58 protein-coding genes, 3 tRNA genes and 3 rRNA genes (2 of these 64 only partly in view) are annotated in these 56,928 nt (G+C 41.1%); 53 read left to right on the top strand and 11 right to left on the bottom strand.

Going from position 1 to position 56,928, the window contains the following annotated elements; all coding sequences use genetic code 11:
- The 16 genes from rpsH to rrf all read left to right on the top strand — a co-directional run.
- On the top strand, positions 1–142 hold the end of the coding sequence (gene rpsH / locus JG479_RS15210; RefSeq protein ID WP_002959491.1) for a 30S ribosomal protein S8. 251 nt of this gene lie to the left of the window's left edge; 142 of the gene's 393 nt are visible here — the last part of the coding sequence; its start codon lies off the left edge, out of view; it ends in the stop codon at positions 140–142.
- 13 nt (positions 143–155) lie between these two features.
- Positions 156–689 (top strand): 50S ribosomal protein L6, encoded by a 534-nt coding sequence (gene rplF / locus JG479_RS15205; protein ID WP_002959488.1) that lies wholly within the window; start codon positions 156–158, stop codon positions 687–689.
- A 9-nt stretch (positions 690–698) separates the two neighbouring features.
- Positions 699–1,049 carry a 50S ribosomal protein L18 gene (rplR, locus tag JG479_RS15200; protein ID WP_002959486.1) on the top strand — a complete coding sequence of 117 codons (351 nt, stop codon included), beginning with the start codon at positions 699–701 and terminating at the stop codon, positions 1,047–1,049.
- A 9-nt stretch (positions 1,050–1,058) separates the two neighbouring features.
- Complete coding sequence (gene rpsE / locus JG479_RS15195) at positions 1,059–1,565, top strand: 30S ribosomal protein S5 (protein ID WP_002959485.1); 507 nt, start codon at positions 1,059–1,061, stop codon at positions 1,563–1,565.
- A 2-nt stretch (positions 1,566–1,567) separates the two neighbouring features.
- The gene (rpmD, locus tag JG479_RS15190) at positions 1,568–1,750 is read left to right on the top strand and encodes a 50S ribosomal protein L30 (RefSeq protein WP_002959482.1); all 183 of its coding nucleotides are present in this window, start codon (positions 1,568–1,570) and stop codon (positions 1,748–1,750) included.
- Between the two features lie 4 nt (positions 1,751–1,754).
- Positions 1,755–2,189: a 50S ribosomal protein L15 gene (rplO, locus tag JG479_RS15185; protein ID WP_002959480.1), complete on the top strand. Its 435-nt coding sequence runs from the start codon at positions 1,755–1,757 to the stop codon at positions 2,187–2,189.
- A 10-nt stretch (positions 2,190–2,199) separates the two neighbouring features.
- Positions 2,200–3,528: a preprotein translocase subunit SecY gene (gene secY / locus JG479_RS15180; RefSeq protein ID WP_002959478.1), complete on the top strand. Its 1,329-nt coding sequence runs from the start codon at positions 2,200–2,202 to the stop codon at positions 3,526–3,528.
- Between the two features lie 22 nt (positions 3,529–3,550).
- Positions 3,551–3,664: a 50S ribosomal protein L36 gene (gene rpmJ, locus JG479_RS15175; protein WP_002959476.1), complete on the top strand. Its 114-nt coding sequence runs from the start codon at positions 3,551–3,553 to the stop codon at positions 3,662–3,664.
- A 125-nt stretch (positions 3,665–3,789) separates the two neighbouring features.
- Positions 3,790–4,146, top strand: coding sequence for a 30S ribosomal protein S13 (gene rpsM, locus JG479_RS15170; protein WP_002959473.1), 357 nt, complete (start codon positions 3,790–3,792; stop codon positions 4,144–4,146).
- A gap of 12 nt (positions 4,147–4,158) precedes the next feature.
- Positions 4,159–4,545 carry a 30S ribosomal protein S11 gene (rpsK, locus tag JG479_RS15165; RefSeq protein ID WP_002959471.1) on the top strand — a complete coding sequence of 129 codons (387 nt, stop codon included), beginning with the start codon at positions 4,159–4,161 and terminating at the stop codon, positions 4,543–4,545.
- A gap of 21 nt (positions 4,546–4,566) precedes the next feature.
- On the top strand, positions 4,567–5,187 hold the full coding sequence (gene rpsD, locus JG479_RS15160; protein ID WP_002959461.1) for a 30S ribosomal protein S4: 621 nt from the start codon (positions 4,567–4,569) through the stop codon (positions 5,185–5,187).
- Positions 5,188–5,211: 24 nt separating this feature from the next.
- Positions 5,212–6,198 carry a DNA-directed RNA polymerase subunit alpha gene (locus JG479_RS15155; protein WP_002959452.1) on the top strand — a complete coding sequence of 329 codons (987 nt, stop codon included), beginning with the start codon at positions 5,212–5,214 and terminating at the stop codon, positions 6,196–6,198.
- A gap of 39 nt (positions 6,199–6,237) precedes the next feature.
- Complete coding sequence (gene rplQ / locus JG479_RS15150) at positions 6,238–6,639, top strand: 50S ribosomal protein L17 (RefSeq protein WP_002959450.1); 402 nt, start codon at positions 6,238–6,240, stop codon at positions 6,637–6,639.
- A 1,109-nt stretch (positions 6,640–7,748) separates the two neighbouring features.
- Positions 7,749–9,284, top strand: a 16S ribosomal RNA gene (locus JG479_RS15145).
- A 297-nt stretch (positions 9,285–9,581) separates the two neighbouring features.
- Positions 9,582–12,471 (top strand): 23S ribosomal RNA (locus JG479_RS15140).
- Between the two features lie 143 nt (positions 12,472–12,614).
- Positions 12,615–12,729: ribosomal RNA gene (gene rrf, locus JG479_RS15135) — 5S ribosomal RNA — on the top strand.
- The 16S, 23S and 5S rRNA genes sit together here, the layout of an rRNA operon.
- A gap of 593 nt (positions 12,730–13,322) precedes the next feature.
- Here rrf and JG479_RS15130 read toward each other — a convergent pair.
- From JG479_RS15130 to uvrD, 3 genes are all read right to left on the bottom strand, one after another.
- A complete protein-coding gene (locus JG479_RS15130; RefSeq protein WP_200219600.1) occupies positions 13,323–14,171 on the bottom strand; it encodes a chemotaxis protein in 849 nt (282 codons plus the stop codon).
- Between the two features lie 103 nt (positions 14,172–14,274).
- Positions 14,275–16,344 (bottom strand): GNAT family N-acetyltransferase, encoded by a 2,070-nt coding sequence (locus tag JG479_RS15125; RefSeq protein ID WP_200219599.1) that lies wholly within the window; start codon positions 16,342–16,344, stop codon positions 14,275–14,277.
- Positions 16,322–18,487: a DNA helicase II gene (uvrD, locus tag JG479_RS15120; protein ID WP_002963007.1), complete on the bottom strand. Its 2,166-nt coding sequence runs from the start codon at positions 18,485–18,487 to the stop codon at positions 16,322–16,324. Before uvrD ends, JG479_RS15125 begins: the two co-directional genes overlap by 23 nt.
- A gap of 303 nt (positions 18,488–18,790) precedes the next feature.
- Between uvrD and JG479_RS15115 the strand changes: the two genes are divergently transcribed.
- The 3 genes from JG479_RS15115 (at position 18,791) to JG479_RS15105 (ending at position 20,204) form a co-directional block, all read left to right on the top strand.
- Positions 18,791–19,015 (top strand): hypothetical protein, encoded by a 225-nt coding sequence (locus tag JG479_RS15115; protein WP_002963009.1) that lies wholly within the window; start codon positions 18,791–18,793, stop codon positions 19,013–19,015.
- Positions 19,016–19,131: 116 nt separating this feature from the next.
- Positions 19,132–19,500: a YacL family protein gene (locus tag JG479_RS15110; RefSeq protein WP_002963010.1), complete on the top strand. Its 369-nt coding sequence runs from the start codon at positions 19,132–19,134 to the stop codon at positions 19,498–19,500.
- A gap of 80 nt (positions 19,501–19,580) precedes the next feature.
- Positions 19,581–20,204 carry a dUTP diphosphatase gene (locus tag JG479_RS15105; protein WP_200219598.1) on the top strand — a complete coding sequence of 208 codons (624 nt, stop codon included), beginning with the start codon at positions 19,581–19,583 and terminating at the stop codon, positions 20,202–20,204.
- 15 nt (positions 20,205–20,219) lie between these two features.
- Here the strand turns inward: JG479_RS15105 and yrfG are convergent, their stop codons facing one another.
- Positions 20,220–20,867 carry a GMP/IMP nucleotidase gene (yrfG, locus tag JG479_RS15100; RefSeq protein WP_007378908.1) on the bottom strand — a complete coding sequence of 216 codons (648 nt, stop codon included), beginning with the start codon at positions 20,865–20,867 and terminating at the stop codon, positions 20,220–20,222.
- Positions 20,868–20,928: 61 nt separating this feature from the next.
- Here yrfG and nudE point away from each other — a divergent pair, with 61 nt between their 5' ends.
- The 7 genes from nudE to JG479_RS15065 all read left to right on the top strand — a co-directional run bounded on the left by nudE (position 20,929) and on the right by JG479_RS15065 (position 25,871).
- The gene (nudE, locus tag JG479_RS15095; protein WP_154903622.1) at positions 20,929–21,501 is read left to right on the top strand and encodes an ADP compounds hydrolase NudE; all 573 of its coding nucleotides are present in this window, start codon (positions 20,929–20,931) and stop codon (positions 21,499–21,501) included.
- Complete coding sequence (cysQ, locus tag JG479_RS15090; protein WP_182695533.1) at positions 21,494–22,297, top strand: 3'(2'),5'-bisphosphate nucleotidase CysQ; 804 nt, start codon at positions 21,494–21,496, stop codon at positions 22,295–22,297. The genes nudE and cysQ overlap by 8 nt, the downstream gene beginning before the upstream one ends.
- Before the next feature lie 136 nt (positions 22,298–22,433).
- Positions 22,434–22,510, top strand: a tRNA-Met gene (locus tag JG479_RS15085).
- Between the two features lie 80 nt (positions 22,511–22,590).
- Positions 22,591–22,667: transfer RNA gene (locus JG479_RS15080), tRNA-Met, on the top strand.
- A 62-nt stretch (positions 22,668–22,729) separates the two neighbouring features.
- Positions 22,730–22,806: transfer RNA gene (locus tag JG479_RS15075), tRNA-Met, on the top strand.
- Positions 22,807–23,710: 904 nt separating this feature from the next.
- Positions 23,711–24,325, top strand: a complete 615-nt coding sequence (locus tag JG479_RS15070) for a trimeric intracellular cation channel family protein (protein ID WP_002957915.1) — start codon at positions 23,711–23,713, stop codon at positions 24,323–24,325.
- A gap of 34 nt (positions 24,326–24,359) precedes the next feature.
- Positions 24,360–25,871, top strand: a complete 1,512-nt coding sequence (locus JG479_RS15065; RefSeq protein WP_182712002.1) for a YifB family Mg chelatase-like AAA ATPase — start codon at positions 24,360–24,362, stop codon at positions 25,869–25,871.
- Here the strand turns inward: JG479_RS15065 and JG479_RS15060 are convergent.
- Both JG479_RS15060 and JG479_RS15055 read right to left on the bottom strand, forming a co-directional pair.
- Positions 25,868–26,572, bottom strand: a complete 705-nt coding sequence (locus JG479_RS15060; RefSeq protein ID WP_002957913.1) for a response regulator transcription factor — start codon at positions 26,570–26,572, stop codon at positions 25,868–25,870. The two genes, JG479_RS15065 and JG479_RS15060, sit on opposite strands and share 4 nt — an antisense overlap.
- 216 nt (positions 26,573–26,788) lie before the next feature.
- Positions 26,789–29,284 (bottom strand): alpha/beta hydrolase family protein, encoded by a 2,496-nt coding sequence (locus tag JG479_RS15055; RefSeq protein WP_200219597.1) that lies wholly within the window; start codon positions 29,282–29,284, stop codon positions 26,789–26,791.
- Positions 29,285–29,368: 84 nt separating this feature from the next.
- Here JG479_RS15055 and JG479_RS15050 point away from each other — a divergent pair, with 84 nt between their 5' ends.
- Positions 29,369–30,445, top strand: a complete 1,077-nt coding sequence (locus JG479_RS15050) for a hemolysin family protein (RefSeq protein ID WP_002957910.1) — start codon at positions 29,369–29,371, stop codon at positions 30,443–30,445.
- Between the two features lie 32 nt (positions 30,446–30,477).
- On the opposite strand, the gene JG479_RS15045 is transcribed toward JG479_RS15050, so the two are convergent.
- Positions 30,478–31,689 carry an EAL domain-containing response regulator gene (locus tag JG479_RS15045; protein ID WP_200219596.1) on the bottom strand — a complete coding sequence of 404 codons (1,212 nt, stop codon included), beginning with the start codon at positions 31,687–31,689 and terminating at the stop codon, positions 30,478–30,480.
- 166 nt (positions 31,690–31,855) lie between these two features.
- Between JG479_RS15045 and JG479_RS15040 the strand changes: the two genes are divergently transcribed.
- The 6 genes from JG479_RS15040 to JG479_RS15015 all read left to right on the top strand — a co-directional run bounded on the left by JG479_RS15040 (position 31,856) and on the right by JG479_RS15015 (position 37,497).
- Complete coding sequence (locus JG479_RS15040) at positions 31,856–32,872, top strand: metalloprotease (RefSeq protein WP_200219595.1); 1,017 nt, start codon at positions 31,856–31,858, stop codon at positions 32,870–32,872.
- A 356-nt stretch (positions 32,873–33,228) separates the two neighbouring features.
- Entirely contained in the window at positions 33,229–34,245 is a 1,017-nt protein-coding gene (locus JG479_RS15035; protein ID WP_234047861.1) for an HlyD family efflux transporter periplasmic adaptor subunit, read from the top strand.
- Between the two features lie 202 nt (positions 34,246–34,447).
- On the top strand, positions 34,448–34,654 hold the full coding sequence (locus JG479_RS15030; RefSeq protein ID WP_200219593.1) for a bacteriocin-like peptide: 207 nt from the start codon (positions 34,448–34,450) through the stop codon (positions 34,652–34,654).
- 11 nt (positions 34,655–34,665) lie between these two features.
- The gene (locus JG479_RS15025; RefSeq protein WP_200219592.1) at positions 34,666–34,881 is read left to right on the top strand and encodes a hypothetical protein; all 216 of its coding nucleotides are present in this window, start codon (positions 34,666–34,668) and stop codon (positions 34,879–34,881) included.
- Between the two features lie 65 nt (positions 34,882–34,946).
- Positions 34,947–35,306 (top strand): hypothetical protein, encoded by a 360-nt coding sequence (locus JG479_RS15020; RefSeq protein ID WP_200219591.1) that lies wholly within the window; start codon positions 34,947–34,949, stop codon positions 35,304–35,306.
- A gap of 133 nt (positions 35,307–35,439) precedes the next feature.
- Entirely contained in the window at positions 35,440–37,497 is a 2,058-nt protein-coding gene (locus JG479_RS15015) for a peptidase domain-containing ABC transporter (RefSeq protein WP_234047901.1), read from the top strand.
- A 46-nt stretch (positions 37,498–37,543) separates the two neighbouring features.
- On the opposite strand, the gene JG479_RS15010 is transcribed toward JG479_RS15015, so the two are convergent.
- A complete protein-coding gene (locus tag JG479_RS15010; protein WP_200219589.1) occupies positions 37,544–38,854 on the bottom strand; it encodes a short-chain fatty acid transporter in 1,311 nt (436 codons plus the stop codon).
- 169 nt (positions 38,855–39,023) lie between these two features.
- Between JG479_RS15010 and JG479_RS15005 the strand changes: the two genes are divergently transcribed.
- Together JG479_RS15005 and JG479_RS15000 are read left to right on the top strand one after the other, a co-directional pair.
- Positions 39,024–40,091: a potassium channel family protein gene (locus tag JG479_RS15005; RefSeq protein ID WP_200219588.1), complete on the top strand. Its 1,068-nt coding sequence runs from the start codon at positions 39,024–39,026 to the stop codon at positions 40,089–40,091.
- Positions 40,091–40,288 carry a PLDc N-terminal domain-containing protein gene (locus tag JG479_RS15000; protein ID WP_002957905.1) on the top strand — a complete coding sequence of 66 codons (198 nt, stop codon included), beginning with the start codon at positions 40,091–40,093 and terminating at the stop codon, positions 40,286–40,288. Before JG479_RS15005 ends, JG479_RS15000 begins: the two co-directional genes overlap by 1 nt.
- A gap of 36 nt (positions 40,289–40,324) precedes the next feature.
- Here the strand turns inward: JG479_RS15000 and JG479_RS14995 are convergent, their stop codons facing one another.
- Positions 40,325–41,359, bottom strand: a complete 1,035-nt coding sequence (locus JG479_RS14995) for a cytosolic protein (RefSeq protein ID WP_138489747.1) — start codon at positions 41,357–41,359, stop codon at positions 40,325–40,327.
- A 69-nt stretch (positions 41,360–41,428) separates the two neighbouring features.
- Complete coding sequence (locus JG479_RS14990; RefSeq protein ID WP_200219587.1) at positions 41,429–41,887, bottom strand: EVE domain-containing protein; 459 nt, start codon at positions 41,885–41,887, stop codon at positions 41,429–41,431.
- A gap of 77 nt (positions 41,888–41,964) precedes the next feature.
- Here JG479_RS14990 and tesB point away from each other — a divergent pair, with 77 nt between their 5' ends.
- Positions 41,965–42,822, top strand: a complete 858-nt coding sequence (gene tesB, locus JG479_RS14985) for an acyl-CoA thioesterase II (RefSeq protein WP_002957902.1) — start codon at positions 41,965–41,967, stop codon at positions 42,820–42,822.
- A gap of 20 nt (positions 42,823–42,842) precedes the next feature.
- Here the strand turns inward: tesB and plsB are convergent, their stop codons facing one another.
- A complete protein-coding gene (gene plsB, locus JG479_RS14980) occupies positions 42,843–45,281 on the bottom strand; it encodes a glycerol-3-phosphate 1-O-acyltransferase PlsB (protein WP_200219586.1) in 2,439 nt (812 codons plus the stop codon).
- A 417-nt stretch (positions 45,282–45,698) separates the two neighbouring features.
- Here plsB and rpsJ point away from each other — a divergent pair, with 417 nt between their 5' ends.
- The 17 genes from rpsJ to hflX all read left to right on the top strand — a co-directional run.
- On the top strand, positions 45,699–46,010 hold the full coding sequence (rpsJ, locus tag JG479_RS14975; RefSeq protein WP_002957900.1) for a 30S ribosomal protein S10: 312 nt from the start codon (positions 45,699–45,701) through the stop codon (positions 46,008–46,010).
- A 27-nt stretch (positions 46,011–46,037) separates the two neighbouring features.
- On the top strand, positions 46,038–46,673 hold the full coding sequence (rplC, locus tag JG479_RS14970; protein ID WP_002957898.1) for a 50S ribosomal protein L3: 636 nt from the start codon (positions 46,038–46,040) through the stop codon (positions 46,671–46,673).
- 17 nt (positions 46,674–46,690) lie between these two features.
- The gene (gene rplD / locus JG479_RS14965; protein WP_002957897.1) at positions 46,691–47,296 is read left to right on the top strand and encodes a 50S ribosomal protein L4; all 606 of its coding nucleotides are present in this window, start codon (positions 46,691–46,693) and stop codon (positions 47,294–47,296) included.
- Positions 47,293–47,595: a 50S ribosomal protein L23 gene (gene rplW, locus JG479_RS14960; RefSeq protein WP_002957896.1), complete on the top strand. Its 303-nt coding sequence runs from the start codon at positions 47,293–47,295 to the stop codon at positions 47,593–47,595. Before rplD ends, rplW begins: the two co-directional genes overlap by 4 nt.
- Positions 47,596–47,610: 15 nt before the next feature.
- On the top strand, positions 47,611–48,435 hold the full coding sequence (rplB, locus tag JG479_RS14955; RefSeq protein ID WP_002957895.1) for a 50S ribosomal protein L2: 825 nt from the start codon (positions 47,611–47,613) through the stop codon (positions 48,433–48,435).
- Positions 48,436–48,450: 15 nt separating this feature from the next.
- Complete coding sequence (rpsS, locus tag JG479_RS14950; RefSeq protein ID WP_004588689.1) at positions 48,451–48,729, top strand: 30S ribosomal protein S19; 279 nt, start codon at positions 48,451–48,453, stop codon at positions 48,727–48,729.
- 13 nt (positions 48,730–48,742) lie between these two features.
- Positions 48,743–49,075, top strand: coding sequence for a 50S ribosomal protein L22 (rplV, locus tag JG479_RS14945; protein WP_002957892.1), 333 nt, complete (start codon positions 48,743–48,745; stop codon positions 49,073–49,075).
- 11 nt (positions 49,076–49,086) lie between these two features.
- Positions 49,087–49,788 (top strand): 30S ribosomal protein S3, encoded by a 702-nt coding sequence (rpsC, locus tag JG479_RS14940; RefSeq protein ID WP_002957891.1) that lies wholly within the window; start codon positions 49,087–49,089, stop codon positions 49,786–49,788.
- Positions 49,789–49,800: 12 nt separating this feature from the next.
- Positions 49,801–50,214: a 50S ribosomal protein L16 gene (rplP, locus tag JG479_RS14935; RefSeq protein ID WP_002957890.1), complete on the top strand. Its 414-nt coding sequence runs from the start codon at positions 49,801–49,803 to the stop codon at positions 50,212–50,214.
- Positions 50,214–50,405, top strand: a complete 192-nt coding sequence (gene rpmC, locus JG479_RS14930) for a 50S ribosomal protein L29 (protein ID WP_002957889.1) — start codon at positions 50,214–50,216, stop codon at positions 50,403–50,405. Before rplP ends, rpmC begins: the two co-directional genes overlap by 1 nt.
- Complete coding sequence (gene rpsQ / locus JG479_RS14925) at positions 50,405–50,662, top strand: 30S ribosomal protein S17 (protein WP_002957888.1); 258 nt, start codon at positions 50,405–50,407, stop codon at positions 50,660–50,662. The genes rpmC and rpsQ overlap by 1 nt, the downstream gene beginning before the upstream one ends.
- 671 nt (positions 50,663–51,333) lie before the next feature.
- A complete protein-coding gene (tsaE, locus tag JG479_RS14920; RefSeq protein ID WP_002957887.1) occupies positions 51,334–51,801 on the top strand; it encodes a tRNA (adenosine(37)-N6)-threonylcarbamoyltransferase complex ATPase subunit type 1 TsaE in 468 nt (155 codons plus the stop codon).
- 27 nt (positions 51,802–51,828) lie between these two features.
- On the top strand, positions 51,829–53,172 hold the full coding sequence (locus tag JG479_RS14915; protein WP_138489744.1) for an N-acetylmuramoyl-L-alanine amidase: 1,344 nt from the start codon (positions 51,829–51,831) through the stop codon (positions 53,170–53,172).
- Between the two features lie 36 nt (positions 53,173–53,208).
- The gene (gene mutL / locus JG479_RS14910) at positions 53,209–55,056 is read left to right on the top strand and encodes a DNA mismatch repair endonuclease MutL (protein WP_200219585.1); all 1,848 of its coding nucleotides are present in this window, start codon (positions 53,209–53,211) and stop codon (positions 55,054–55,056) included.
- 10 nt (positions 55,057–55,066) lie between these two features.
- The gene (miaA, locus tag JG479_RS14905; RefSeq protein ID WP_165725098.1) at positions 55,067–55,984 is read left to right on the top strand and encodes a tRNA (adenosine(37)-N6)-dimethylallyltransferase MiaA; all 918 of its coding nucleotides are present in this window, start codon (positions 55,067–55,069) and stop codon (positions 55,982–55,984) included.
- Between the two features lie 78 nt (positions 55,985–56,062).
- Positions 56,063–56,326: an RNA chaperone Hfq gene (hfq, locus tag JG479_RS14900; RefSeq protein ID WP_024597268.1), complete on the top strand. Its 264-nt coding sequence runs from the start codon at positions 56,063–56,065 to the stop codon at positions 56,324–56,326.
- Between the two features lie 15 nt (positions 56,327–56,341).
- On the top strand, positions 56,342–56,928 hold the start of the coding sequence (gene hflX / locus JG479_RS14895; RefSeq protein WP_200219584.1) for a ribosome rescue GTPase HflX. 703 nt of this gene lie beyond the right edge of the window; 587 of the gene's 1,290 nt are visible here — the first part of the coding sequence; the start codon lies at positions 56,342–56,344; the stop codon falls past the right edge of the window.

The raw sequence follows: 56,928 nt of genomic DNA, 5'->3' as shown, positions 1-56,928 counted from the left end.
TATCTATAAGAAACGTGACCAATTACCTAAGGTAATGGGTGGTCTTGGTATCGCTATCGTATCAACTTCTAAAGGCCTAATGACAGACCGCGCAGCACGTAGTGCTGGTGTTGGTGGTGAAATCATTGGTTTTGTAGCTTAATCGGAGGGGAACTATGTCTCGCATAGCAAAGGCACCAATTACTGTTCCTGCCGGTGTAGAAGTTACATTAAAAGGCCAGGAAATCACAGTTAAAGGCAAAAACGGTGAACTTACTCGTACAATCAACAACGCTGTTGAAGTACAAGTAAATGACAACGTTATTACTACTTTACCTCGTGATGGCGTAGCTAATGCATGGGCTCAAGCAGGTACTGCTCGCGCTCTAATCAACAACATGGTTGTTGGTACGCATGAAGGTTACGAGAAGAAACTTCAGTTAGTAGGCGTGGGTTACCGTGCTGCAGCGAAGGGTAAAACATTAGATTTAACTCTTGGCTTCTCACACCCAGTTAATTTCGCAGTTCCTGAAGGAATTACGATTGAAACTCCAAGCCAAACAGAAGTTCTAGTTAAGGGCGTAGACAAGCAGTTAGTTGGTCAAACAGCTGCTAACATTCGTGCATACCGTAAACCTGAGCCTTATAAAGGTAAGGGTGTTCGTTATTCAGATGAGAATGTACGCCGTAAAGAGGCTAAGAAGAAGTAAGGTAAGACGATGGATAAAAAAACAGCTCGTCTACGTCGTGCTAAACGCACTCGTAGAAATTATATTGAACAAGGCACAACGCGTCTTGTTATCCACCGCACGCCACGTCACATATACGCTCAAGTTGTAAATGCTGAGGGTAATGTACTGGCTGCTGCTTCTACTGTTGAAAAGGCTATTAGCGAAACAGTTAAAGGCACCGGTAACGTTGAAGCTGCGCAAGCAGTTGGCAAAGCGGTTGCTGAACGTGCGGCTGACAAAGGCATCGAAAAGATTGCTTTTGATCGCAGTGGCTTTAAATATCACGGCCGTGTGAAGGCGCTAGCTGATGCTGCGCGTGAAGCCGGTTTGCAATTCTAGGAGTAGACTATGGCTAACGTAGAAGCAAAGCAACAACAGCCTGATCTAGCTGAAAAGCTAATCGCGGTGAACCGTGTGTCTAAAGTAGTTAAAGGTGGTCGTATCTTTAGCTTTACTGCACTAACTGTAGTTGGTGACGGCGCAGGTAAAGTAGGTTTTGGTTATGGTAAAGCACGTGAAGTTCCAGCTGCTATTCAAAAAGCAATGGAAAAAGCACGTCGCAACATGATCAATGTAGACCTAAATGGCAATACATTACAGCATCCTGTTAAGGGACGTCATGCTGGCTCACTAGTGTTCATGAAACCAGCCTCTGAAGGTACTGGTATCATCGCAGGTGGTGCTATGCGTGCAGTACTAGAAGTGACTGGTGTTCAGAACGTACTTTCTAAATGTTACGGTTCTACTAACCCAATCAACGTAGTACGTGCAACGATTTCGGCTCTTGAGAATATGAATTCTCCACAGTCAATCGCTGCAAAACGTGGCCTTCGCGTAGACGAAATACTGGGGTAACCATGGCAAATCAAACTGTAAAAGTAACACAAGTAAAAAGCTCTATCGGTCGTTTACCGAAACATAAAGCTACATTACGCGGTCTTGGTTTACGTCGTATCAACCACACTGTTGAGTTAGAAGACACAGCATGTGTACGTGGTATGATAAACAAGGTTTCTTACATGGTTAAGGTAGAGGGTTAATTCGATGCATTTGAATACACTTTCACCTGCTGCAGGTTCAAAAACTGCTCCAAAACGTGTTGGTCGTGGTATCGGTTCTGGTCTAGGTAAGACTGGTGGTCGTGGTCACAAAGGTCAAAAATCACGTTCTGGCGGCAAAGTACGCGTTGGTTTTGAAGGCGGTCAAATGCCTATGCAACGTCGTCTACCTAAATTTGGTTTTACTTCTCGCAAATCTTTAGTATCTGCAGAAATAAACCTTTTTGAAATCGCTAAAGTTGAAGGCGATGTGGTAGACCTAAGCGCGTTACAAGCAGCTGGTCTAGTTAAAAAGAACGTTCTTTTCGTTAAAGTTGTTAAATCTGGCGAAGTTTCACGCGCTGTTACCGTTAAAGGCCTTAAAGCCTCTAAAGGTGCTCGCGAAGCTATTGAAGCTGCCGGAGGCAAGGTAGAAGACTAAGGAAGTACTAATGGCTAAACCAGGTCAAGATACAAAAAGTGCACAAGGTGGACTTTCGGAATTGAAGCGCCGATTACTCTTCGTATTGGGTGCTATCATAATTTACCGTCTAGGTTCATTTGTGCCGATCCCTGGGATTGACGCCGCTGTACTTGCCGATTTCTTCGAGCAACAAAAGGGCACCATTGTTGAAATGTTCAACATGTTCAGTGGTGGTGCACTTGAGCGAGCTTCAGTGTTAGCACTGGGTATTATGCCGTATATCTCGGCTTCGATTATTACGCAACTATTAACGCATATGTATCCTCCGTTTATAGAGCTTAAGAAAGAAGGTGAGCAAGGGCGTAAAAAAATTAGCCAGTACACACGCTATGGCACGCTTGTGCTAGCTACTATTCAATCAATCGGTATTGCTACTAGCTTACCGGGCATGATGGAGGGGTTAGTTGTTAACCCTGGTATGGGTTTCTATTTCACCGCTGTGGTGAGTTTAGTTACTGGTACTATGTTCCTCATGTGGTTGGGTGAACAAATAACAGAGCGTGGTATCGGTAACGGTATCTCTGTTCTAATATTTGTTGGTATTGTAGCTAACTTGCCGTCTGCTATTGGTTCGACAGTCGAAATGGCGCGCCAAGGTGATTTGAATGTTTTTGTACTGTTGATGGTTGCGGTAATCGTATTCGCTGTTACTTATCTTGTAGTGTTTTTCGAACGTGGACAACGTCGTATTGTTGTTAACTACGCTAAACGCCAACAAGGTCGTCAAGTATTTGCTGCCCAAAGCACGCATTTACCACTAAAAGTAAATATGGCGGGTGTTATTCCACCAATCTTCGCTAGCAGTATAATTCTGTTCCCTGGTACAATTGCTAGCTGGTTCGGCCAAGGTGAAGGTCCAGTCGCTGATGTATTACAAGCTGTTGCTACTACGTTGACTCCAGGTCAACCGTTGTACTCGCTTGTTTTAGCTGCGGCTATTATCTTCTTCTGCTTTTTCTACACAGCGTTGGTTTTTAACCCACGTGAGACAGCAGATAACCTTAAGAAATCTGGCGCATTTATCCCAGGTATTCGTCCAGGTGAGCAGACATCTAAATACATTGATAAAGTGATGACACGCCTGACATTGGCAGGTGCTTTGTATATAACCTTTATCTGTCTGGTGCCTGAATTCATGACGATGGCGTGGCAAACGCCATTCTACTTCGGCGGTACATCAGTTTTGATTATCGTTGTAGTAATCATGGACTTTATGGCACAAGTACAGACTCACCTGATGTCTCATCAGTATGATTCTGTGCTGAAAAAAGCGAACCTTAAAGGCTACGGTCGATAAGGTCAGTTTACGGAGTTGAGCAATGAAAGTACGTGCTTCCGTTAAGAAAATATGCCGTAACTGTAAAGTTATTAAACGTGCTGGTGTAGTACGCGTAATTTGCAGTGAGCCTAAGCATAAGCAAAGGCAAGGCTAAGTAAACAGTCGTGCAGGCTGAGTTTTCTCGGCCTGTGTTTTTAGTAGTGATTTGGTCTTCGTTTGAGTATCCTTACGGGCTTTTCAAACTTTTGATTACCAAATTCGAATATAGGAGATGTGTTAGTGGCCCGTATTGCTGGCATTAACGTCCCTGATCATAAACATGCAGTTATTGGTTTAACAGCTATTTATGGCATAGGTAAGACTCGCTCTAAGGCTATCTTAGAAGCGACTGGTATCGCCGAAACCACAAAAATCGGTGAACTTTCAGACGAAATTCTTGACGTACTGCGTGATGCAGTTGGCAAGTACACTGTTGAAGGTGATCTTCGTCGTGAAGTTACTTTAAATATCAAGCGCCTAATGGACCTTGGTTGTTATCGTGGCCTACGTCACCGTCGCTCTTTACCACTACGTGGTCAAAGAACTAAGACTAACGCGCGCACCCGTAAGGGTCCTCGTAAGCCTATTAAGCGATAAGGGGATAGTATTATGGCTAAGACACCAATTCGTCGTAAAAAGGTTAAAAAACAAGTTGCTGATGGTATGGCTCATGTTCATGCGTCTTTCAACAACACTATTGTAACGATTACCGACCGTCAAGGTAATGCACTATCATGGGCTACTGCCGGTGGTTCAGGTTTCCGTGGTTCACGTAAATCTACACCATTTGCTGCTCAAGTTGCTGCAGAGCGTGCAGGTACTGCTGCTCAAGAATACGGTTTAAAAAATCTAGAAGTTTTCATTAAAGGTCCAGGTCCAGGTCGTGAATCTGCTGTACGTGCTTTGAATGCTGCTGGTTACCGTATTACCAACATTACTGACGTGACGCCAATACCACATAATGGTTGTCGTCCACCGAAGAAACGTCGCGTTTAACAATAGGTTAGGAGAAATAACATGGCAAGATATTTGGGCCCTAAGCTCAAGCTGAGTCGTCGTGAAGGTACTGACCTGTTCCTTAAGAGCGGCGTAAGAGCTATCGACTCTAAGTGTAAACTTGAGACTGCACCTGGTCAGCACGGCGCTCGTAAAGGTCGCTTATCTGATTACGGTTTACAATTACGTGAAAAGCAAAAAGTACGTCGTATCTACGGTGTATTAGAAAAGCAATTCCGTAACTACTACAAAGAAGCTGCTCGCCTTAAAGGCAACACAGGTGAAAACTTGTTACAGCTTTTAGAGCAACGTTTAGACAATGTTGTATATCGCATGGGTTTTGCTAGCACACGTGCAGAAGCACGTCAGTTAGTAAGCCATAAAGCGATTTTAGTTAATGGTCGTGTTGTGAACATTCCTTCATACGTAATTACTCCAGAAGATACTGTTGTAATCCGTGAGAAGTCTAAGACGCAAGCACGTATCATCGCTGCTCTAGAGTTGGCTGAGCAACGTGAAAAGCCGACTTGGGTTGAAGTTGACGGTAAGAAATTGGAAGGCAGCTTTAAGCGTCTACCTGAGCGTTCAGACCTGTCTGCGGACATTAATGAACAACTAATCGTCGAACTTTACTCTAAGTAAAGTTAAGAGTTAAGAGAGGATAAAATGCAGGGTTCTGTTACAGAATTTCTAAAACCAAGGTTAGTCGACATCGACGCTATCAACCCAACGCGTTCTAAAATAGTTTTAGAACCATTAGAGCGTGGCTTTGGCCATACTCTGGGTAATGCTTTACGCCGTATATTACTTTCATCTATGCCTGGATGTGCAGTAACTGAAGTTGAAATCGACGGTGTATTACATGAGTACAGCGCGAAAGAAGGCGTTCAAGAAGACATCATTGAAATACTATTAAACCTTAAAGGTTTAGCAGTAACGTTAGAAGGCAAAGATGAAGTTTTTCTGACCCTGACTAAATCTGGTGTAGGCCCTGTTACTGCGGCTGATATTCAGCACGATGGCGATGTAACAATTGCTAATCCAGATCACGTTATTTGTAATTTAACTACAAATAACAGCGAGATCAGCATGCGTATTCGTGTTGAACGTGGTCGTGGTTATGTGCCGGCATCTAGTCGTTTATCCTCTGATGACGATGAGCGTCCAATTGGTAGATTGTTGCTTGATGCATCATTTAGCCCAGTTGAACGTATTGCGTACTCGGTTGAATCAGCTCGAGTTGAGCAACGTACAGATTTAGACAAGTTAATCATTGATATGGAAACAAACGGCACTTTAGATCCAGAAGAAGCGATCCGCCGTGCGTCTACTATCTTAGCTGAGCAATTAGATGCATTCGTAGATTTACGTGATGTAACTGAGCCAGAAGAGAAAGAAGAGAAGCCAGAATTCGATCCTATTCTACTTCGTCCAGTTGATGATCTTGAATTAACAGTACGCTCAGCAAATTGTTTGAAAGCCGAGCAAATTCAATATATCGGTGATTTAGTTCAGCGCACTGAAGTTGAGCTTCTTAAAACGCCTAATTTAGGTAAGAAGTCTCTAACTGAAATTAAAGACGTGCTAGCTTCACGTGGACTTTCTCTAGGCATGCGCCTAGAAAATTGGCCACCTGCAAGCTTAGCTGAATAATCTAAATCACTATATTAGTTTAGTTAGAAGGATAGGGTCATGCGCCATCGTAAGAGTGGTCGTCAATTAAACCGTAACAGTAGCCATCGTAAAGCGATGTTTAGCAATATGGCAGGTTCTTTGGTGAAACATGAAATCATCAAAACTACTTTGCCAAAAGCGAAAGAGTTACGTCGTGTAATTGAACCTTTAATCACACTGGCTAAGACTGACAGTGTAGCAAATCGCCGTTTAGCGTTTGCTCGCACGCGTGATAATGAAGTTGTTGGTAAATTATTCAGTGAAATCGGTCCACGTAACGCGGATCGTCCAGGTGGTTACACTCGTATTCTTAAGTGTGGCTTCCGTACTGGTGATAATGCACCAATGGCTTATATTGAACTAGTTGGTCGCCCAGCGACTAGCGAAGCAGTTCAAGAAGACGCACAGTCTGCAGAGTAAGTCTTAAAGAAACCTAAAAGCCGAGCTTATGCTCGGCTTTTTCTTGCCTAAAATTTGTCAAACTATATGAACCAGTAACTACCTTCTATTATGTGCATCGACTCATAGATTCTGAATCGATAGGTTGTTTTTATAGTTATTTTAATAGCTCTGCCTAGTTACCCTTTACTTACCATCGATCCAAAATAGCCTATCCGGTTTTAGTTAAATAGCATTTTTACTTTATATAGTGATTTACAGTTATTAATAATAGCACTTCGAATTTAACTGCCATTAAGCAATCCCTAACGAAGTTTTTATTGATTAGAGCTGATCAGAAGACATAAGGGTTGCTCTCTTATCTATATACCGGTACTAAGAACCTCATAGTAAAGCTAACCATTGGGGCCTTAGTAAACTCACTTCTCAAATAAAAATATAGCCCAATGAATTTAAATCTCAGCTTTTGACTATTTCAAATGATTTTAGTAACACGACTCTTAACTTATTGGTTGGCTTTTTCAGCATTGATGATCCAAATATGTCCCTACTGATCACTAGTTACCATAACTTTGACTTTAAATAGCTCTATAAACCTCTCAATACAGGTGGTTTAGTTGTGTTTTTGAGCGTTTAGCTCAAATACTCAGCGAACAGCACATTATTTCAAGTTTTCTTCAAAAAAGGGTTGATCTGTTTTTGGATCTCCCTATAATGCGACCCCACTGAGACGGGAAACAGCAACGCATAGCGAGGCACGAACAACTCAGGGTGTTAAGTAAAACTTAGAGTGAATCTTTTTAGAAAGTTTAAATTTAAGTATTGACAAAAAAATAGGAAAGCGTAATATGCGCAGCCCTAGCGAGATAAAGTTCAATTTTATAATCGCAACGTTCTTTAACAATATAAAGCAATCATCTGTGTGGGCACTCGTACAGATTGAGTTCTAACAGCCAAACTACTTCGCTCTTTATTGAGCAAGTAGCGAGGCAAACAAATTAGAGTCTCAATTGAAAACTGAGTGACCAACAGAATAGTTATTTCGGTAATTATTCGGCACAGTCAATTCAATATCGAAAGATATTAAAAAATTCAGAATTCATTGAGCTGTCGAAAGACATAAAACTTTTTAATTGAAGAGTTTGATCATGGCTCAGATTGAACGCTGGCGGCAGGCCTAACACATGCAAGTCGAGCGGTAACAGAAAGTAGCTTGCTACTTTGCTGACGAGCGGCGGACGGGTGAGTAATGCTTGGGAACATGCCTTGAGGTGGGGGACAACAGTTGGAAACGACTGCTAATACCGCATAATGTCTACGGACCAAAGGGGGCTTCGGCTCTCGCCTTTAGATTGGCCCAAGTGGGATTAGCTAGTTGGTGAGGTAATGGCTCACCAAGGCGACGATCCCTAGCTGGTTTGAGAGGATGATCAGCCACACTGGGACTGAGACACGGCCCAGACTCCTACGGGAGGCAGCAGTGGGGAATATTGCACAATGGGCGCAAGCCTGATGCAGCCATGCCGCGTGTGTGAAGAAGGCCTTCGGGTTGTAAAGCACTTTCAGTCAGGAGGAAAGGTTAGTAGTTAATACCTGCTAGCTGTGACGTTACTGACAGAAGAAGCACCGGCTAACTCCGTGCCAGCAGCCGCGGTAATACGGAGGGTGCGAGCGTTAATCGGAATTACTGGGCGTAAAGCGTACGCAGGCGGTTTGTTAAGCGAGATGTGAAAGCCCCGGGCTCAACCTGGGAACTGCATTTCGAACTGGCAAACTAGAGTGTGATAGAGGGTGGTAGAATTTCAGGTGTAGCGGTGAAATGCGTAGAGATCTGAAGGAATACCGATGGCGAAGGCAGCCACCTGGGTCAACACTGACGCTCATGTACGAAAGCGTGGGGAGCAAACGGGATTAGATACCCCGGTAGTCCACGCTGTAAACGATGTCTACTAGAAGCTCGGAGCCTCGGTTCTGTTTTTCAAAGCTAACGCATTAAGTAGACCGCCTGGGGAGTACGGCCGCAAGGTTAAAACTCAAATGAATTGACGGGGGCCCGCACAAGCGGTGGAGCATGTGGTTTAATTCGATGCAACGCGAAGAACCTTACCTACACTTGACATACAGAGAACTTACCAGAGATGGTTTGGTGCCTTCGGGAACTCTGATACAGGTGCTGCATGGCTGTCGTCAGCTCGTGTTGTGAGATGTTGGGTTAAGTCCCGCAACGAGCGCAACCCCTATCCTTAGTTGCTAGCAGGTAATGCTGAGAACTCTAAGGAGACTGCCGGTGATAAACCGGAGGAAGGTGGGGACGACGTCAAGTCATCATGGCCCTTACGTGTAGGGCTACACACGTGCTACAATGGCGCATACAGAGTGCTGCGAACTCGCGAGAGTAAGCGAATCACTTAAAGTGCGTCGTAGTCCGGATTGGAGTCTGCAACTCGACTCCATGAAGTCGGAATCGCTAGTAATCGCGTATCAGAATGACGCGGTGAATACGTTCCCGGGCCTTGTACACACCGCCCGTCACACCATGGGAGTGGGTTGCTCCAGAAGTAGATAGTCTAACCCTCGGGAGGACGTTTACCACGGAGTGATTCATGACTGGGGTGAAGTCGTAACAAGGTAGCCCTAGGGGAACCTGGGGCTGGATCACCTCCTTATACGATTTAGAACTTATTTGTTCGTAGTGTCCACACAGATGATTGTTAATTAGTGCTTGTTCTTCGGAATAACTAATTAATATGCTCTTTAAAAATTTGGAAAAGCTGATAATAAAATTCTGATAGATACTTTGTATTTATCAAGAGTTTTCAAAAGTAAAAAAAGAATGGTAGCAGTACCATTCAGTGCCATTTGATTGACGTTTTACGTTGATTGATTGGTATCTACTTTAGTATTCAATATTGACTTCTGGCGAAGTTAAACTGTCACAAAACAAAGACCCGTTTGGGTTGTATGGTTAAGTGACTAAGCGTACACGGTGGATGCCTTGGCAGTTGGAGGCGATGAAGGACGTATTAACTTGCGATAAGCCTAGTCAAGCTAGTAAAAAGCGCTTGAGACTAGGATTTCCGAATGGGGAAACCCACCTGCTTGCAGGTATCGTTAACTGAATACATAGGTTAACGAGGCGAACGCGGAGAACTGAAACATCTAAGTACCCGTAGGAAAAGAAATCAACCGAGATTCCGAAAGTAGCGGCGAGCGAAATCGGAACAGCCCTTAAGCTTATTATGTGTTAATGGAAGGCTCTGGAAAGTGCCACGATACAGGGTGATAGTCCCGTACATGAAAAGACATTTTAAGTGAAATCGAGTAGGTCGGAGCACGTGAAACTTTGACTGAATATAGGTGGACCATCATCTAAGGCTAAATACTCCCAACTGACCGATAGTGAACCAGTACCGTGAGGGAAAGGCGAAAAGAACCCCTGTGAGGGGAGTGAAATAGAACCTGAAACCGTGTACGTACAAGCAGTAGGAGCCCACTTGTTGGGTGACTGCGTACCTTTTGTATAATGGGTCAGCGACTTATATTTTGTAGCGAGGTTAACCGAATAGGGTAGCCGTAGGGAAACCGAGTCTTAACTGGGCGACTAGTTGCAAGGTATAGACCCGAAACCCGGTGATCTAGCCATGGGCAGGTTGAAGGTTGAGTAACATCAACTGGAGGACCGAACCCACTAACGTTGAAAAGTTAGGGGATGACCTGTGGCTAGGAGTGAAAGGCTAATCAAACCGGGAGATAGCTGGTTCTCCCCGAAATCTATTTAGGTAGAGCCTCGGACGAATACTTACGGGGGTAGAGCACTGTTAAGGCTAGGGGGTCATCCCGACTTACCAACCCTTTGCAAACTCCGAATACCGTAAAGTAATATCCGGGAGACACACGGCGGGTGCTAACGTCCGTCGTGAAGAGGGAAACAACCCAGACCGCCAGCTAAGGTCCCAAAGTCATAGTTAAGTGGGAAACGATGTGGAAAGGCCCAGACAGCCAGGAGGTTGGCTTAGAAGCAGCCATCCTTTAAAGAAAGCGTAATAGCTCACTGGTCGAGTCGGTCTGCGCGGAAGATGTAACGGGGCTAAACTATGCACCGAAGCTGCGGATTCAGAATTTATTCTGAGTGGTAGGGGAGCGTTCTGTAAGCGGTTGAAGGTGTACCGGGAGGTATGCTGGACGTATCAGAAGTGCGAATGCTGACATGAGTAACGATAATGGGAGTGAAAAACTCCCACGCCGGAAGACCAAGGGTTCCTATCCCATGTTAATCAGGGTAGGGTAAGTCGACCCCTAAGGCGAGGCCGAAAGGCGTAGTCGATGGGAAACAGATTAATATTTCTGTACTCGATATAATTGCGATGGGGGGACGGAGCAGGCTAAACAAGCATGGCGTTGGTAGTCCATGTGAAAGTGAGTAGGTTGGCGACTTAGGTAAATCCGGGTTGCTATTAAGACTGAGACACGAGACGAGTCACTAAGGTGATGAAGTTGTTGATGCCATACTTCCAGGAAAAGCCTCTAAGCTTCAGATTATATGGAATCGTACCCCAAACCGACACAGGTGGTCAGGTAGAGAATACTAAGGCGCTTGAGAGAACTCGGGTGAAGGAACTAGGCAAAATCGTACCGTAACTTCGGGAGAAGGTACGCTCCTATCTGTGATGAGACTTGCTCTCTAAGCGGACGGGAGCCGCAGTGACCAGGTGGCTGGGACTGTTTATTAAAAACACAGCACTGTGCAAAATCGCAAGATGACGTATACGGTGTGACACCTGCCCGGTGCCGGAAGGTTAATTGATGGGGTTATCCTTAGGGAGAAGCTCTTGATCGAAGCCCCGGTAAACGGCGGCCGTAACTATAACGGTCCTAAGGTAGCGAAATTCCTTGTCGGGTAAGTTCCGACCTGCACGAATGGTGTAACCATGGCCACGCTGTCTCCACCCGAGACTCAGTGAAATTGAAATCGCAGTGAAGATGCTGTGTACCCGCGGCTAGACGGAAAGACCCCGTGAACCTTTACTACAGCTTGGCACTGAACATTGAACCTACATGTGTAGGATAGGTGGGAGACTTTGAAGCAGCGACGCTAGTTGTTGTGGAGTCAACCTTGAAATACCACCCTTGTAGTTTTGATGTTCTAACGTTGGCCCCTGAATCGGGGTTACGGACAGTGCCTGGTGGGTAGTTTGACTGGGGCGGTCTCCTCCTAAAGAGTAACGGAGGAGCACGAAGGTTGGCTAAGTACGGTCGGACATCGTACGGTTAGTGTAATGGTAGAAGCCAGCTTAACTGCGAGACAGACACGTCGAGCAGGTACGAAAGTAGGTCATAGTGATCCGGTGGTTCTGAATGGAAGGGCCATCGCTCAACGGATAAAAGGTACTCCGGGGATAACAGGCTGATACCGCCCAAGAGTTCATATCGACGGCGGTGTTTGGCACCTCGATGTCGGCTCATCACATCCTGGGGCTGAAGTCGGTCCCAAGGGTATGGCTGTTCGCCATTTAAAGTGGTACGCGAGCTGGGTTTAGAACGTCGTGAGACAGTTCGGTCCCTATCTGCCGTGGGCGTTTGAGAATTGAGAGGGGTTGCTCCTAGTACGAGAGGACCGGAGTGAACGAACCGCTGGTGTTCGGGTTGTCATGCCAATGGCATTGCCCGGTAGCTACGTTCGGAACTGATAAGCGCTGAAAGCATCTAAGCGCGAAGCAGGCCTCGAGATGAGTTCTCACTAGACTTTTAAAGTCTCTGAAGGGCCGTTGAAGACTACAACGTTGATAGGCAAGATGTGGAAGTGGTGTGAGCCATTAAGCTAACTTGTACTAATTACCCGTGAGGCTTAACCATACAACGCCAAACGCGTTTTATGCGACAGTTTGACAGAAGTTAATATGACTAAAGTAGAAATTACTGAAAAGACTTAAAAAATATTATCAGATATTTTCCAAATTCAGTTAGTGCGTAGCGATACGGATTAACGCCCAAATTTGCTTGGTGACAATAGCGTTTTGGACCCACCTGACTCCATGCCGAACTCAGTAGTGAAACGAAACAGCGCCGATGATAGTGTAGCATTTGCTATGTGAAAGTAGGACATTACCAGGCTTCAAATTGTAGAAAGCCCGAATCTAACGATTCGGGATTTTTTACGTCTGCAGAAAAGTAAAATGTGCGCAATTAACGCACACTCACAGTAATATTCATCTCGTAGGTCGGGCGAGCGTAGCGACTCCCGACACAAAGAGAGTGTAGCATTTCACTGTGACTCTCTACCGCTGTGGGCACTACGATATTACCAGGCTTCAAATTGTAGAGACCCGTTACAGCAATGTGACGGGTTTTTTGCTATCTGGGATTTAATAAATAGCCAAGAGCCCAAACCGCACTCAGCAGTGAAACAAAACAGCTCGAAGGCGAGTCCCGCGGAAGGTCTCCCTGACACAAAGAGAGTGTAGCATTTCACTGTGGCTCTCCACCGCTGTGGGCACTACGACATCCTACTGCGTAGCGCACCGACCTCACATTGTAGAGAGCCCGACTAGAAATAGTCGGGCTTTTTTACATCTCCAGAAAAGTGAAATATGGGGGAGTAACGGACATTACATACTCGATTCTTTTCTAATTTATCTAAATGTACAAGTTGAGCGGAAAAGCTCATTATTCCAGTACTAAAGTTAATAACCAAATTTAAAGGCTATTTAAAATAGTCCATAAGCTTGGGTTTCTTCACTTTCAGATTCTTCTAGTTGAGCTGGTTTAAATATTACGCTTGGATCAATTAATACACTATGCTTTTGGGGGAGCTTGATTAATCCTAGCATCATATTTTTAGTTTGTGGGTCTAGATCAAAACCAACCTCAGTGAGCTTATCCAGTGGCTTTATGTCTTCTTTTTTATAGTCGATATTATCTTCAACCTTATCTACTAATAAACCAACATGTGGATTTAATCCGTCTTTGGTGGTGAAAACAATAATAGGTTTATAGTCTAAGGTTATTTGCTCTTTAGCTGATTCAAATAAACGCTCTAGCTGAATTAGGTTACTACGCTTAATTTTTTCGAGCAGAGTTGATACTTGTTTATAATCGCTTCGATTATGGGCTGCTATAGCTGCTTTTGCTGTCTCTAGTAATGATTGGAAGGGCTCATCAAGCCGAGACATTGTTAATTTTAAGTCTTCATTGTCGGTGTTGAATTCTTTGTAAAACAAAACAAAATCTTGTAGTTCTGCGTCATTATTTGAAATAGAAGCCGAGCTATTTAATAAGTTACTTTGAAGGGTATTAAACCAGTTTAATAGTTTGTCTTGCCATATTCTTAGTTGTTTTAGTACATGCGCATTACTTTGTTCAGTTGAGATATTATTTAAAATAATACCTAAATCAAAAACAGGTGTTGGTATATCCATATAATCTTTAACACCAATAAAGCTTTTATTATTGTTTGGTAAAGTTGTTAGATTATTGTCAAAGCGCTCAGTTAATAAAATATCGAGTATTTTTAGCGAAATTGTTTTGCAGCCCACTTTAAAGTTTATTAATTCCATGCCTTTATCTTAATTTACCTATTAATGCTTTAAGGATAGAACAAATTAAATAAATAGCTTAAAGATGGATAAAATTTAACAGAGATAGGGCAACTAGAAATTATTAGATGGTGCTAGTGAGGTTTTTTATGGCACGTTTAAATTGATTCTCAAGCTGCTTTTTTCCTAATAAACCTAAGTGTTGAATCACTTTTTCATTACTTTCATTTTGAAGTACTAACTTTATTAACAGTTGTTTATCAGACTCTGTTAATTGATATATACAAGAAGGTGACTGGCTCAGTAACTGCCAAAGAGTTGCAGAGATACTAAATTGAGTGAAGTTACTTTTAGTGAGCAGCGCTAGTCGCTCGTGAGTCTCTAGGCTTATTAACTCGTCGCTAAATCCTTCAATTAGGATATTCACGAGTTGCCAATCTAGTGTTTTAAAGTGTGTTAAGAGCCCATAAAAAAAATCGTTTTTAAACTGCTTTTTCAAAGGTTGAATAATTGTACTTTTGTCACTCAAGCATTTAACCACAAGCGCCGAATGTTCAGCGGTGCTTTTATCGCGTTGATAACCTAATTTTACAGTATCAAACCCTAGGTTTTGCCAAAAATTAAGTAACTGCGCTGTTGCGCCAAAGCTTGCACCAAGCCAACTACATTGGCTTTTTACCTGCGACTCGCAATAACTAAGTAACTTTTTACCAAGTCCTATATTGTGGGAACTCGGATCAATCGCTATTCGTACAACGCGGGCGCTCAGTTGTGTTAAACAGTCATTATTAAAGCTAAGTTGTGAGAGTGCTTGCGCCATTAAATGTCCTTGCGGACGGCGCTCTCCACTTATAACTTGTAGGGCAAGTTCTTCACTCAAACCACCTTCTATGGCGATTAAGCATACGCCAACTAATTGATTATTAATTTTGCTAATAAATAGTCTTTGCGATGGTGCGTCTAGTAGTTGGCGTAAGTCGTTGACACTACTTTGATAGTGAGCCAGTGCAAGTAGGGCAATAACTTGCTGCAGTAAAGATTCATTGTTTACAAGGGATTGCTGAGTTACTTCGCTATGAATTGGCTGCTCTAATTCATCACTCCTTAACTCTATATATTCTGCATCGAGTGCAAGCAAGGTGCGAATGTGCTTCTCGAGGGGATCGTGTTTAGCAAAACGCAGTGGCTCATCAAGCGTTACAACTTTAGAGGCTTTATAGTGTGCTTTAATATAGTTACTAAAGCGAATGGTATAACCCCTACCATTGCCCTCATACCCAACCAGAGTGCTTGCAAATACTATACGAGGGTAATGAGCTAGCATTAGTAGTAATAACGGAACAGGGATTGCTGCAGCTTCATCAACGAGTAGTAAATCGCACTCAGGTAGTGTGTTTAATAACGCGTCAGGTGCAACGTAGTGCAAGTTGGCGAGCTGTTTATGTTCAGCGTTGTATTGAAGGCTTAACTCTTGGGCTAAATGTTTAAAGCTGCTATGGGTCGCTTTAAACTGAGTGCTGCAAATAATTACTTTTTTATCAGTTAGTTTTGCCGCGGCTAAGCCAAGTGCTGCCGACTTACCTCTGCCTCTATCAGCATTAATGAGTAAAGGCCTGTTTGCACGGCCATTAGCTACTTTTACTATCTGCTCAATACAGTTTTGCTGTGGCTCATAATCAATTTTATTATGCATTACATAGCTAGCGTTATTACTAATACAGCCATTTTTTTCACTAAAGTGAAAAGCAGGTAACGGTTCAATAATAGTCGCGAAACGTTGATTAAATATGCTGTAGTCAATGCTCTGACCGTGTGATTGCACTGTACTTAATGCTGGATCTTGCCAAGAGGCTAAATCATCTAGTTCAGGCAGTAATAAAAACAGTATACCGCCTGCTTTAATGGTTCCGGCAAGTGCTGCAAGTTTATCAGGGTGCAAACCACTAAAACCATCGTAAACAGCATGAGCAAATTCTTGCCCTAAAATTTGGTGTGTGCGAGTAGGCCAGTACGAATTTTTAATTGCGCACTGCTTTGATACAACAAGTGTATTGTTTTCATCTATTAATGAGTTAAGTATTTCATAACACCAAGCTGGGCTGCCCGTGATCAACACTAGCTGACGATGATACGCGCCAGCTAATTGTTGCTCTAACTCATTTAGGTGTGCTTTATACCGCTTGTAATCGTGCATAGGCCGTTACTAACCATTTGCTACCAAGGTCGTCAAAGTTAACTTGTACGCGAGATTGTGCGCCACTACCTTCATAATTCAGTACAGTACCAATACCAAACTTAGCATGCAGTACGCGTTGTCCTAAGTTAAAGCCACTGTCTTCAAATGCGGCATGGCTAACTGATGCGCTAAAACGCCCAGCGGCAGGCGGGCGAGAAACCTGTGTTTTAATACGGATTTCTTCTACGCAGTCTTCAGGGATTTCGCGTAAAAAGCGAGATGGGCTATGGTATTTTTCTTGCCCGTATAAACGGCGACTCTCAGCATGGCTAATGTATAACTTATCCATTGCTCGTGTCATGCCTACATAACAAAGGCGGCGCTCTTCTTCTAAGCGACCCGACTCTTCGTTGCTTTGCTGAGAAGGGAACATGCCTTCTTCTACGCCTACCATAAACACTAGCGGAAACTCTAAGCCTTTAGCTGAGTGAAGCGTCATCATTTGTACGGCGTCTTCGTGTTCTTCTGCTTGTCCTTCACCTGACTCAAGTGACGTATGGGCTAAAAAGCCTTGTAAAGGTGAGCTGTACTCTTCGTCTTCAGGCAGCTCATACTGATCACAAGCGCTAATTAGCTCTTCTAAGTTTTCTACGCGAGCACGGCCTTTTTCACCTTTTTCGGCTTGGTACATTGCCATCAAGCCTGAGGTTTGAATTGTGTACTTGGCTTGCTCATGCAAAGTTAGGTCGCTAATTTTATCTTCTATTTGTTCAACGAGTTCTACAAACTTACTTACTGCACCAGAAGCACGACCAGATAAATGCTGTTGTTCTACAATTGCTTTTGCGGCATACCAAAGCGGTAACGATTCTGCTCGTGCACAATCGCGTATATGGCTCAATGTTTTATCGCCAATACCGCGTGCTGGCGTATTAATTACACGCTCAAACGCGGCATCGTCTTGACGATTACCTACTAGGCGTAAGTACGACAACGCATCTTTAATTTCTTGTCGTTCGAAGAATCGCATACCCCCATAAATACGGTATTTTAAGCCTTCTTGCAGCATGGCCTCCTCGAGTACACGAGATTGCGCGTTACTACGGTATAAAATTGCGGCATCTTGTAGGGCATTACCTGCATTTAACCAGCTTCGTAGTTTGCTACTTACAAAGCGTGCTTCGTCTAACTCATTAAATGCCGCATAAATAGAAATTGGCTCGCCATCGTTACCGTCGGTCCATAAGCTTTTACCCATACGCTCTGAGTTATTTTGAATTAATGCATTAGACGCTTTCAAAATAGTTGCTGTTGAACGGTAGTTTTGTTCAAGACGAATGGTTTCTGCGCTAAAGTCAGTTAAAAATCGTTTAATATTTTCGATTTTAGCACCGCGCCAACCGTAAATACTTTGGTCATCGTCGCCTACAATCATGATACTGCTTGTATCGCCTGCAAGTAACTTTAACCAAGCATATTGAATGGTATTTGTATCTTGGAACTCGTCTACGAGCATATGTGCAAAGCGTTGCTGATAATGACGCAGTAACGTTGGGTTATTTTTTAACACTTCGTAGCTGCGTAGTAATATTTCGGCAAAATCTACTAGGCCTGCTCTATCACAGGCCTCTTGGTAGGCGGCGTAAACACGCAGCATCATTTGCTCGTTAATATCGTATGCTTGAATATCTTTAGGGCGAAGTGCTTCATCTTTTTTAGCGCTGATGTACCAGCCAAATTGTTTGGCGGGCCATTTTTTATCATCGATATTCATCGATTTTAATAAGCGCTTGATCATCCGAAGTTGATCGTCAGAGTCTAAAATTTGAAAGGCTTCTGGTAAGTTAGCTTCACGGTGATGAGCACGTAAAATACGATGCGACAAACCATGGAACGTACCAATCCACATACCACCTACAGGGGCTTTTAGTGTTTCTTCAACGCGGCTGCGCATTTCTTTAGCCGCTTTATTAGTAAAGGTTACGGCAAAAATACTGTAAGCAGATGCTTGCTCAACTTGCATAAGCCACGCAATACGATGAACTAACACTCGTGTTTTACCAGACCCAGCACCTGCTAATACCAGCATGTTTTGTAGTGGGGCTGCAACGGCATCGCGTTGTTTGTCATTTAAGCCATCGAGTAATTGTGAAACGTCCATCGTTACGCCTTTTTAATCAATATTGTGGGCAGTATAACAGGTGTTTTTGTTAGGCTAAATAAAATACTGTTTTTATAAACAGCTATTTATAAAATAGCCTTAAAAACGAGTAACTTGATAATTTTTTGAACAAACAAAAAAGCGTAAACGCACAATAAAAATTGCTAATTTGACCTAAAGTTAGCAAAATTTACTAACTCTCTAAATCTAGACCAATTTAACTATTTGATTTGTAAGCTTTAATAAATTGGCATAGAGTGTGTAAGTAAATAATTATAAAATCAAACAAATACAGAGGTTAGTATGGCAGATCAAGGTTCTGGCGGTAACGTAATCGCAGCATTATGTAATATATTTTTTCCTGGTTTAGGGCAGTTAGTGCAAGGGCGTATTTTAGCGGCTATATTTTTTGCACTCGCTATTATAATAAGTTACGCACTAATTTATGTGCTTGTAGGTTTTGTACTAGTGCCTATTATTTACTTATGGTCGATTATTGACGCAGCGCGTTATAGATCGCGAAGTTAACTGCTTTAAAGTTGAATAAAATAGCGCCCTTGTGGCGCTATTTTACTTTATATGTCCTGTGGTTTACGGGCGTTTACGTATATAATTACGCAATTAAAGATTTACAGGCAAATCCTATGGAATATCAATTTATTCGCGACCCTATTAGTGGGCTACGTATTAAAATAAGTAGTGAACACGCTATTATTGGTCGCTGGCTAAACGAAGAAATAGGCAAAGACAAAGTAGCTATGGTTCAAGCGCTTATTGCATCGGTGAGTTCAAGCTATGAGCCGCTAACGCTAAAAGGCCAAGAAATAGATTTAATATTAACCAAAGACGAAGCACTATTTGAAGCCCATGCGCTTCATCAAGACAGTGAAGACCTAATAGCGTATCAAGATGACGATTTAGCGCTTGAAGAAAATGGTTTAAGTAGTGGTTGTGGCTTTGAAGATTTCATTGATTTAATTGATTCATGGGCTGAATTTAGCGGCTCAAAGTAAACTACATATTAAGATAGTGCTGATGCGTTAAGCTTCCTTTATCTGTACTATTACACTAATCAAAAACGACAGGAATGAATATGTCTGCCAATTTAAACAAGCTAGTAGTTATGCTAGAAATGCAAAATGCCATGAACACTAAAGTACATGAGCAATGGTTTACTCAAGGATTCGAATGGTACCGCGCTATTTGGGTTGAGTGCGCTGAAATGCTGGATCATCATGGTTGGAAGTGGTGGAAAAAACAAACACCAGATACTGAACAAGTTATTTTAGAGTTGGTTGATATTTTTCATTTTGGTCTATCGCTTAGAATTGACGGCAAAACTAGCTACGAAGACTTAGCAAAGCAACTTGAAGCTGAGCTTAGTAATGCTCAACAAGCGGATGACTTTAAACAAACGCTAGAAATATTAGCGGCTTCCGCCGTTGCAGATAAAACGTTTAATGCCGCTGCCTTTGCCGGCTGTATGGCGCAAATGGGTATGGATAATGATGATTTATATCGCGGCTACGTAGGTAAAAACACGTTAAACTTTTTCCGTCAAGATCATGGCTACAAAGACGGTAGCTACATTAAAGAGTGGAACGGGCAAGAAGATAACGAGCATTTAGTTGAAGTAGTTAAAAGCCTTGATACAGAACATGCAGATTTTGCAAAGTTAGTGTACCAAGGCCTTGAAGCGCGTTACCCAAAAATCTAGCCCACGTAAACTGAGTTAAATAATCTTACGATAGTCGGTAACACTCAGGTAATCGGCTATTTCGTTATGTGGTTGTTGGCTATCAGGGTTAGCAACTGCAAGTAAGTGCTCGATGCCGTATTCTCGTGCGGCATTTAATACCGGCACACTGTCATCTACAAACAAAGTGCGCTGCTTATTAAACCCTAAGTCTTTTTGTACTTGGTGCCACAAACTTTGCTGCTCTTTACTTACTCCATATTCATGAGTAGACACTACACCATCTAGGTAGTTATCAATCGCTGTATGCTCAAATTTCAGCATGACACTCTCAGGGTGGGCGTTGGTAAGCAAAATTAACTCTTTGCCTGCTTTTTTAAGCTCGGTTAAAAAATGAGGTACATCTTCGCGCATTTTAATTAAATGCTGAGACTCTCGTTTAAGTTCCATTATAGGCAAGCTTAATTGCTGCTCCCAATAATCTAAACAATACCACTGTATTTGACCGCTCACAGCTTGATAGCGTTTTAAAATATCTGCTTTAGCTGCATCTAGGCTAATGCCTCTAGCTAATGCGTGTTGCGCAGGGATAACGTTAAGCCAAAAATGACTGTCGTAATGTAAATCGAGTAATGTTCCATCCATGTCGAGCAAAACGGTATCGATTTTTGACCAATTTAACATAGGAATTTCAACTTATAAGGTTTATTATTGAACTAACTGCCATGATAGCAAATTAACGCCAATGACACAGAAAAAGCACCCAACACCACCACAAATCCTCAGTAACAATGTTGTTGCTAAAAGTCGCCTGTTTACTGTGGAGTCTTTAGAGTTAAAGTTTTCTAATAACGAAGAGCGCCAGTATGAGCGAATTCGCGGCGGTGGCCGGGGAGCAGTGATGATTGTTCCGTTAAGTGCAGATAATGAGTTACTACTTGTACGTGAATACTGTGCGGGCACAAACAATTACCAGTTAGGTTTTCCTAAAGGCTTAATTGATCCGGGCGAAACGCCAGAGCAAGCTGCTAACAGAGAACTTAAAGAAGAAATTGGCTTTGGTGCTGAGTATTTTAAACCATTAAGAACAGTAACAATGGCGCCGAGTTACTTTAATGCCACTATGCATATTTTATTTGCTAAGCAATTATACCCTCAAACCCTTATTGGTGACGAACCAGAGCCGCTAGTTGTTGTTAAGTGGCCATTAACTCAGTGGCAGTCATTATTAGACCAAGAAGATTTTACCGAAGCACGCAGTGTTGCAGCTTTGCTATTATTAGATAAGTATTTAGCGTCTGGAGCTGCCGATGAATAAATTAATCGAACCGTGCATTGAATTAGCTGAGCGTGCTGGCGATGCAATTATGGCCATTTATAAAAAAGGCGATATTGGCCAACAAGAGAAATCAGATAATACGCCTGTTACCAAAGCTGATCTAGCAGCAAATGACGTACTTGTTGCTGGATTAAAAGCACTTGCACCCGATATCCCAATTATGTCGGAAGAAACACCTATACCAGCACTCGCCGACAGACAAGATTGGCAGCGTTATTGGTTGCTCGATCCGATGGATGGTACAGGCGAATTTATTTTAGAAAGTGGCGACTTTGCAGTAAACATTGCATTGATTGAAAATAATCACCCTGTGCTTGGCGTTATTCATTGGCCTGCAAAAGGTGTGACTTATTTTGCTACTGCTAAAAATGGTGCCTTTAAACGTGAAAACTCAATTGATAAGCAAATATCTGTAGCGCCGCCAGAGAGCTTGACGCTTGCAGTGAGCCGCCGCCAAAAAATAGAAGCGGTGAGTCAGTATTTAAATAGTCAGTTTACAACGATTGCTATTGGTTCGTGTTCTTTAAAAGCCTGTACTGTTGCAGAGGGCAAAGCAGATTGTTTTTTAAGAATTGGTCCAACGGGAGAGTGGGATACAGGTGCTTCACAAGTTATTGTTGAAGAAGCCGGTGGTTGTATTACGGATGCAGAATTTAATCCGCTAACGTACAACCAACGAGAGAGTACTGAGAACCCTGACTTTATAGTGATGGGACATCCCGACTGGGAATGGCAAAAAATGATTAATCCACATCAAAGATTGATCGCAGAGTAGTAATTTGATTGCTTTTTGTTCGGTTGAACAACTTTAATTAGTTTAGGTCTTGCATTAAATGTTTATTCCTATATAGTAGCGCTCTCTTCAAGGCAGGCAAGTAAATATTACGAAAATGCTTTAAAGAAATTACAGGCGCGGGATGGAGCAGTCTGGTAGCTCGTCGGGCTCATAACCCGAAGGTCGTCGGTTCAAATCCGGCTCCCGCAACCAATTTCCTTAGGGATTGAGGTTACTGTAAATTCTAACTTAAGAGATAAAATAAAGTAGTCGATAGACTTAAAATATACAGGCGCGGGATGGAGCAGTCTGGTAGCTCGTCGGGCTCATAACCCGAAGGTCGTCGGTTCAAATCCGGCTCCCGCAACCAATTCTTTAATTGGAAGCCAAGTTGTAATGTAAGCAACTTTAAATAAGTCTACAAATTTCAGGCGCGGGATGGAGCAGTCTGGTAGCTCGTCGGGCTCATAACCCGAAGGTCGTCGGTTCAAATCCGGCTCCCGCAACCACTGAAATAAATAAGAATGAAACGACACGCTTAAAGCGTGTTTTTTTATGTCTAAAATTTGGTGTGTATATTGTGGCTCATAACCCGAAGGTCGTCGGTTCACCTTTTATAAGTTCAGGCTCCCGCAACCACTGAAATAAATAAGAATGAAACGACACGCTTAAAGCGTGTTTTTTTATGTCTAAATTTAGTTTGTATATTGTGGCTCATAACCCGAAGGTCGTCGGTTCACCTTTTATAAGTTCAAGCTCCCGCAACCACTGAAATAAATAAGAATGAAACGACACGCTTAAAGCGTGTTTTTTTATGTCTAAAATTTAGTGTGTATATTGTGGCTCATAACCCGAAGGTCGTCGGTTCACCTTTTATAAGTTCAGGCTCCCGCAACCACTGAGATAAATAAGAATGAAACGGCACGCTTAAAGCGTGTTTTTTTATGTCTAAAATTTAGTGTGTATATTGTGGCTCATAATCCGAAGGTCGTCGGTTCACCTTTTATAAGTTCAGGCTCCCGCAACCACTGAAATAAATAAGAATGAAACGGCACGCTTAAAGCGTGTTTTTTTATGTCTAAAATTTGGTGTGTATATTGTGGCTCATAACCCGAAGGTCGTCGGTTCACCTTTTATAAGTTCAGGCTCCCGCAACCACTGAAATAAATAAGAATGAAACGACACGCTTAAAGCGTGTTTTTTTATGTCTAAAATTTGATGAGTGTGGTGATTTAGCTTATAGGATAAAGATCATCTTCACTGCATGAGGCATTCACTTCTCATAAGCGCAAGCTCCCGCCCCCCTGAGATACACTTTAAAATGTTATAAACTTCTTAAAATAAATCGTTATTACTTAAAACCTTGTTTGGTTTGTGTTAAAACGGCACAAATATTTTTAGGTTGTTACAAATATGACTGAACTTTACCACTGGTTTGATTTAATAGGCATTGCGGTGTTTGCTGTATCGGGCACTTTGCTAGCGTATGAGAAAAAAATGGATGGCTTTGGGGTCGTAGTTTTAGCGACAGTAACTGCTATTGGTGGTGGTACAGTGCGAGATCTAATTTTAGATGTTCCAGTGTTTTGGTTACACGATCAAAGTTACTTTTTTGCCATACTCGCTTCAGTATTTGTTACAACACGCCTTATAAATAAACAAAAGCCGATACCTCATTATATTTTACAAACAGCGGACGCGTTTGGGTTAGCTTTTTTTGCAGTAATGGGGGCGCAAAAAGCACAGCTTGTTGGTATGCCCGATATGACTGCGGTAATTATGGCTGTAATTACAGGCTGCTTTGGTGGATTAATTCGAGATGTGCTTGCACGCGAGATCCCTATGCTATTAAAGGGTGAGCTTTACGCTATTACCTGTATAGCGGGTGGTACTGTTTATACGCTTGGCATTAGTTTTTCGTTAGCAACCGAAATGGCGATGGTATTAGGAATGTTAATGACCTTATTACTTCGTTTAGCCGCTATAAAATGGCAAATCACATTACACGTTTTTAAATATCCTGACTAAACTGGTGTAATCACACCATTTACTAGGATAAGGAATGTCGTTAGCTCGTATATTTTCTCGTGCTCAAGTGGGCATAAATGCCCCTGAAGTTATTGTAGAGGTTCACCTAGGAAATGGTTTACCCGCTTTTCATATTGTAGGCCTGCCCGAAGCGTCTGTTAAAGAGTCGAAAGACAGGGTACGTAGCGCACTCGAAAACTCACAATTTGGTTTTCCCGATCAACGAATAACCGTAAATTTAGCCCCAGCCGACTTACCAAAAGATGGTGGGCGGTTTGATCTGGCTATTGCGGTGGGTATTTTAGTCGCCTCTGGGCAAATAGTGTGTCCTGATATTCATAAGTACGAGTTTTATGGTGAGCTTGCTCTTAATGGTGAAGTGCGTGGTGTAAACGCTATTTTACCTTCGGTACTTGCTGCTAAAGAAGAAGATCGCTGCTGCTTTTTACCTCTTGCAAACGACAGCCTAGCAAGCTTAGTTAATGGCGTTAAACGCAAAGCCGTAAGCTCTATTCAAGAAGTGTGGGGCGACCTACTTAATCAACAACCCTTGCCATTAAATATAGAGTATCCCGACTGCACACAAGCCCCTGACTTTTTGCTCGATTTAAGCGATGTGAAAGGTCAGCCTGGCGCCAAGCGAGTATTAGAAATAGCCGCAGCTGGCGGGCATAATTTACTATTTTTAGGCCCTCCAGGTACTGGTAAATCAATGCTGGCCCAGCGAATGGCAACTATAATGCCTACTATGTCGGACGATGAAGCTATTTCAACAGCTGCGCTTTACTCTATTATTGGACAATCCATAGATTTAACTAATTGGCGACAGCGGCCATTTCGTAATCCGCATCATACGTGCTCAGCTGTTGCTTTGGTGGGGGGCTCTTCAAATCCCAAGCCTGGTGAAATTTCGCTGGCACACAACGGTGTGCTCTTCTTAGATGAGTTACCGGAATTCGAGCGTAAGGTGCTTGATTCACTGCGTGAACCAATGGAGACCGGCACAGTAACTATTTCACGTGCAGCTAGGCAAATGGAGTTCCCAGCGCAGTTTCAGCTTATTACAGCATTAAACCCAAGCCCAACGGGGAGCCATACTGATAAGCGGGCAACTCCCGATCAAGTTATGCGTTATTTATCACGCGTGTCGGGGCCTTTTATTGACCGTATTGATTTGCAAATAGAACTACCTCGTTTAACGAGTGTTGAGCTACAAAGTACCAAACCAGAGGAAACCAGTGCTGAGGTTAGAGCAAGAGTTGAGGCTGCTTATTATGTGCAGCTAAAACGCCAAGGTAAGGTTAATGCGAGACTTAATAATAAAGAAATGAGTGTGCACTGTGAACTTGCGCCTGCAGAGTTGCAATTTTTAGCTAGAGCAAGCGAGAAGTTGTCTTTATCGCCACGCTCTTACCATAGAGTAATTAAGGTGGCGCGTACTATTAGTGATTTAAAAGGCGCTGAAAACATTAGTTTAAATGAGCTTAAAGAAGCACTTAATTACCGCGCATTTGAGCGCCTTATTGCGCAATTAACTAAGTATTAAATAGAAAGCATATAGCCTTTACCGCGTACGGTAACGATGCGTTTTTGATCTTTTTCGTCATTTAATTTTTTACGTAAACGACCAATAAGCACATCAACAGTACGATCGTTTGGGCTCCAATCGGGCTGGCCTATTTCTTCTGATATTTTTTCACGGGATGTGGCTTTACCTGCATTACTAATTAAGCAAATAAGCACTTTATGTTCGGCTTCAGTTAAGCGTGACTCAACGCCCGCAGCAGTAATTAATGTGCGGTTATCAGGATGAAGCTTAAAGTCAGCATATTCTATAAACTCTTCGCTTTCGTCGTCTTCTAGGTTAACTGCAACACGCTTATAGAGCGCGCGCATGCGAAGTTCTAACTCAAGTAAATCGACGGGCTTACAAATATAGTCATCAGCACCTTGTGCAAGACCTGCAATACGATCGGCTTGGGAGTCACGACTCGATAATACAATAACGCCAATATCGGTCAGTGTGTTTAATTCTTTTGCGAGCTGAAGCCCGTCGCGCTTTGGTAAGACAATGTCAATTATGGCTAATGATATAGCACCGCGCAGGTTTACCCGCTGCCTTACAATGTTAAGTGCATCAGCGCCAGTGGGGTCTACCTCTATTGTAAATTCGGTATCTGCAAAGTGATTTTGGATGCGTTTAACGAGTAGTTCATCGTCTTCAACCAATAAAACATTAATAGCCATAGTACTTTATTTTGAATGCTTATAGCTCTGTATGGTAGCACCATTAGGTAAATGCTGAGAAGGGGGTTTATTAGTTTTAAGTAACTTAATATTTCAAAGGTGTATAAGACGTTATTAGAGGATGAGGTTAGCACCTTTAGACTAATTAAAAGGTGCTAAATAATTAATTCTACTATTAATAAATCTGTATTAAGTCGTTATTTTAAAGGTTCAGGCTCAGTCATTTTTATACATCGAGTCCCACCATTGAGGCTCGTTTTTTAGCTTTTTATCAAAGTATGCGAGCATAGTGTTCCACCAATCAAATCGTTTATCGCGTGCAAAAATTTGATGGTCGGCGCCTTTGTATTCGATTAACTCTACGTCCTTATTAAGCAGTTTAAGTGCAGTGTACATTGTTAAGCTTTCGCCAACAGGTACATTGGTATCGCTATCACCATGAAGAAGTAGCATAGGTGTTGTTACTTTGTCGGCATGAAATACAGGGCTATGTTGGCTGTAAAGCTCAGGGTTATTCCACGGGAAGCTATTTTTTGATGCTTCGCCAGAATATAAGTAGCCCCACCAACCTTCACCCCAATACGAGGTAATATTAGAAATACCCGCATGAGCTATTGAAGCACTAAATATATCGGTTTTAGTTGCCAATAACATGGTCATGAAGCCACCGTACGATGCCCCTAAGTTACCTACTTTTTTACTATCAACATAGTTGTATTTATTTAAAAAGGCTTGTGTGCCTTCGATAATATCGTCTGCGGTGTAGTCGCCCCAGGCATTAACATGCTGCGCTGAAAACTTTTGTCCAAACCCTGTTGCGCCAGTAGGTTGTACTACATAAACAATGTAGCCATTTTCTGCCCATAAGTTAAACGGATAACGACCTGTAAAACCACGCGTAACTGGTGAAGTGCCGCCGTAGTAATACACGAGCGCCGGGTGCTTTTTAGTTTTATCTAAATTGCTAGGAATATAAACGCGGCCAGTTATTTCAACCCCATGTTTATTTTTAAAATTAAACTCTTCTAATGTAGGGAGTCGTATATTTGCATAGCTACTTGGTTTTGAATCCCATATTAAATCTGTTTTATTTTTACTGACGTTAAGGCGCTTTAGCTGTTGTGGCGCTAAAGCGTTAGTGCCACTTAATAAAATTTCGGTATTACGGTCGTGTGAGTAACTAAATTGTTCAACAATATCCAATCCTGTATTTAACTTTTTAAAGCGCTGTTTACTTAAATCAAATAGGTAAAGTGGTTGAGTGTCTTGCTCTGTTACTTTAATAAGCGCATCGCCGTTTTCTAAAACGTGCAGTTGGCCAATAGCGGGGTCGAACTGTTTACTGAGTGCTTTTACGTTTTTACCGCCTTCAGTAAGTAGGTAAAGTTGCCCGTCGTAGTTATTAGCAAGCATTGCTTTTGGTAATGCTCTGCCTGCGCCATTTTTAAAGTCAGGGCCTGCAACTACATAAATATCTTTATTTGTATATTTGGCTAAATTAAACGTTTTGAATTTACCAAGCGATGAAAGCTTGTTTGATTTTAAATCGAGTTCGGCTAACTCTGTTTCAGGGTGGGTTGATGCCTGCATTGCCATTACTGGGCGGCTCATTAATACTTTGCCACGGTTACTATTTGAATCTTCAAGGCTGTAAGAAAGAGGACCTTGGCTAAGTGCTTTTGTTAAACCACTTTTAGTATCAAGCATATAAATTTGGCTGGTGGTACGTGCATACGACCAGCGATCTTGTAGACCTTTATAGTGCTTGGTTAAGCTGTTAGTGCTCTCAGGTGATTTAGACCAGCTAAACAAAAGACTGGTGTCGTTATAAAAGGTAAAGCCATTAGCTCCTTCTAAATCGTTTGCTAATGTTTTTATTGAGAGGTTTTTACGGTTAAGTTGTTTAAGCTCACCATTTAACAAATACACTAAATATTGGTTATCTGGACTCCAAATAATGTTACTTGGTTGGCCTGCTTCAAAGCGATAAAGCGTTTGATTGTCTGAATCTTTAAGTACAGTAACTGTATTTGCTTGATTTTGTGTTTTATCGCTATAAGTGCGAGTGGTAGTAACGTACTGCTTGGCATTAGGTGCGAGTGATAATTGGCTAATGGTAGGAGCATCAAACAGTTGTTTTGCAGATAAACGTTTTATGTGTGAAGTGCTGAGCGTAATTTTATCAATGTCGCTCTTTGGAGCAAAATCAAGCGTTACATCGTGCCAATTAGCTACTTGCTGGGCTACTATTAAAACAGTGTGAGTACTGTTATTTAAAGTTAACTTATAGCTATTTTTATCGCCTGTTTGTAGTTCGCCATTAATAAATAACTGCCCTTGCTCAATCCCTTTTAAGGTAAGCGTACCTTGCGTAAAGCGGGTTGTTTCAATATTAAATTTTAGTGCCTGTAACCCACCTAAAGTGAGCGCATTGATTTTATTAAACGGTTGCCAGTTTTGTTTTTTCCCAAATACAGAAAAACTATCTGTGTCTGCTTGTAGTTGTGGCAATAGGTTGTTAATAATCGCACTGCCATGAGGTGTCTGAAAAGGCTTTAACTGCATATCTTCGGCAAGTGGGCCGATAAACTGAATTTTTGATTTATCCAATGGTGCCGCTATTGCAGCAAAGCTTAAGCTGCTAAGCGTTAAAAGAGCTGCTGCGTACTTAAATAGCTTATTTTGATGACACCATGGTGCGCTAAATTTCATTATTATGCCTATTATTATTGGAAGTTTGGCCAAATATAGCATGTATTGTTACCATGCTCACATATCCAATATAGAGGAGAGAAAGTGACTTTACTGATAGTTTATATGGTAGTGGCGATTGTTATTTCGTTTTTATGTTCTGTGATGGAGGCTGTGTTATTAAGTATTTCGCCCAGCTATGTTGCATCACTTAGAAAAAAACACCCTGAGCTTGCTAAACAGCTCGAAAAGCTTAAAAACAATATAGATCAGCCTTTAGCTGCTATTTTAACTTTAAATACAGTTGCCCATACAGCAGGTGCAGCGGGAGTTGGCGCACAAGCGGCTGTCGTTTTTTCCGATGCGGCTGTAGGTATTGCATCAGCCATTATGACATTTCTTGTATTAATTCTTTCTGAAATTATACCTAAAACCTTGGGGGCTAATTACTGGCGAGCTTTAACGCCAAGCGTTACCTACGCTTTGCGGTTTTTAGTTATATCGCTAAAGCCTTTTGTATGGTTTGCTCAGAAGCTAACAAATTTAATGGGTCCAAAGCACGATGAGGCTTATTATATTCGTCAAGAGATAGAGGCAATGGCTGATATAGGCACGGAGTCGGGAGCATTACATCAAGATGAATCTGATATTATCCGTAATTTGTTGCATTTTAAGCATGCAAAATTATGCGACTTAATGACGCCGCGAACTGTTATTTTCAAAATCCATAAAGACTTAACAGTTAATCAGTATTTAAATGAACATGGATCGTCATCGTTTTCTAGAGTGTTGGTATTTGATAAAGATGCCGATGATATCGTTGGGTTTGTGCATAAAAACGATATTATGCTGGCATTTCACCGCTTAGGCACCGATTACAAAATTAGCAAATTGATTAAGCCTATTTATACAGTGCCAACCTCTCAGAACGTATCGTCGTTACTGCAAACACTTTTAACAAAGCGCACTCATATATGCTTAGTTGTTGATGAGTACGGTGACGTGCAGGGTATTGTAACGTTAGAGGATATGATTGAAGCTTTAATGGGGCTAGAGATTGTAGATGAGCGTGACCAATCTACTAATATGCGCGCAGTAGCAAGGCAGCGTTGGCACAAACGCTTAGCAAGTAGTGCACATATAGTTAGTGAAGAAGATAAACACACTCGGGGTGATAATTAGCTAACAGGCCCCGAGTAAATATTAGTACCGCTTTAAGCGGGGCTGCCATCAGTTTTTAGCCAATCTTTAGCCCAAGATATAAATTCGTCTTGTGGTTTAGGGCGACTAAATAAAAAACCTTGTATGGCTAGGTTTCTTCTATAGTGCCTTAAATAATCGAGCTCTTCTGGGCGTTCAACCCCCTCTGCCACTAAATCTAAATTATCTTTACTCGTAATATTAAATAACGAGCTTACAACCACTTGAGAAAATAAATCTGTTTCTATATGGCTAATGAGTGAACGGTCTATTTTAATTTCAGTAAAAGGAAGGTTTCGAAGCTGGTTCATATTAGTAAAGCCAACACCAAAGTCGTCTAGCGATATACCAAAGCCATGCATTCTTAATCTATTTAGTGTTTCTAATTGCATGAGGCTTGAGAGTGCATGTTGTTCTGTTATTTCTATAATTATATTACTAGGCGTGAGTTGGTTTAATTCTAAAATAAGTAGTAATTTATTAGGGCAGTTTAGGTCATCGAGCTGGGTTGGCGATAAGTTAAAGGCCATTTTAAAATCATGACCTAGTTGTGCTGTCATATTTTTGAATTCGCTGGTGGCCTTTTCAAAAAGAGAAAATGTAATTTGATTAATTAAGTTGTGTTGTTCAGCAGTATTTATAAAACGGCAAGGTAAAATAATATTGTCGTCTTTACTTGATAAAATACGCGCTAACACTTCAACGCTTTCAATTTTATTGTTATCCGCGTTTATTTTTGGTTGGTAAAAAGGCGTTATTTCATCGTTTTTTAATGCATCAATAAGCTCATCTTTTGAAATGGCTGGCTCTTTTAATAAAGTGTGGCTGTTTAATTGCGCCACTTTAATAAGTAACCTACTAACCTGAGACAGTTGAACTGGCTTTGCAATATTACCAATGAGGTGAGCGTTATGTTGTTTCGCGAGATTGGCAGCTAAGCTAATAACTTTATGATCCATTTCAGAAACAATTATTATACCGCCTTGATAATGTAGCTCTCCTAAGTGGCGGATTAATTCCATGCCGTCCATTTCGGGCATATTGAGATCAGTAAAAATAGCATCAAAGTAGTTGATATCCTCTTTAACTTTTTCAAGCGCTTCTTTTGCATTTAGGCACGTAGTTATAGTGTTGGATATACCCAATTCGTTAAGTATAGCTTCCATAACGATCAAAATTGCTTTTGAATCGTCAACAACTAAAATATTAGGCACTATCTTCTTCACTGTTATCCCTTTCAATGTATCGCTTGGAGTTACTATAAAAGTAGTAGTGTTTTTTTATTTTGTCAGTATCAAATGCTTTTATTTTGAAAATAGTTACCTAGCACCTTCCCTCGTGTTTTTAAGCTGATTAGGTATACTAGCGCCATTGTTTTAAACGGTCTTAATTATGATAAGAATAGATCTTACTTTAGCCGAGCAACCATTTTCGCTTATGGTGTCTGGGCAAAAAATTGTGCAGGTATTTCATGCGCAACAAGCCATTACCTTTGATAACCCTCGTGAAAACTACTATCAGTTTACTTACGACAACAAAGTAATCGGTATTAATACAGAAGCGGTGAAAGAACAAAGTATTTCGCTATTTGTTGATGATCAATTTGCAACACAACTAGCGCTACCAGCACCTACAAATGGCTCACCTAAAAAAGGCTTTTTAGGGCTAGCTGCATTAGGTTTTAAGCTTTTTAAAAGCGCTAAGGTAATTAAAGTAGTGCTTGCAGGGGCTTCTGTTGCAGGCTATGCGTGGTTATTTAGTATTGAATTTGCACTAATGCTAATTGGTTGCTTAGTGGTACACGAATACGGCCATGTCCGAGCAATGAAATACTTTGGCATAAAAACCAAAGGTATTTACTTAATCCCGTTTGTTGGTGGGCTTGCTGTAAGTGACGATAAAATAACGACTCGTTGGCAAGATGTCGTTATATCATTAATGGGGCCTGCATTTGGTTTAATTACCTCAGTACTGGGTGTCGTTTTATATTACGCCACCGAGATGGAAATATTTGCAGGTGTGGCGGTTCTTAGTGCGTTATTAAATTTATTTAACTTATTACCAATTTTGCCGCTTGATGGCGGGCATGTATTAAAAAGTATTAGCTTTTCAATGCGTTCATGGATTGGCCTAAGTGTATGTTTACTCGGTGTACTGTTTGGTTTATGGCTGAGCTACACATTTGGCTTAATGTTACTGGTATTCTTTTTGTTTGTAGGTTCGCTGGAAATTGTATTTGAATGGCGAGGCCGACATTACTCGCATTTAATGCCACTAGATAAATATGGCCAAGGTTTTTCAGCAGTTATGTATGCAATTGTAGTAGCTGGGCATGTAGCTGTAATGATGCACTTTGCCGATTCAGAAAATCCAATATTGAGCCTGCCGATGACTATTTTATCGAGCTAGTATTTTTATTTTTCCAACAACATAAGTTAGTTTTTTGCATTAATATTTTATTTTTTAACTTTCTATGTTTATTTATTGTTAATTGAATTCTAGTGTAATATAAATTAGAACAATCTTAGCGAATCAACTGGATGTTATTTAGAAAGGAAGCTGTCGCTCAGCAAAGTGAGCGTTTAACTGGCGTGATTACGCTAGCACAACCATTATCAATAAAACTTACCGTATTTGTTTTGGTATGTATTGCGATTGTAGTGATAAGCTTCTTATTTACAGCAGAATATTCCCGCAAGGAAACAGTACGGGGGTTTTTAATACCCAATAAAGGGATAATCCAAAGCTTTGCTAGTCAAGGTGGTATGATTGAGCAGCTATTTGTACGAGAGGGTGATGCAGTTATTAAAGGTCAGCCACTGGCGACTATTATTGTGCAGCAAAATAACAGCCAAGGTATAGCCTTGAGTACCCAGCTTGTTGAGCAGCTAAGTATGCAAATACAGTTGCTCAATGATGAGATAACACAAAACCATACCCTACAAAAGCAAGAGTCACTTAACTTGCAAGCGCAAAAACGTGCACTTACTAATGAGCAAGTTGCATTACAAAGTCAACTTGCTCTGGCTGATGAAAAATTAGGGCTACTTAACCGCCAACAAAGCAACCTTAATAAACTTAATAAAAATGGCTTTTTATCAAATATTGAACGTGAGCAACAACAGCAAGCTTTGTTAGATGTTAAGCAAGAAAAACAAAACCTAGCGCGCTTGCTTATGCAGCAAGAAAATCAATTAAGTCAACTTAGTTTTAATATTGCTAACGTGCCCCAGCAGTATACTTTGCGTATAAATAGTCTTAAACGCCAACAAGCGGATATTAAAAACCAGCTCACACAAATTAAAGGTAACTATCAATATACCATAACAGCCAGTAACAGCGGTGTTGTTACTGGCATTCAAGTGGTTGAAGGCGAAACACTTACCCAAGCCAAACCACTGTTGCATATCATTCCTGAAGGATCAGAGCTAGTAGCAGAGTTGTTGCTACCAACACGTTCAGCAGGCTTTATACAGCTAGGTAACGATACGCGCCTGCGTTTTGATGCTTTCCCTTACCAACGCTTTGGTTTTATTAACAGTAAAATTAGCCGTATCGACAAGGCGCTCATTACTCCAAATGAAATACGCCTGCCTATTACCCTGCAAGAGCCAGTGTACCGTTTGCGAGCGACACTCAGCCAACAACAAATGCAGGCCTATGGTAAGGCGTTTGAGCTGAAAAGTGGCATGTTGTTTGAGGCAGATATTATGTTGGAGCAGCGCACATTAATCGAGTGGTTACTCGAGCCACTGTACAGCCTAAAAGGGCGCGTAAGTTAAGTGTAGCGTTTTATAAAATAAAGAAAAATTTGAAAGTTTTGGTGGTTTGCTAAATGCAAACAACCGAAAAAGACGGCCAGCTTTAGTTAACTTTAGCGAGCAGCTAAAGCTAGCCTATTAACCGCTCACCTTTATTGAAGGCGAGCATATTAGCAACCCGATGACTTAATTAAAAAGCATCGGATTTATGGAGTATAACATTATGCGTGAATTAAACGTAAATGAAATTAAAGACGTAAATGGTGGTGGGGCTGCTGAAGCTGCCTGTGTCGCTGGTTTCGGTGCTTTGGGAACTCTTGGTGGCTTTATCGTTGGTGGAATTGCAACTGGCGGTATAGGTATGGGGCCAGGTGCAATGTGGGGATTTGGTTTAGGTACTAACTTAGGCACTGCTGTTTGTTTGCCATAAAGGAGAAATTTATGTTAGAGCTTGAATTAGAAGAATGTCAAAAAATTGTCGGTGGTGACTGCATGGGAGTTTTCACATTTGGCGGGGCTGTACTCGGTGGTGCTATTGGTGGTGCCGCTGGTTTTTTTGGTGGCTTCGGATTTGGTGCAGGTCCTGGCTTGGTTGGAGGTAGTGCAATTGGATCTGGGGTTGGTGCTATTGGTGGTGCTTATTTTTGTTACCCATAACCATTTTGGTATGGGGCTCTATAAGCCCCATATTTTTTCTTATGTTTCAAAATAAGAGTTTAAATATGAATTATTTTTTCTTATTAAATCTAGCTATTACTTTAACAGTTTTTTTTGTTCCCATTTTAAGGTTCTCATTTTCATATGATTACTTTCTTGATCTAATAGTAAAGCTTTTTATTTTTACATTTTTAGTTATTTTCGTTTTAATTAGAGGTAAGACTGCCTTGAAAATTAAAAATGGTTACCTTTACTGTTACAGCTTTCCAGTAGTGCGTAAATATAAGTGTACTGAAATAAAGAGTTTGGAATTAACAGATAAAAAAGTACGCATATTTTCAGAAAAAAAAGTGATCGATGTTGATTATTTTTTTGGAATAAGAAATGCCATTGATGATGATGTTCGTGAGCGGTATTCTCTTTAAACATGATGACATAATATTTCTTAATGATTTTGATATCTAGGTGAATACATTGAACTTAGGCCTTTCATTCTCAATTGCTAAGCATGTCCCCCTTATCCTCCAATCCGAAATAGCCGAATGTGGTCTCGTCTCTATGGCAATGGTGGCAAGCTATCACGGCCATAAGTTGGACATGCCTGCTATGCGTAAGCGCTTTTCGGCTAATTTAAAGGGGATGAATTTACAGCAGCTGATTGAGCTAGGTGATAATTTAGGGCTAGCTAGCCGTGCGCTACAATGCCCGCTTGATGAAGTTCATAAACTGCAAACGCCGTGTATATTGCACTGGGATATGAATCACTTTGTGGTATTGACCAAAGTCTCTGGTAAAGGATCTTCAGCTAAATTTGCAATTAACGACCCAGCTGTTGGTAAACGCAGTTTAAATAGTAATGAGTTTAGTAAACACTTTACCGGTATTTGTTTAGAGCTCACACCAACGAGTAAGTTTGAAGCTAAACAAGAAAAAGCGCAGATGAAGTTTACCCAACTTTGGAGCACCATGAAGGGCTCAAAGGCGGGGTTACTAAAACTGATAGCATTATCACTTGTATTACAGTTGTTTGCCTTGATGACCCCTTATTATATGCAGTGGGTGGTGGATGAAGTACTCATTAGTTTTGATGAATCGTTATTAACGGTGCTTGCTATGGGTTTTGCTCTGATTGCTATTATTTCGGTGGTGACTAATGCGGTACGAAGTTGGCTAATTTTACGTCTTTCCAGCCTTTTGAATATGCAAATGGGTGTGAACTTACTCCGGCACTTATTGCGGCTACCGATGAATTATTTTGAGTCGCGCCATGTCGGCGATATTGTCTCGCGCTTTGGCTCATTAGCGCAAATACGTGAGCGTATTACCACGGGGTTTGTAGAAACACTGGTCGATGGCGTGATGGCTATTACCGTATTGATTATGATGCTAATTTATTCGCTAAAGCTCACTGCAATAGTTGTAGGTGCAATTTTGCTTTACACCTTAGTACGTTTAGCGCTTTATAGGCCGCTGCACCAAGCTACTGAAGAAATGATTCAATCATCTGCCAAAGAGCAATCGAACTTTTTAGAAAATATTCGCGGTATGCAAACTATAAAGCTGTTTGGCAATGAATCGCAGCGCCAAGGCATTTGGCAGAACCGTTTTGTTGAGGTCATTAATAGTGAAATCCGTTTAGGGCGTTTAAACATTAGCTTTGATTCATTTAATAAGCTGTTATTTGGCCTTGAAAATGTATTGGTGATTTACTTTGCTGCATTGCTAGTTATGAGCAATAGCTTGTCTATTGGTATGGTACTGGCGTTTATTGCTTATAAAAACCAGTTAACCAGCCGCTTTGCCAACTTAATTGAGCAAATTATTCAATTCAAAATGATGCGCTTACACTTAGACCGTATTGCAGATATAGCACTCACGAAACAAGAAGCTAATCGTGACGGTGAAATGGCATATACAGGTGATGACGAAGGTAAAGTTAAAGGCCAGCTTACGCTCGAGAATATTTGCTTTAGTTACAGTGAAGAGCAAGCGCCTATTTTAAATAATGTTAATTTAACGCTGAATACCGGTGACTCGATTGCGATTACAGGGCCATCTGGCGCGGGTAAAACTACGCTAATGAAAATTATGCTGGGGTTATTACAGCCGACCTCGGGTAAAGTGCTGCTGGATGGTAAAGATATCACCCAGCTTGGCCTTAAAAACTACCGCAAACAAATAGCTGCAGTAATGCAGGATGACACATTGTTAGCTGGCTCAATCGCTGATAACATCAGTTTTTTTGACCCTCAGCCGAATTATTTAAAAATAGAGACGTGTGCTCGTCATGCGGCTATTCATGATGATATTACCAAAATGACTATGGGTTATAACTCATTAGTAGGTGATATGGGATCAAACTTATCTGGCGGTCAAGTACAGCGTTTACTCCTTGCTCGCGCATTGTATCAATCGCCCTGCGTGTTGTTTATGGATGAAGCAACTAGTCATTTAGATAAAGACAACGAGGCGAAAATAAGTGAGCAAATTCAGCACTTACCAATCACACGGATTATGATTGCTCATCGCCAAGAAACCATTAACATGGCCAGCAAAGTCTATCAACTGAAAGAGGGTAGGTTGGTGGAGCTACAACAGCAGAGCGAGAGTGCATAAAACAATCAAGGCGTGTGTATTACACGCCTTTTTATTATGTTTACAGTTAATAAAAGCTCAATACCAGCGATATAAAAACCCCAGTTACAAACAACTGCACAACACAAAACCCCATAATATCTTTTGCTTTTAAGCCTGCGATAGCAAGGACAGGTAATGCCCAAAAAGGTTGAATTAAATTAGTCCATGCATCGCCCCATGCCACAGCCATTGCAACGCGCGATATATCGGCGCCCAGCTCTTGCGCTGCGGGTATTACAATAGGTGCTTGTACTGCCCATTGCCCGCCACCTGAGGGCACAAACATATTAACGAGTCCTGCACTTACAAAACTAAAAAATGGCAAGCTATCAGCATCTGCAACGGCAATAAAGCCACGTGATATCTGTTGTGCTAATCCGCTATCAACCATTACCGCCATAATGCCAGCATAAAAAGGAAATTGAATAACAATGCCAGCCCCGCTTGGAATTGCTTGTTGCAGACTGTTAAGTAAATTATGAGGTGTTTGATGCAGCGTAATAGCTAAAAACAAAAATACGGCAATAACGCTATTAAGGTTTAAGTTTCCGCCAGTAATAAAAAAGTAATAACCTAAATATGCCAAACCTAATAAGCCAATTGTCATGCCGAGTAGTTTACTTTGTTCCAAATGCTGGGCGGGTCTGGTTATTGTTGTGGGCTTAGGTGTTGTCTCTTGTAAAAGAGCTGGGTCGATATATACGCTTTCTTGCTCGCTTGGCAGCATATAGCGATTAACGAGCGGCATAATAATGAATAAACCAACTAATATGGCTATATTAAAGCCCGCAAATAAAGTGTGCTCTGTACTAATAATACCAATGCTGGCCTCTGAAAAGTGACCATCGGTTGCGATAGTTAAAGGAATAGAGCCAGCTAATCCGCCATGCCATACAACAAAACCTGAGTAAGCGCTGGCTACTAATAATCGATAATCAACACGAGTATGTTTAGCAATTGCTTTGGCAAAAAGGGCACCAATAACTAAGCCAAACCCCCAATTTATCCAGCTCGCTAAAAGCGAAATAAGCGTTACCAATATAATTGCTTTAGGTGCTGTATTTGCAAATGTTGCTAGCTTTTCTAATAACTTACTTATAGGTGGCGTACTTGCCAACATATAGCCTGTAATTAACACTAGTAGCATTTGCATCGCAAAACTTAATAAGTTCCAAAACCCACCTCCCCACGCTTGTAATACTTCAATGTTAGTTGCGGTTGTAAATAAGCTCGCACTGACAAGAGTAATTATTGTAAGTAAAATTACAAATATAAAAGGGTCGGGAAGATAGCGCTCTACAATTTTAGTAAAAGGGCGGGCTATTTTATTAAGCATAAGCACAACTGTTTTGGTTATTATTTTAACGCTAATTAATCATGAAAAATCACCATTGGCAAACAGCATTTAGTCTAATATTTGCGGTTAAAAGCTTAAACATTGCTTAAAAGCATCGCTTACAGTAACGTACTGTTTATAGATAATTTACTAACGAAGACTTTGTATTATGCCGGTGATATTTAAAAGGCTAGCGTTACTTGTTCGCGCTCATATAGATCAGTTGAGTTGGCAAGCAGTGGCATTAGCTATTTTGACTCATATGCTATTAACATGGAGCTTGCTATTTATAGCGAATGAGAAAGCGTTAACTTCGCTTACTACCTTTTTTTACTATTACACAGTAACAACATCAACAGTGGGATATGGTGACTTTAGTCCAACTACTGATCTTGGTCGTTGGGTGGTTGCATTAATACAAATTCCATTTGGTTTAGCTTTATTTGGTGTCTTGCTAGGAAAAGCAGGACAAACTGTTACTTACTTAATTAGGCGCGCTATGACTGGTGATAAAAACTTTGCCCACAGTAACCACCATATTATTATTTTTGGTTGGCACGACACTCGTACAAAAAAGATGATTGATTACATTTTGGCAGATACGAAGCGAACCGATCGTCGTATTTTACTCGCGGTAACCGAGCAAATAGATCATCCTTTTTTAGCTAACGAAAGCGTTGATTTTGCACGTTTAACGAGCTTTACTAATTTAGCTGAGCTAGAGCGGGTTGCTATTCGTAGTGCTGATAAGGTGATTATTGATGGTCAAGATGACGATCAGACATTTACAACAGCCCTGCGCATTAGTCGCTTAGTAAAAGATGATTGTCATATAAGTGCTCACTTTTTGGATGAAACCAAAGTTGAGATGATGTTAGAGCATTGCCAAAATGTAGAGTGTAGTAGTGCAAAATCAGCTGAGATACTCGTACGCTCAATGCAAGATCCAGGTTCGAGCCGTGTGCAAGAGGAGCTGCTATCTACTTTGCACGGCGATACACAATTTAGTTTGAAAATACCAGGCGGCTGCAAAGATATGGAGTTTGGTACTTTGTTTCATCATTTTAAGCTTGAGCATGATGCAATACTGTTGGGTGTTGCTCATAATTTAAGTGCACAAAATATGGATTTAAATCCACCATTAGATTACAAAGTAAGTGAAGGCGATATTCTGCACTATATATCGGTAGATCGAGTATTAAGTAGTGAAGTAGACTGGTCGAGCCTAGAAAAATAATGAATGAAGTTGTATTTTTAATTGTTGTTTTAAGTGCTTATATATTACCTGTCGTTATTGTACTCAACAGTAAGCGTACACAGGGTCATGAAAAGAATGGCTGGCTAATGGGAATAATTATATTTTCTTGGTTAGGGTTAATGATGTACTTTGCCATTGTGCCCAAGTATGGGCACAAAAAGAAAAAGGCCAAATAGAGTAGTTGGCCTTTACAGCTGCTTTTACTGGCGTAACTACTCTTCTAGTTGCTTAATTTTATGCTCAATTAAAGGATCGTCAGGTACAAGTTGTTGAGCAACTTCTAATAACTGAATGGCATCATTAGGATGCTCATCTTGATGTTTAAGGGCAACATCTATTAATGGCTGAATATCAATTTTTGCCTGATGTTCCTGTACGTGAACTTCTTTTTCATCAATCAAAATATTATGAGCTTTGCTTAATAGTGTTTGACGGTGAGCTGAGTTTACATTCGCTTTATTAAGGCTTTTGTAATAATCCTCTTTAAAACGTAAGGTTTTAGTTTGCATACGAAATTGCGCAATATCAATTTGCTGATGCTGGATAAAATCGACGGCTACTTGCTTATAAAATCCAAACTTATTCAAATATGTGGCATGTGTGCCATGTCCCATACCAAATACTCGTAAGTGAGTTAACTGCTTATAGCGCTTAGCGTGCATTCGGTCTATACGATTAGTAGGATCGTAAATAATATAGCCTTGGGCATCTCCTAAATCTAGATCGTGATAATCTTGCTGCCAATCAAACTGCTGAGCTATATCGGTACTAGAGCGGTCATCCCACGGTACTAATTCTTTATTTTTAGTACTTACCGGATGGAAGAACAACACCTGATTTAGCTTTAATAGTTTAGCAAAAGCGCCAACAGCAAATCCGCCACGACTTAAACCATAGCCAAGTCGACAATTAAACGGCGTAAGTAATGTTGATAATTGCTCGAGAAAAAAGATTAAATTACGATTACGAAACCAATTACTTTTACCTAAATGCTGAAAAGCGATTACGTTTACGTTTTGTTTTTGAGCTAAGTGATAACCCCATGGTGCAAAATCAGGGTGAAGATCTTGCTCTTGCACGTTAGTGCCAGCAGGGGAGAAGGTAAAAAGCAGGGGTTTATTAACGTCAACAAAATCATACTTAACAAATACATCGCCGAGTAAATCATTACCCGTCATGGGTAATCGAGTTTGTTGCTCATTGCGCGGGAGAGTTAACCATTCATCTAACCAATACAGTAATTTCATTAATCCTCCAGCTATAAGTCAATATAGATCATATCAAACTCAATGAAATTAGGTCAAACCGATAGGATATTACTGCGTCATTTTGATTATTTCATCCCAGTCATTTTTAGTAACAGGCATTATTGATAGTCGTCCGCCCTTTTTAAGTGCGATTTCAGTAATATTGTCATTGGCTTTAATATCTTTAAGGCTAATTAATTTTTTTAAATGGCTTTGATAAGTAACCTCAACAACAACCCAACGTGGTTTGTCGCTGGTGGCTTTTGCATCGTAATAGTCGCTACTTAAATCAAATTGAGCGGGGTCTGGGTAGGCTTCTTTTGTAACCTCGGCAATACCCGCTACACCTACGTGTTTACAGCTTGAATGGTAAATCATGACTGAATCACCGACTTTGACGCCGTCACGCATAAAATTTCGAGCTTGGTAATTACGCACGCCTTCCCAAAGAGTCGTTTGTTTTGGTGCATTTTTTAAGTCATCTAATGAAAACGCATCGGGTTCAGTTTTAAATAGCCAGTAAGCCATAACAGTATTCCTAACAAATATTTACTTCCCACTATTGTATAGTATCATTTGGACACTAGGGTAATGAGGAAGAAATAATGAGCCAAGTATTAGATGATTTATTGTCGTTGTTAACACTTGAAGAAATTGAGCAAGGTTTATATCGAGGACAAAGCCAAGATTTAGGCTTTGGTGCTGTATTTGGTGGTCAAGTAATGGGGCAGGCGCTTTCTGCTGCCAAAGAAACTCTACCTGAAGGGCGAATAGTTCATTCATTACATTCTTACTTTTTACGCCCAGGCGATCCGGCTAAACCCATTGTTTATGACGTTGAAACTATTCGTGATGGAAAGAGCTTTAGTACGCGCCGAGTCAAAGCAATTCAGTACGGTAAACCTATTTTTTATATGACCGCGTCATTTCAGGGTGAAGAAAATGGGTTATCGCATCAAGCGACAATGCCTGATGTTCCCGCACCGGAAGAATTACGTTCATCGCTTGAGTTTTACCAAGATAATGCTTCGCATATCCCAGAGGTCATCCGTAATAAGTTTACCCGTGAAATGCCAATTGAAATGCGACCGGTTACTTTTCATAACCCGTTTAAACCAGAGGTTATGGAGCCGGTAAAGCATATTTGGTTTAAAGCTAATGGTGAAATGCCGGACGATCAGCGTATCCATAATTACTTATTAGCGTATGCGTCTGATTTTGAGTTTTTACCAACTGCATTACAACCTCATGGTGTATCGTTTATGCAGCCAAATATGCAAGTAGCTACGATTGATCATGCAATGTGGTTTCATCGTCCATTTAGAATGGATGATTGGATTTTGTATTCAATTGATAGTCCAAGTGCGAGTAATGGGTGTGGTTTGGTACGCGGGCAGTTCTTTGATCGCCAAGGCAACTTGGTTGCCTCAACAATGCAAGAAGGAGTTATGCGTCAACGCTAACCCCTTCTGTAAATGCATTGCTAGTTACACTGATCTTGTACTATATCGCTGATTGACTGCCAGACGCGTGCTGGCAGTAATGTTTTAAGGTGTGCGTAGGTTTCACATAGTTGTGTGCTACCTACTAAGCCCTTATCACCCTCTGTTATTAACGACTCGCCACGTAAGTTTTCGATAAAACTAACAAGTACTTTTTTGTCAAAAAACTCAGGTGTTTTAATACCATGCAGTGTACCTAAACGTTGTGCGAGTACTTGGCTTTCTCTTTCAAGCTCGGCTTTTTCAATGCCATCACTTGTTTGAATAAAACCAATCACAATAGCGTAACGTTGTAGGGTAAAGCTAAGTGCTCGTCCAAGCATTTCTAGCTTAGCTAAGCAGTCGTTACTGTTCGTTATATGAATGTTATCGCCATCAAACTCAATTAAATTTTGATCGGCAAAATTAGCTAAAATACGCGTTATGTAGTTTTCATCAAGAGGTTGTAAATACCATTCTTTAGCAAATAGCGGATAAAATGTTTTTACAAGTTGTTGGCATTGAGCAATCGTAGTGCTGTGTTGTTTAAATAGATGTAGTGCAATTAAGCTTGGTACTGCAAACAAGTGCAAAATATTGTTTCGGTAGTAGTTAAACAGTACCTTTTCTTTATCGCTAATCGTAATAATTTCGCCAAACTCATCACTGATAACTTCAAACTTATTAAGCTTTAATGCATGCGTTAGTAATTGCTCTGGTGTTTCGTCTGGTGTAGTTACTTTATTACTGTAGCTTGCATCACGCTGTAAGCGCAGATAAAAATCAAGCTGAGCTAATAGCTTTGGTTTACTCAATGCTTGCTTATCATTAACCAGCAATATCATCGCTAGTAAGTTAACCGCATTAAGCGCCGCTGCATTATTAATTTTAACCATTACTTGGTCGGCAAGTTTAGTTACTTGTGGTGCTAACCATTGTGGCTTTTGCACGTCAGTTGGGTGTATTGAATCACGCCAATCAGGTTGGTTATCGTTTAAGTATTGGTTAATAGAGATTGGATCGCCAAAGTTTAAATTACCACGACCGTAGTTTTTAAGGTTTTTGATTGCCTTAAAAATACCAAATATAGATTCGCCTTTTTTATCTTTACCATCCAGCTCTTTAAGGTAGGTGTTAATTTCCATGACGTGCTCGTAGCCAATGTACACAGGAACAATAGATATTGGTCTGTCTATTCCGCGTAGCATTGCTTGTAATGTCATAGATAGCATGCCCGTTTTAGGCGGCAGTAAGCGTCCAGTTCGGCTTCGACCGCCCTCCGTGTAAAACTTAACAGAGTAACCTTTAATAAACAGTTGGCTTAAATACTCTTTGAATATGGCAGAATAAAGTTTATTACCTGCAAACGAGCGACGAATAAAAAACGCACCAGAGCGTCTAAATATGCCTCCGGCAGGGAAAAAGTTAAGATTTATACCCGCAGCTATATGCGGAGGTACTAAACCCAAATGATAAATAGAGTAAGTAAGCAGTAAGTAATCCATATGGCTGCGATGACAAGGCATATAAATTATTTCATGTCCTTTATCTGTTAGTTCATGAATTTGTTCGGCGTGTTTAATATCAATACCATTATAAAGCTTATTCCATAACCAAGTTAAAAACCTTTCGGCCACACGTATCATTGCTTCAGAGTAATTAGCGGCTATTTCATCAAGTAGCTTAAGTGCATTTTGACGAGCTTCTGTTTGGCTAATGTTTTTAGCGTTAGCTTCATCTTGAATTGCTTTTTTTATAGTAGGTGACGCTAATAATGAATTAAACAATTGCTCACGAGATGGCATTTTAGGGCCTGTAGCAGCTAGCTTTTGGCGCTTAAAGTGAACACGCGCTACGCGTAATAATTTATGAGGTAACTCACTTACATCGGCTTTTTCATTGACTAAAAGTGATAAGTCGAGTGGTTGGCTAAAGCGAATAAAGTTATCGCGCCCTGAAAATAACACCACAAAAAACTTTCTAAACCAGCTTGGAGTAAGAGAGTGTGTAATTAAAGTACGTAGTCCTGGCTTTTCTTTACCTGGGTCGCGCCCCCATAAAATAGTAACAGGCACCACTTGTACGTTTTGTTGACCGCTTTTTATTAAGTACTCAATAATTTGCTTGCCTTGGGCTAAAGCATTGGTTGGTTTTGCTTCATCACCAAATAACGGTGGAGGATTTTTAATACCAATAAAACGGTCTAAATTTTGAGTCCCTAGCACTTGCTCTTCTGTTGGGCTTGGTAGGCCATTCTTTTTACAAACATGCGCCAGCGCGGCTAAATCAAAACGTGAATTTAAACGCACTATATAAAATGTAGGGTACTCAGGGTTTAGCTCATACTGTTTAATAGGATTTACTGGTAGCACTTTGCTTTTCACAAATAAGCGGCTAAATCCAGCAGACATAACATTTAAACAATAATTAAAAATACGCATCGACTCACCATATTGAGAGTATTAAGGGCAAAATTAGCGCAACAGGATACCATAATATCTAAAAATCCCTTAGTTTGCGTAATTAAGATGTTTAGTTGTTTGTTGACTAGCATCAAAAGCATTAGTTCAAGTATAGCTATTGAACATGTATGGACGCATATTTAATCAAATTAGTATTCATTACATTGTTTCTAAATAGTTGTTGCATTTATCACCAATACCTCTATAATACGCAGGCTTTCAAAATTCCTCTGGGAATTAGAAAGGATAAATTAAGCTTGGATTTCAAGCTAATAAACAGGAGTTCCGATTTGGAACTCAACGTAGATATAATCAAACAGCCGACATCTTAAGTTTTAAGATTGTTTCGGTCGTTTTTTTATGCTCTTTTATATGCTCTTTATATTGAGGTTAAGAATGTCAAATCAACGCATTCGTATTCGCCTAAAAGCTTTTGACCACCGTTTGATTGACCAATCAACGGCAGAAATCGTGGAAACTGCGAAACGCACTGGCGCACAAGTACGTGGTCCAATCCCACTACCTACACGCTTTGAACGTTTTACTGTACTAACTTCACCGCACGTTAATAAAGATGCGCGTGATCAGTACGAGATCCGCACCCATAAACGTCTGATAGACATCGTAGAACCAACTGACAAGACTGTAGACGCGCTTATGCGTTTAGATCTTGCTGCTGGTGTTGATGTTCAAATCAGCCTGGGTTAATCGAAAGATTAGAGAGGTTTTAGGAAAATGGCATTAGGTCTAGTCGGTCGTAAAGTGGGTATGACACGAATCTTCACTGAAGATGGTGTATCTATCCCTGTGACAGTTATTGAAGCGACACCTAACCGCATTGCTCAGATCAAATCTGACGCAACAGACGGTTATAACGCGCTTCAAGTAACCGCAGGCACTAAAAAAGCAAGTCGTGTAAACAAAGCTAAAGCGGGTCATTTCGCTAAAGCTGGTGTTGAAGCGGGTCGCGGTCTGTGGGAATTCCGCCTTAACGGTGGTGAAGGCGATTTTGAAGTAGGCGCTGAGCTTACTGTTGAATTATTCAACGAAATCAACAAGGTTGACGTAACCGGTACTTCTAAAGGTAAAGGTTTCCAAGGTGGTGTTAAGCGCTGGAATTTCAGCATGCAAGACGCTACACATGGTAACTCTCTATCTCACCGTGCTCCTGGTTCAATCGGTCAAAACCAATCACCTGGTAAGGTGTTTAAAGGTAAGAAAATGGCCGGTCATATGGGTGCTGAGCGTGTAACGACTCAAAACTTAGAACTAGTTCGCGTTGACGCTGAGCGTAATTTGCTTTTAGTTAAGGGTGCAGTACCTGGAGCTATTGGCGGTGACGTTATCGTTAAACCAGCTGTTAAAGCATAAGTCCTGGAGATTTAGTGATGGAATTAGCAATTAAAGACGCTTCTGGCGGTCTTGAAGTTTCTGAAGCTACTTTTGGACGTGAGTTTAACGAAGCATTAGTACACCAAGTAGTTGTTGCATACGCAGCAGGTGCTCGTCAAGGTACTCGTGCTCAGAAGACACGTTCTGAAGTAAGCGGTGGTGGTAAAAAACCATGGGCTCAAAAAGGTACTGGCCGTGCACGTGCCGGTACAATCCGTAGCCCAATTTGGCGTTCAGGTGGCGTTAGCTTTGCAGCTAAACCACAAGACCACAGCCAAAAAGTAAACCGTAAAATGTACCGTGGTGCGATTAAAAGCATCTTATCTGAATTAGTTCGTCAAGAGCGTTTAATCGTTGTTGAAAGTTTTGCTCTAGCAGCACCAAAAACTAAAGAACTAGTTGCTAAGCTTAAAGAACTTGAGCTTAAAGATGTTCTTATCGTGACTGAAGAAGTAGATGAAAATCTTTTCTTATCGGCACGTAACCTTTATAAGGTTGACACACGTGATGTAGCTGGTATCGATCCTGTAAGCTTAATTGCTTTCGATAAGGTACTTATTACAGCCGCTGCTGTTAAGCAACTTGAGGAGGCGCTAGCATGATTCGCGAAGAACGTCTTTTAAAAGTGATCCTTGCTCCACATATCTCTGAAAAAAGCACAATTGCTGCTGAAGAAAACAATACTATTGTTTTTAAAGTAGTAAATGACGCAACTAAAGCTGAAATTAAAGTAGCAGTTGAGAAGCTTTTTGAAGTAGAAGTAACGGGTGTTCGCACACTTAACGTTAAGGGTAAAACAAAACGTACTGGCGCACGTTTCGGTCGTCGTAGCGACTGGAAAAAAGCTTACGTTACTCTTAAAGAAGGCAGCGAGCTAGACTTTGTCGGCGGCGCCGAGTAATAAGGGGATAGAATTATGGCACTTCAAAAGTGTAAGCCTACTTCTGCGGGCCGTCGTCACCTAGTTAAAGTGGTTAACTCTGATCTACATAAGGGTAAGCCATACGCACCACTTTTAGAGAAAAACTCTAAATCAGGTGGTCGTAATAACAATGGTCGTATTACGGTTCGTCATATCGGTGGTGGTCATAAACAACATTACCGTTTAATCGATTTTAAACGTACTAAAGATGGCATTCCAGCCACTGTTGAACGTTTAGAATACGATCCAAATCGTAGCGCAAACATCGCTCTTGTATTATATGCAGACGGTGAGCGTCGTTACATTATCGCACCTAAAGGCTTAAAAGCTGGCGATGCAATCCAGTCTGGTGTTGATGCACCAATCAAACCTGGTAATGCATTACCAATGCGTAATATGCCTGTAGGTTCGACTGTTCACAACGTAGAATTAAAACCAGGTAAAGGTGCTCAAATCGCACGTTCTGCTGGTGCATACGTTCAAATCCTTGCTCGTGATGGTCAGTATGTAACATTACGTCTTCGTTCAGGCGAAGTTCGTAAAGTTGAATCTGATTGTCGTGCGACTCTAGGTGAAGTAGGCAATGCTGAGCATATGCTTCGTTCACTTGGTAAAGCAGGTGCAAATCGCTGGCGTGGTATTCGTCCGACAGTTCGTGGTGTTGCCATGAACCCGGTAGATCACCCACACGGTGGTGGTGAAGGTCGTACATCTGGTGGTCGTCATCCTGTGTCTCCATGGGGTAAACCGACTAAAGGTGCGAAGACGCGTAAGAACAAGCGTACGGATAAATTTATAGTACGTCGTCGTACTAAGTAATATTGAGGAATAGCCATGCCACGCTCTCTCAAGAAGGGTCCTTTTATAGACCTACACTTGCTGAAGAAGGTAGAGAAAGCTTTGGAAAGCGGTGAGAAAAAGCCAATTAAAACTTGGAGCCGTCGTTCAATGATCATACCTAACATGATCGGATTGACCATTGCTGTCCATAATGGTCGCCAGCACGTACCAGTTTTCGTTTCTGACGAAATGATCGGTCACAAACTAGGTGAATTTGCACCAACTCGCACTTACCGTGGCCATGCTGCGGATAAGAAAGCGAAGAAACGATAAGAGGGGAAGATAAATGCAAGCATTAGCTAAACATAAATTCGCCTCTGGTTCGGCGCAAAAAGCACGTCTAGTTGCAGATCAGATCCGCGGGTTACCTGTAGATCGCGCACTAGAAATCCTGGCGTACAGCCCGAAGAAAGCGGCTGTATTAGTTAAGAAAGTACTTGAGTCTGCTATTGCTAACGCAGAGCATAACGAAGGTGCTGACATTGATGAGCTTCGTATAACAACGATCTTTGTGGACGATGGTCCTACAATGAAACGTATTATGCCTCGTGCTAAAGGACGCGCAGATCGCATCCTTAAGCGTACAAGCCATATCACTGTTATGGTTTCAGATAGCTAGGAGTATAAGTAATGGGACAAAAAGTTCATCCTACTGGTATTCGCCTAGGTATATCTAAACCTTGGGTTTCTACCTGGTACGCGAGTTCAAAAGATTTCTCTGCACAGCTTTTTGGCGATCACAAAGTTCGTACATTCCTTACTAAGGAATTGAAAACGGCTTCTGTGTCTAAAATCGTTATTGAGCGTCCAGCAAAATCAATCCGAGTAACAATCCACACGGCTCGTCCGGGTGTTGTTATCGGTAAAAAAGGCGAAGACGTAGAAAAATTACGTCAAGCGGTAACTAAAATCGCTGGTGTACCTGCTCAGATTAATATCTCTGAAGTACGTAAACCAGAACTAGATGCACAACTAGTAGCAGACGGCATTGCCTCTCAACTAGAACGTCGTGTTATGTTCCGTCGCGCTATGAAGCGTTCGGTACAAAATGCAATGCGCATCGGTTCTAAAGGGATTAAAGTTGAAGTTAGCGGTCGTCTTGGCGGCGCTGAAATCGCACGTTCAGAATGGTATCGTGAAGGTCGTGTACCTCTACATACTCTTCGTGCTGATATCGATTACGCAACTTCTGAAGCCTTAACCACTTATGGTATCATTGGTGTTAAAGTTTGGATCTTCAAAGGCGAAGTTATTGGTGGTTTACCACTAGTACAAGAGCAAGAGAAGCCAGCTAAACGCGCACCAAAGAAAGCCAAGAAAAGTGCTAAGTAGAGGTAGCGAGTAATGTTACAGCCAAAACGTACAAAATTCCGTAAAATGCACAAAGGCCGCAACCGCGGTTTAGCGCAAAACGGTAACAAAGTAAGCTTCGGTACTTTCGGATTGAAAGCAACTGGCCGTGGCCGTATGACTGCTCGTCAAATCGAAGCAGCTCGTCGTGCTATGACGCGTCACGTGAAACGTCAAGGTAAAATCTGGATTCGTGTCTTCCCTGACAAACCGATTACAGAAAAACCTCTTGAAGTTCGTATGGGTAAAGGTAAAGGTTCTGTTGAATATTGGGTTGCTGAAATTCAGCCTGGTAAAGTACTTTACGAAATGGAAGGTGTTTCAGAAGAGCTTGCTCGTGAAGCGTTTGACCTTGCTGCTCGTAAACTGCCATTCAAAACAACTTTCGTAACTCGGACGGTAATGTGATGAAAGCTAGCGAACTAAAAGATAAAAGCGTAGAAGAGCTTAATGCTGAACTTCTAGGACTACTTCGTGAGCAATTTAATATGCGCATGCAAGCTAGCACTGGTCAGTTAGCTCAGACACACACGCTAAGAACAGTACGCCGCGATATCGCGCGTGTAAAAACAGTTATTAACCAGAAGGCAGGTCAATAATGAGCGATAAAATTCGTACTCTTCAAGGCCGTGTAATCAGCGACAAGATGGAAAAATCTTTCACTATCGCTATCGCACGTTATGTGAAGCACCCAATCTATGGGAAATTCATTAAACGTACGACTAAGTTACACGTACATGACGAAAATAACACAGCAAAAGCGGGTGACGTAGTTACTATCCGTGAATGCGCACCAATTTCTAAGAATAAATCTTGGACTTTAGTAGACGTTATTTCTAGTCCAAAACAAGCTTAATTTTTAATTAAGTTAGTTTTGTAAAAAAGCCCTGGCATTAGCCGGGGCTTTTTGTTTTCTGGAACTGCCTTGTCTTGAAACGTGTTTACACATTTAGGACTTATACCAATCCGCAATAATACTTAATCATTTTGCGGGGCTAAACGTGTCGCTACCTGCGTTAAAAAATGTTCATTTAGAACAACTAAATAGCGAATTTTTTGCCTAGCTATCAACACGTTTTTCCAGCCTCAAAATAGATCACTTAATTAAGCGAATTGGTATTATTTTATGAAAATTCTTAAAACTAAAGACGTTAAGTTAGTTGGTATTATCTTTTTATCAGAAATACAAAAGCATGCAGGGTAGTTATTCTGGTTTGTGTCATCAACTCCGTTGTTGTTATATATTTTTGGTATCAGAACTAGTGGTTGAATCACAAAAGTTTGATTATAAGCTTACATATCTCAGTAACTTTAATACTTGCTATAGGCATCTCAGCCGTAGCGTTACTTTTCTCTTACTTTATTTCAATGTTACAGTTTTAAGGTATCGAAAATAGATATTCAAATAGAACTTTAATCATTCGCTTGTGTGGTTTTTTTATGTCTAAAACCTCAATTTATCGCCTTAAATGAATATTCTGGTATGATTAGCAAATATGCGCTTTTGAATGAATTTTTGAGGTAATAATGACGCGTAGTTTTGAATTTCATTTAACTGATGAGATTGCCACGGTTGCAATGGGTAATCGCGTTGCTGATATTATAGAGCAAGGTGCGGTTATTTATTTACATGGTGATTTAGGTGCTGGTAAAACAACGTTTACACGAGGTGTAGTGCAAGGCTTTGGCCATACAGGTAAGGTTAAAAGCCCGACCTATACACTAGTAGAACCTTATGAGCTTGAGCGTGCAAATGTTTATCATTTTGACTTATACCGCTTAGGTGATCCTGAAGAACTCGAATACATGGGAATACGCGATTATTTCTCAGCAGACGCAATTTGTGTTGTTGAATGGCCTGAAAAGGGTGGTGAATTTATTCCTGTGCCTGATTTAGATATTACTCTAAGCTATGTGGGTAACGAACGTAAAATTGTTATAAATAGTGCGAGTGAGCGCGGTATAGCAATTGTCGAAAAACTAAATAATCAATAATAATATAGTTAAGGCAGTAATTATCCAATGAGCCGAGGTGTAGTTAAACTTTTTATTTATCTTATGGTTATTACCATAAGCTTGCCGCTATGGGCTAAAAATACAATCAATAGTGTGCGTGTATGGCCGTCTCCAGATAGTACGCGCGTGGTATTTGATTTAAATGATAAGCCCGACTTTAGCTATTTCATGCTTAAAAACCCTAGCCGCCTAGTGATTGATTTAGAAAATACTAGCGAGTTAAAAACATTGCCAGGTGTGCCCCCGAAACATCAAATAGTAAGCAAATTACGTTACTCAAAACCTAAAAATAAACAAAGCGTACGTTTAGTATTTGAATTAAGTGCGCCAATAAAGCCAGTGGTATTTGCCCTCGCACCTACAGGCCCTTATAAAAATAGACTCGTTGTTGATTTATACAATAAAAGCCAAGCTACTACAGTTGTTTCTCCTGCTCAAACAGCCGCTAAAAACCGTCAACTAAGCCAAGAGCGCGACATTGTTATTGCAATTGATGCGGGGCATGGCGGCGAAGATCCTGGTTCAATTGGGCCATCAGGCACCTACGAAAAAACAGTTACACTGCAAATTGCGAAACGTTTAGAGCGCATGATTGATGGCGAACGTGGCATGATTTCGCGCATGGTACGAAGCGGTGACTATTTTGTAAAATTAAATACCCGTACTAATCGAGCCCGTGAAAAAAAGGCAGATTTTTTTGTTTCTATTCATGCTGATGCATTTACAAGCCCTGGGCCAAATGGTGCCTCTGTGTGGGTTTTATCATTGAGACGTGCTAATTCAGAAATAGGTAAATGGATAGAAGATAAAGAAAAACACTCCGAGCTTTTAGGTGGCGCTGCTGATGTAATGAAAGATGCCGCCAATGAAAAATATCTAGCACAAGCGTTGCTTGATATGTCGATGGACCACTCTATGAAAACTGGCTTAAATGTAGCTGACGAAGTGGTTAAAGAGCTTCGTAAGGTTGCCAAACTGCATAAAAAAGATCCCCAGCATGCGAGCCTTGCAGTACTAAAATCACCAGATATTCCATCTATTTTGGTAGAAACGGGGTTTATATCTAACCCGCGAGAAGAAAAGCTACTTAAAAGCCCTAATCATCAAGAGCGTTTAGCTAAAGCTATATTTACTTCAATTAAAAATTATTATTTGAAAAATCCACCGGATGATTCTTTATTTGCTAAATTAAAGTCGCAATATCCAACAAAGCATAAAGTACGCCCCGGTGAATCTTTAAGTATGTTAGCGAGTCGCTATGGCGTTACAGTCAATAAATTAAAACAAGTTAATAAGCTTAGTTCCAATACCTTATTTATTGGACAAGAGCTCGATATACCTCAAAGTTAGTCATTATTATTAGCGCAATGTTTGCTAGGAAGTCTCATGAATATTGAAATATTACCCGCGCGTTTAGCCAACCAAATTGCCGCAGGCGAAGTGGTTGAGCGCCCAGCGTCGGTAGTAAAAGAGCTTGTTGAAAATAGCTTAGATGCTGGCGCAACGCGTATTCAAATTGATATTGAGCGCGGCGGCCACAAACTTATTCGTATTCGTGATAATGGCGCAGGGATAAGTAAAGATGAGCTAACGCTCGCACTTTCTCGCCACGCGACAAGTAAATTAAAATCACTTGATGACCTTGAAAACATTTGCTCACTTGGCTTTAGAGGGGAAGCACTTGCGTCAATTAGTTCTGTGTCGCGTTTAACGCTGAGCTCAAAACCAAAAGAGCAAGAAGCAGCTTGGCAAGCTTTTGCAGAAGGCCGCGACATGGCCGTTCAAGTAAAACCTGTAGCGCATCCCGATGGCACAACCATTGAAGTAAAAGATTTATTTTTTAATACTCCAGCACGTCGTAAATTTTTACGCACCGAAAAAACTGAATTTAGCCATATTGATGAGTTGATAAAGCGTATTGCGCTTAGTCGCTTTGATGTCTCTATTACACTAACTCACAACGAAAAAGTAGTAAGGCAGTATCGTGCCAAAACTGATCCCTCTCAGGCTATAACACGCGTAGCACAAGTTGCAGGCAAGGCCTTTGCCGAGCAAGGTTTGCATATTCAATCAGGAGAAGGCGGTTTACAGTTGCATGGTTGGGTGCTGCCTGTAGGCTCAGCGAATACGACTCAGTACACTTATGTGAATAATCGCATGATGCGCGATAAGCTTATTCTGCATGCTATACGCCAGGCATTTGAAGAAGTAAGTGGAACACAAGAATTACCCGGTTTTGTCATTTATATTGATATTGACCCACGACAGGTTGATGTAAATGTTCACCCTGCTAAGCATGAAGTGCGTTTTCATCAAGGGCGGTTAATTCATGATTTTATATTGCAAGCTATTAAGCAGGTAGTCGTGCCATTGCAAGGCGAATTCACTAACGAATCAGCGAGCACAGAAGCAGAATTCACGCCAGCGTTCATTGAGTCAACGCATAGCAGTGCTAATAATATAGAAAGCGAAGGAGTGTTTGATTACCCTAAATCGCAATTACAGCCCTCTTACTCTGGAAGTGCTGGTAGCTCAAGTTCGTCCTCAGGTACTAGAAGTATTGGCGGTGCATACCGTGCTGCACCAAGTACGAGCCATCATGACGTAAATGCGTTTTATCAAGGAGTGAGTGAGCAACACGCCGCGCATTTTGATAATGCAGCCAATATATCTGCAGCACAACACCAGTCCGTATCTGTGGATAATGTCTTAAAAGCTGTTTCTATTATAAGTGTTAGTGAAGGAGTGTGTGTCTTTAGTGAAGAACAGCAATTGTATTGCTCACATTTTAAATATGCATTAGTTGATGATTGGTATAGTCAAATTAAAGAGTTCGGAAGTTTAGAAGGGAAAGCCCTTTTGTTACCAGTGCGAGTAAACTTAGAAAAAGAAAATTGCTTACTTATAGAATCCCAGCAATCGTGGTTTACCTTACTTGGTTTTGAACTTGTAATAGAAAAACAATTTGTAATGGTTAAAAAATTGCCAGCGTGTTTATATTTACTTGACGTAAGTGCAGCGGTAGGTGAGCTACTTGATGCGTGTAAAGCAAAACTTGAAAATATAGAGAATTGGTTAGAATGGCAAATGAAATGCGTGCCGACCCGATTTTATTTAAGCAATGTATTTTTAGCGCAACAAATGCGCTTACAAAATAATCCACAAACTATTGAACGCTTGCGTAAAAAAGCAGTTAAAATAGAGCTAAATCACTATTTAACGCAATTAGATTAAGGTATCAGTGTTGAGTAATTTACCAGTTATATTTTTAATGGGTCCAACTGCAGCAGGTAAAACAGCATTGGCAATCTCGCTGTGCGAGCATTTAAATACAGAAATAATCAGCGTAGATTCAGCGCTAGTGTATAAAGGTATGGACATTGGTACAGCAAAACCTGATGCCGAAGAATTAGCCAAAGCTCCGCATCATTTAATTGATCTACTTGACCCGAGTGAAACGTATTCAGTTGCAGATTTTAGGCGCGATGCAGTGCAAAAAATTGACGAATTTCACAGACAAGGTAAAGTGCCTGTATTGGTTGGAGGTACAATGCTGTACTTCAAATCTTTAATTGATGGTTTATCGCCTTTACCTGAAGCAGATACAGAGATAAGAGCAGAGTTAGAAGCGCAAGCGAAAGAATTTGGCTGGCCTCATTTATATAAAGAATTAGTTAAAGTTGACCCACAAGCAGCCGAAAAAATAAGTGAAAATGATTCACAAAGAATTAATCGAGCTTTAGAGGTTTACAGGTTAACTGGTAAGACCATGACTGAGTTGCAAATGCAAAAACAGCCGGCTTTACCTTATACTTTTCATCAATTTGCGATTGCACCGCAAGAACGCAGTGAATTACACCGCCGAATTGAAGAAAGGTTTAAAATAATGATTGATCAGGGGTTTGAAAATGAAGTTTCGACCCTATATCTACGTAAGGATTTACACCCCAATATGCCTTCTATTCGTTGTGTTGGTTATAGACAAATGTGGGATTACCTTGCGGGTGAAACAAACCATGATGAAATGGTTTTTCGTGGCATCGCAGCAACACGTCAGCTGGCAAAACGGCAGTTAACGTGGCTTCGTAGTTGGCCTGATGTTACTTGGTTAACAACAGGCGACGAAGAAAACTTGCATCGTGTAGTAAGTTCGCTAAGCTAGTAGTAGTTGAATATTGTTTTTTATCAAATAAGTTCAGCCACTTAATTATAATAACACCTAGAACGAAGGAACAATAACATGGCAAAAGGCCAATCGTTACAAGACCCATTTTTGAATGCACTACGACGTGAGCGCATTCCAGTATCAATCTTTTTGGTAAATGGCATAAAATTACAAGGCAAAATTCAGTCATTTGACCAATTTGTTATTTTACTAGAGAACACCGTAAATCAAATGGTTTATAAGCATGCAATTTCTACAGTTGTCCCTGCTCGCGCAGTTAACTTCCAAGCAGTTCAAGGGAGTGAAGACACTGAAGAGGCAGAAGCTGGAAACTTTTAATTAGGAGCATAATGTTTGTTTGACCGCTATGAATCCGGCGAACAGGCAATTTTAGTTCATATCGACTTGCCTAAAGAAGGAGATCGTGAAGATCTTCATGAATTAGAAATGTTGGTATCTTCTGCTGGTGTTAGTAGTTTGGCGGTTGTGCAAGGCAGCCGTCAAGCACCACATCCGAAACTATTCGTCGGTACCGGTAAAGCAGAAGAAATAGCTGAGATTGTCAAAATCCACAAAGCAGATGTCGTAATTTTTAATCATCAACTCAGGCCATCACAAGAGCGTAATTTAGAGCGCGTTTGTCAATGTCGTGTGCTTGATAGAACGACGCTAATTCTTGATATTTTTGCCCAACGCGCACGTACCCACGAGGGTAAGCTGCAAGTTGAATTGGCTCAACTTCGCCATATGTCGACTCGATTAATTCGAGGCTGGACTCACCTTGAACGTCAAAAAGGCGGGATTGGTTTACGTGGTCCAGGTGAAACTCAACTTGAAACTGACAGAAGATTACTTCGTGCCCGTATCCAAAATATTCGTGCACGTTTAGCTAAAGTTGCAGTGCAACGTGAACAAGGTAGGCGAGCTCGTACTCGCAACGA

The sequence above is a fragment of the Pseudoalteromonas sp. LC2018020214 genome, assembly GCF_016598755.1.
GTDB classification, from domain to species: domain Bacteria; phylum Pseudomonadota; class Gammaproteobacteria; order Enterobacterales; family Alteromonadaceae; genus Pseudoalteromonas; species Pseudoalteromonas distincta.
Note: the sequence above shows the minus strand (reverse complement) of the source record. Positions and strands in the feature narration are given on the sequence as shown.

Coding starts and splice junctions, on each gene's coding strand:
- JG479_RS15070 (WP_002957915.1), top strand. CDS start 23,711: ATGACTGAACTTTACCACTGGTTTGATTTAATAGGCATTGCGGTGTTT.
- JG479_RS15010 (WP_200219589.1), bottom strand. CDS start 38,854: ATGCTTAATAAAATAGCCCGCCCTTTTACTAAAATTGTAGAGCGCTAT.
- rplQ (WP_002959450.1), top strand. CDS start 6,238: ATGCGCCATCGTAAGAGTGGTCGTCAATTAAACCGTAACAGTAGCCAT.
- cysQ (WP_182695533.1), top strand. CDS start 21,494: ATGAATAAATTAATCGAACCGTGCATTGAATTAGCTGAGCGTGCTGGC.
- secY (WP_002959478.1), top strand. CDS start 2,200: ATGGCTAAACCAGGTCAAGATACAAAAAGTGCACAAGGTGGACTTTCG.
- JG479_RS15125 (WP_200219599.1), bottom strand. CDS start 16,344: ATGCACGATTACAAGCGGTATAAAGCACACCTAAATGAGTTAGAGCAA.
- plsB (WP_200219586.1), bottom strand. CDS start 45,281: ATGCGTATTTTTAATTATTGTTTAAATGTTATGTCTGCTGGATTTAGC.
- rplB (WP_002957895.1), top strand. CDS start 47,611: ATGGCACTTCAAAAGTGTAAGCCTACTTCTGCGGGCCGTCGTCACCTA.
- JG479_RS14915 (WP_138489744.1), top strand. CDS start 51,829: ATGAGCCGAGGTGTAGTTAAACTTTTTATTTATCTTATGGTTATTACC.
- rpsJ (WP_002957900.1), top strand. CDS start 45,699: ATGTCAAATCAACGCATTCGTATTCGCCTAAAAGCTTTTGACCACCGT.
- rpsD (WP_002959461.1), top strand. CDS start 4,567: ATGGCAAGATATTTGGGCCCTAAGCTCAAGCTGAGTCGTCGTGAAGGT.
- JG479_RS15115 (WP_002963009.1), top strand. CDS start 18,791: ATGGCAGATCAAGGTTCTGGCGGTAACGTAATCGCAGCATTATGTAAT.
- rplO (WP_002959480.1), top strand. CDS start 1,755: ATGCATTTGAATACACTTTCACCTGCTGCAGGTTCAAAAACTGCTCCA.
- rpsC (WP_002957891.1), top strand. CDS start 49,087: ATGGGACAAAAAGTTCATCCTACTGGTATTCGCCTAGGTATATCTAAA.
- JG479_RS15130 (WP_200219600.1), bottom strand. CDS start 14,171: ATGGAATTAATAAACTTTAAAGTGGGCTGCAAAACAATTTCGCTAAAA.
- rpsQ (WP_002957888.1), top strand. CDS start 50,405: ATGAGCGATAAAATTCGTACTCTTCAAGGCCGTGTAATCAGCGACAAG.
- rplD (WP_002957897.1), top strand. CDS start 46,691: ATGGAATTAGCAATTAAAGACGCTTCTGGCGGTCTTGAAGTTTCTGAA.
- JG479_RS15105 (WP_200219598.1), top strand. CDS start 19,581: ATGTCTGCCAATTTAAACAAGCTAGTAGTTATGCTAGAAATGCAAAAT.
- JG479_RS14990 (WP_200219587.1), bottom strand. CDS start 41,887: ATGGCTTACTGGCTATTTAAAACTGAACCCGATGCGTTTTCATTAGAT.
- nudE (WP_154903622.1), top strand. CDS start 20,929: ATGACACAGAAAAAGCACCCAACACCACCACAAATCCTCAGTAACAAT.
- rplC (WP_002957898.1), top strand. CDS start 46,038: ATGGCATTAGGTCTAGTCGGTCGTAAAGTGGGTATGACACGAATCTTC.
- JG479_RS15035 (WP_234047861.1), top strand. CDS start 33,229: ATGATTGAGCAGCTATTTGTACGAGAGGGTGATGCAGTTATTAAAGGT.
- rpmD (WP_002959482.1), top strand. CDS start 1,568: ATGGCAAATCAAACTGTAAAAGTAACACAAGTAAAAAGCTCTATCGGT.
- rplV (WP_002957892.1), top strand. CDS start 48,743: ATGCAAGCATTAGCTAAACATAAATTCGCCTCTGGTTCGGCGCAAAAA.
- JG479_RS15065 (WP_182712002.1), top strand. CDS start 24,360: ATGTCGTTAGCTCGTATATTTTCTCGTGCTCAAGTGGGCATAAATGCC.
- uvrD (WP_002963007.1), bottom strand. CDS start 18,487: ATGGACGTTTCACAATTACTCGATGGCTTAAATGACAAACAACGCGAT.
- JG479_RS14995 (WP_138489747.1), bottom strand. CDS start 41,359: ATGAAATTACTGTATTGGTTAGATGAATGGTTAACTCTCCCGCGCAAT.
- rplW (WP_002957896.1), top strand. CDS start 47,293: ATGATTCGCGAAGAACGTCTTTTAAAAGTGATCCTTGCTCCACATATC.
- JG479_RS15020 (WP_200219591.1), top strand. CDS start 34,947: ATGAATTATTTTTTCTTATTAAATCTAGCTATTACTTTAACAGTTTTT.
- JG479_RS15110 (WP_002963010.1), top strand. CDS start 19,132: ATGGAATATCAATTTATTCGCGACCCTATTAGTGGGCTACGTATTAAA.
- yrfG (WP_007378908.1), bottom strand. CDS start 20,867: ATGTTAAATTGGTCAAAAATCGATACCGTTTTGCTCGACATGGATGGA.
- rpmC (WP_002957889.1), top strand. CDS start 50,214: ATGAAAGCTAGCGAACTAAAAGATAAAAGCGTAGAAGAGCTTAATGCT.
- JG479_RS15000 (WP_002957905.1), top strand. CDS start 40,091: ATGAATGAAGTTGTATTTTTAATTGTTGTTTTAAGTGCTTATATATTA.
- mutL (WP_200219585.1), top strand. CDS start 53,209: ATGAATATTGAAATATTACCCGCGCGTTTAGCCAACCAAATTGCCGCA.
- JG479_RS15005 (WP_200219588.1), top strand. CDS start 39,024: ATGCCGGTGATATTTAAAAGGCTAGCGTTACTTGTTCGCGCTCATATA.
- JG479_RS15030 (WP_200219593.1), top strand. CDS start 34,448: ATGCGTGAATTAAACGTAAATGAAATTAAAGACGTAAATGGTGGTGGG.
- rpsS (WP_004588689.1), top strand. CDS start 48,451: ATGCCACGCTCTCTCAAGAAGGGTCCTTTTATAGACCTACACTTGCTG.
- JG479_RS15040 (WP_200219595.1), top strand. CDS start 31,856: ATGATAAGAATAGATCTTACTTTAGCCGAGCAACCATTTTCGCTTATG.
- rplP (WP_002957890.1), top strand. CDS start 49,801: ATGTTACAGCCAAAACGTACAAAATTCCGTAAAATGCACAAAGGCCGC.
- rpmJ (WP_002959476.1), top strand. CDS start 3,551: ATGAAAGTACGTGCTTCCGTTAAGAAAATATGCCGTAACTGTAAAGTT.
- rpsK (WP_002959471.1), top strand. CDS start 4,159: ATGGCTAAGACACCAATTCGTCGTAAAAAGGTTAAAAAACAAGTTGCT.
- JG479_RS15025 (WP_200219592.1), top strand. CDS start 34,666: ATGTTAGAGCTTGAATTAGAAGAATGTCAAAAAATTGTCGGTGGTGAC.
- JG479_RS15015 (WP_234047901.1), top strand. CDS start 35,440: ATGGCAATGGTGGCAAGCTATCACGGCCATAAGTTGGACATGCCTGCT.
- rpsE (WP_002959485.1), top strand. CDS start 1,059: ATGGCTAACGTAGAAGCAAAGCAACAACAGCCTGATCTAGCTGAAAAG.
- hfq (WP_024597268.1), top strand. CDS start 56,063: ATGGCAAAAGGCCAATCGTTACAAGACCCATTTTTGAATGCACTACGA.
- JG479_RS15055 (WP_200219597.1), bottom strand. CDS start 29,284: ATGAAATTTAGCGCACCATGGTGTCATCAAAATAAGCTATTTAAGTAC.
- rplR (WP_002959486.1), top strand. CDS start 699: ATGGATAAAAAAACAGCTCGTCTACGTCGTGCTAAACGCACTCGTAGA.
- rplF (WP_002959488.1), top strand. CDS start 156: ATGTCTCGCATAGCAAAGGCACCAATTACTGTTCCTGCCGGTGTAGAA.
- JG479_RS15060 (WP_002957913.1), bottom strand. CDS start 26,572: ATGGCTATTAATGTTTTATTGGTTGAAGACGATGAACTACTCGTTAAA.
- tesB (WP_002957902.1), top strand. CDS start 41,965: ATGAGCCAAGTATTAGATGATTTATTGTCGTTGTTAACACTTGAAGAA.
- JG479_RS15155 (WP_002959452.1), top strand. CDS start 5,212: ATGCAGGGTTCTGTTACAGAATTTCTAAAACCAAGGTTAGTCGACATC.
- tsaE (WP_002957887.1), top strand. CDS start 51,334: ATGACGCGTAGTTTTGAATTTCATTTAACTGATGAGATTGCCACGGTT.